This is a genomic window from Nonomuraea sp. JJY05 (assembly GCF_043496855.1).
Classification (GTDB): Bacteria; Actinomycetota; Actinomycetes; order Streptosporangiales; family Streptosporangiaceae; genus Nonomuraea.
In genome coordinates this window covers 1-57,671 of record NZ_JBIEIS010000064.1, presented here as the reverse complement: position 1 = coordinate 57,671, position 57,671 = coordinate 1, and the positions used below count along the sequence as shown (strand labels likewise).

At 70.2% G+C, this 57,671-nt stretch carries 44 protein-coding genes and 2 pseudogenes (1 of these 46 running past the window's edge); 22 read left to right on the top strand and 24 right to left on the bottom strand.

The window, feature by feature from the left end; all coding sequences use genetic code 11:
• Positions 1 to 184 carry the 3' portion of a glycoside hydrolase family 30 beta sandwich domain-containing protein gene (locus ACFKCF_RS55835; RefSeq protein ID WP_394504884.1) on the top strand. It extends 1,124 nt beyond the left edge of the window, so 184 of the gene's 1,308 nt are visible here — the last part of the coding sequence; its start codon lies beyond the left edge, outside the window; the stop codon is at positions 182 to 184.
• On the opposite strand, the gene ACFKCF_RS55830 is transcribed toward ACFKCF_RS55835, so the two are convergent.
• From ACFKCF_RS55830 to ACFKCF_RS55815, 4 genes are all read right to left on the bottom strand, one after another.
• A complete protein-coding gene (locus ACFKCF_RS55830; RefSeq protein ID WP_394504883.1) occupies positions 141 to 854 on the bottom strand; it encodes a hypothetical protein in 714 nt (237 codons plus the stop codon). The two genes, ACFKCF_RS55835 and ACFKCF_RS55830, sit on opposite strands and share 44 nt — an antisense overlap.
• A gap of 12 nt (positions 855 to 866) precedes the next feature.
• Positions 867 to 1,820: a sugar ABC transporter substrate-binding protein gene (locus ACFKCF_RS55825; protein ID WP_394504881.1), complete on the bottom strand. Its 954-nt coding sequence runs from the start codon at positions 1,818 to 1,820 to the stop codon at positions 867 to 869.
• Between the two features lie 74 nt (positions 1,821 to 1,894).
• Positions 1,895 to 2,647 (bottom strand): ATP-binding cassette domain-containing protein, encoded by a 753-nt coding sequence (locus ACFKCF_RS55820; protein WP_394504879.1) that lies wholly within the window; start codon positions 2,645 to 2,647, stop codon positions 1,895 to 1,897.
• Between the two features lie 23 nt (positions 2,648 to 2,670).
• Positions 2,671 to 3,768 carry an ABC transporter permease gene (locus ACFKCF_RS55815; RefSeq protein ID WP_394504877.1) on the bottom strand — a complete coding sequence of 366 codons (1,098 nt, stop codon included), beginning with the start codon at positions 3,766 to 3,768 and terminating at the stop codon, positions 2,671 to 2,673.
• Positions 3,769 to 3,905: 137 nt separating this feature from the next.
• On the opposite strand from ACFKCF_RS55815, the gene ACFKCF_RS55810 reads away from it, so the two are divergent.
• Both ACFKCF_RS55810 and ACFKCF_RS55805 read left to right on the top strand, forming a co-directional pair.
• Positions 3,906 to 4,631 carry a GntR family transcriptional regulator gene (locus ACFKCF_RS55810; protein WP_394504876.1) on the top strand — a complete coding sequence of 242 codons (726 nt, stop codon included), beginning with the start codon at positions 3,906 to 3,908 and terminating at the stop codon, positions 4,629 to 4,631.
• A 453-nt stretch (positions 4,632 to 5,084) separates the two neighbouring features.
• The gene (locus tag ACFKCF_RS55805; RefSeq protein ID WP_394504897.1) at positions 5,085 to 5,348 is read left to right on the top strand and encodes a cellulose binding domain-containing protein; all 264 of its coding nucleotides are present in this window, start codon (positions 5,085 to 5,087) and stop codon (positions 5,346 to 5,348) included.
• Positions 5,349 to 5,401: 53 nt separating this feature from the next.
• On the opposite strand, the gene ACFKCF_RS55800 is transcribed toward ACFKCF_RS55805, so the two are convergent.
• Positions 5,402 to 7,381 (bottom strand): alpha-L-fucosidase, encoded by a 1,980-nt coding sequence (locus ACFKCF_RS55800; protein ID WP_394504875.1) that lies wholly within the window; start codon positions 7,379 to 7,381, stop codon positions 5,402 to 5,404.
• A 509-nt stretch (positions 7,382 to 7,890) separates the two neighbouring features.
• Here ACFKCF_RS55800 and ACFKCF_RS55795 point away from each other — a divergent pair.
• The 3 genes from ACFKCF_RS55795 to ACFKCF_RS55785 all read left to right on the top strand — a co-directional run bounded on the left by ACFKCF_RS55795 (position 7,891) and on the right by ACFKCF_RS55785 (position 11,507).
• Positions 7,891 to 9,312, top strand: a complete 1,422-nt coding sequence (locus ACFKCF_RS55795) for an endo-1,4-beta-xylanase (protein ID WP_394504873.1) — start codon at positions 7,891 to 7,893, stop codon at positions 9,310 to 9,312.
• Between the two features lie 383 nt (positions 9,313 to 9,695).
• Positions 9,696 to 11,024, top strand: coding sequence for a PHB depolymerase family esterase (locus ACFKCF_RS55790; RefSeq protein WP_394504871.1), 1,329 nt, complete (start codon positions 9,696 to 9,698; stop codon positions 11,022 to 11,024).
• Positions 11,025 to 11,174: 150 nt separating this feature from the next.
• Positions 11,175 to 11,507, top strand: a complete 333-nt coding sequence (locus ACFKCF_RS55785; RefSeq protein WP_394504895.1) for an acyl-CoA dehydrogenase family protein — start codon at positions 11,175 to 11,177, stop codon at positions 11,505 to 11,507.
• A gap of 264 nt (positions 11,508 to 11,771) precedes the next feature.
• On the opposite strand, the gene ACFKCF_RS55780 is transcribed toward ACFKCF_RS55785, so the two are convergent.
• On the bottom strand, positions 11,772 to 12,719 hold the full coding sequence (locus ACFKCF_RS55780) for a ricin-type beta-trefoil lectin domain protein (protein WP_394504869.1): 948 nt from the start codon (positions 12,717 to 12,719) through the stop codon (positions 11,772 to 11,774).
• A 300-nt stretch (positions 12,720 to 13,019) separates the two neighbouring features.
• The gene (locus ACFKCF_RS55775; RefSeq protein WP_394504867.1) at positions 13,020 to 13,541 is read right to left on the bottom strand and encodes a hypothetical protein; all 522 of its coding nucleotides are present in this window, start codon (positions 13,539 to 13,541) and stop codon (positions 13,020 to 13,022) included.
• A gap of 83 nt (positions 13,542 to 13,624) precedes the next feature.
• Between ACFKCF_RS55775 and ACFKCF_RS55770 the strand changes: the two genes are divergently transcribed.
• On the top strand, positions 13,625 to 16,630 hold the full coding sequence (locus ACFKCF_RS55770; RefSeq protein ID WP_394504865.1) for a tetratricopeptide repeat protein: 3,006 nt from the start codon (positions 13,625 to 13,627) through the stop codon (positions 16,628 to 16,630).
• Positions 16,631 to 17,047: 417 nt separating this feature from the next.
• On the opposite strand, the gene ACFKCF_RS55765 is transcribed toward ACFKCF_RS55770, so the two are convergent.
• Both ACFKCF_RS55765 and ACFKCF_RS55760 read right to left on the bottom strand, forming a co-directional pair.
• On the bottom strand, positions 17,048 to 19,303 hold the full coding sequence (locus ACFKCF_RS55765; RefSeq protein WP_394504863.1) for a rhamnogalacturonan lyase: 2,256 nt from the start codon (positions 19,301 to 19,303) through the stop codon (positions 17,048 to 17,050).
• A 123-nt stretch (positions 19,304 to 19,426) separates the two neighbouring features.
• Positions 19,427 to 20,893 carry a discoidin domain-containing protein gene (locus ACFKCF_RS55760; RefSeq protein ID WP_394504862.1) on the bottom strand — a complete coding sequence of 489 codons (1,467 nt, stop codon included), beginning with the start codon at positions 20,891 to 20,893 and terminating at the stop codon, positions 19,427 to 19,429.
• A 630-nt stretch (positions 20,894 to 21,523) separates the two neighbouring features.
• Here ACFKCF_RS55760 and ACFKCF_RS55755 point away from each other — a divergent pair.
• From ACFKCF_RS55755 to ACFKCF_RS55735, 5 genes are all read left to right on the top strand, one after another.
• Complete coding sequence (locus ACFKCF_RS55755) at positions 21,524 to 23,764, top strand: CBM35 domain-containing protein (protein WP_394504859.1); 2,241 nt, start codon at positions 21,524 to 21,526, stop codon at positions 23,762 to 23,764.
• A 74-nt stretch (positions 23,765 to 23,838) separates the two neighbouring features.
• Positions 23,839 to 25,257, top strand: a complete 1,419-nt coding sequence (locus ACFKCF_RS55750; protein WP_394504857.1) for a GDSL-type esterase/lipase family protein — start codon at positions 23,839 to 23,841, stop codon at positions 25,255 to 25,257.
• Between the two features lie 79 nt (positions 25,258 to 25,336).
• The gene (locus tag ACFKCF_RS55745) at positions 25,337 to 26,557 is read left to right on the top strand and encodes a carbohydrate-binding protein (RefSeq protein ID WP_394504855.1); all 1,221 of its coding nucleotides are present in this window, start codon (positions 25,337 to 25,339) and stop codon (positions 26,555 to 26,557) included.
• A 211-nt stretch (positions 26,558 to 26,768) separates the two neighbouring features.
• Entirely contained in the window at positions 26,769 to 27,077 is a 309-nt protein-coding gene (locus ACFKCF_RS55740; protein WP_394504854.1) for a hypothetical protein, read from the top strand.
• Positions 27,078 to 27,192: 115 nt separating this feature from the next.
• A complete protein-coding gene (locus ACFKCF_RS55735) occupies positions 27,193 to 28,359 on the top strand; it encodes an alpha/beta fold hydrolase (RefSeq protein WP_394504852.1) in 1,167 nt (388 codons plus the stop codon).
• A 14-nt stretch (positions 28,360 to 28,373) separates the two neighbouring features.
• Here ACFKCF_RS55735 and ACFKCF_RS55730 read toward each other — a convergent pair whose 3' ends face one another.
• Positions 28,374 to 29,156 carry an MBL fold metallo-hydrolase gene (locus tag ACFKCF_RS55730; protein WP_394504850.1) on the bottom strand — a complete coding sequence of 261 codons (783 nt, stop codon included), beginning with the start codon at positions 29,154 to 29,156 and terminating at the stop codon, positions 28,374 to 28,376.
• The gene (locus ACFKCF_RS55725) at positions 29,153 to 30,157 is read right to left on the bottom strand and encodes a cyclic nucleotide-binding domain-containing protein (protein WP_394504848.1); all 1,005 of its coding nucleotides are present in this window, start codon (positions 30,155 to 30,157) and stop codon (positions 29,153 to 29,155) included. The genes ACFKCF_RS55730 and ACFKCF_RS55725 overlap by 4 nt, the downstream gene beginning before the upstream one ends.
• 132 nt (positions 30,158 to 30,289) lie before the next feature.
• Here ACFKCF_RS55725 and ACFKCF_RS55720 point away from each other — a divergent pair, with 132 nt between their 5' ends.
• The 6 genes from ACFKCF_RS55720 to ACFKCF_RS55695 are packed head-to-tail and all read left to right on the top strand — an operon-like array spanning position 30,290 to position 40,632.
• Positions 30,290 to 31,591, top strand: coding sequence for an adenylate/guanylate cyclase domain-containing protein (locus tag ACFKCF_RS55720; RefSeq protein WP_394504847.1), 1,302 nt, complete (start codon positions 30,290 to 30,292; stop codon positions 31,589 to 31,591).
• Position 31,592: 1 nt separating this feature from the next.
• The gene (locus ACFKCF_RS55715) at positions 31,593 to 32,303 is read left to right on the top strand and encodes an ABC transporter ATP-binding protein (protein ID WP_394504845.1); all 711 of its coding nucleotides are present in this window, start codon (positions 31,593 to 31,595) and stop codon (positions 32,301 to 32,303) included.
• On the top strand, positions 32,300 to 34,660 hold the full coding sequence (locus tag ACFKCF_RS55710; protein ID WP_394504843.1) for an ABC transporter permease: 2,361 nt from the start codon (positions 32,300 to 32,302) through the stop codon (positions 34,658 to 34,660). Before ACFKCF_RS55715 ends, ACFKCF_RS55710 begins: the two co-directional genes overlap by 4 nt.
• Before the next feature lie 4 nt (positions 34,661 to 34,664).
• Positions 34,665 to 37,091 carry an ABC transporter permease gene (locus tag ACFKCF_RS55705; protein ID WP_394504841.1) on the top strand — a complete coding sequence of 809 codons (2,427 nt, stop codon included), beginning with the start codon at positions 34,665 to 34,667 and terminating at the stop codon, positions 37,089 to 37,091.
• Between the two features lie 3 nt (positions 37,092 to 37,094).
• A complete protein-coding gene (locus ACFKCF_RS55700) occupies positions 37,095 to 39,188 on the top strand; it encodes a histidine kinase (RefSeq protein ID WP_394504839.1) in 2,094 nt (697 codons plus the stop codon).
• Positions 39,181 to 40,632 (top strand): phytoene desaturase family protein, encoded by a 1,452-nt coding sequence (locus ACFKCF_RS55695; RefSeq protein WP_394504837.1) that lies wholly within the window; start codon positions 39,181 to 39,183, stop codon positions 40,630 to 40,632. The genes ACFKCF_RS55700 and ACFKCF_RS55695 overlap by 8 nt, the downstream gene beginning before the upstream one ends.
• Positions 40,633 to 40,649: 17 nt before the next feature.
• Here ACFKCF_RS55695 and ACFKCF_RS55690 read toward each other — a convergent pair whose 3' ends face one another.
• From ACFKCF_RS55690 to ACFKCF_RS55670, 5 genes are all read right to left on the bottom strand, one after another.
• Positions 40,650 to 41,006, bottom strand: a complete 357-nt coding sequence (locus tag ACFKCF_RS55690) for a response regulator transcription factor (RefSeq protein WP_364856166.1) — start codon at positions 41,004 to 41,006, stop codon at positions 40,650 to 40,652.
• Positions 41,007 to 41,058: 52 nt separating this feature from the next.
• Positions 41,059 to 41,736 carry a response regulator gene (locus tag ACFKCF_RS55685; RefSeq protein ID WP_394504893.1) on the bottom strand — a complete coding sequence of 226 codons (678 nt, stop codon included), beginning with the start codon at positions 41,734 to 41,736 and terminating at the stop codon, positions 41,059 to 41,061.
• The gene (locus ACFKCF_RS55680) at positions 41,717 to 42,394 is read right to left on the bottom strand and encodes a LuxR C-terminal-related transcriptional regulator (protein WP_394504836.1); all 678 of its coding nucleotides are present in this window, start codon (positions 42,392 to 42,394) and stop codon (positions 41,717 to 41,719) included. Before ACFKCF_RS55680 ends, ACFKCF_RS55685 begins: the two co-directional genes overlap by 20 nt.
• A 63-nt stretch (positions 42,395 to 42,457) precedes the next feature.
• Entirely contained in the window at positions 42,458 to 43,042 is a 585-nt protein-coding gene (locus ACFKCF_RS55675; protein WP_394504834.1) for an LGFP repeat-containing protein, read from the bottom strand.
• A 259-nt stretch (positions 43,043 to 43,301) separates the two neighbouring features.
• Positions 43,302 to 44,180, bottom strand: coding sequence for a hypothetical protein (locus ACFKCF_RS55670; RefSeq protein WP_394504831.1), 879 nt, complete (start codon positions 44,178 to 44,180; stop codon positions 43,302 to 43,304).
• Positions 44,181 to 44,611: 431 nt separating this feature from the next.
• On the opposite strand from ACFKCF_RS55670, the gene ACFKCF_RS55665 reads away from it, so the two are divergent.
• Complete coding sequence (locus ACFKCF_RS55665) at positions 44,612 to 45,568, top strand: cyclase family protein (RefSeq protein WP_394504830.1); 957 nt, start codon at positions 44,612 to 44,614, stop codon at positions 45,566 to 45,568.
• A 416-nt stretch (positions 45,569 to 45,984) separates the two neighbouring features.
• Here ACFKCF_RS55665 and ACFKCF_RS55660 read toward each other — a convergent pair.
• Both ACFKCF_RS55660 and ACFKCF_RS55655 read right to left on the bottom strand, forming a co-directional pair.
• Positions 45,985 to 46,890: pseudogene (locus tag ACFKCF_RS55660) on the bottom strand (transposase).
• A gap of 212 nt (positions 46,891 to 47,102) precedes the next feature.
• Positions 47,103 to 48,221, bottom strand: coding sequence for a hypothetical protein (locus ACFKCF_RS55655; RefSeq protein WP_394504828.1), 1,119 nt, complete (start codon positions 48,219 to 48,221; stop codon positions 47,103 to 47,105).
• Between the two features lie 151 nt (positions 48,222 to 48,372).
• Here ACFKCF_RS55655 and ACFKCF_RS55650 point away from each other — a divergent pair.
• The 3 genes and pseudogenes from ACFKCF_RS55650 to ACFKCF_RS55640 form a co-directional block, all read left to right on the top strand.
• Positions 48,373 to 48,858: pseudogene (locus tag ACFKCF_RS55650) on the top strand (family 43 glycosylhydrolase); the annotation flags it as partial.
• A 19-nt stretch (positions 48,859 to 48,877) separates the two neighbouring features.
• The gene (locus tag ACFKCF_RS55645) at positions 48,878 to 49,606 is read left to right on the top strand and encodes a substrate-binding domain-containing protein (RefSeq protein ID WP_394504891.1); all 729 of its coding nucleotides are present in this window, start codon (positions 48,878 to 48,880) and stop codon (positions 49,604 to 49,606) included.
• 49 nt (positions 49,607 to 49,655) lie between these two features.
• Positions 49,656 to 50,756, top strand: coding sequence for a LacI family DNA-binding transcriptional regulator (locus ACFKCF_RS55640; RefSeq protein ID WP_394504826.1), 1,101 nt, complete (start codon positions 49,656 to 49,658; stop codon positions 50,754 to 50,756).
• 10 nt (positions 50,757 to 50,766) lie between these two features.
• On the opposite strand, the gene ACFKCF_RS55635 is transcribed toward ACFKCF_RS55640, so the two are convergent.
• The 6 genes from ACFKCF_RS55635 to ACFKCF_RS55610 all read right to left on the bottom strand — a co-directional run.
• On the bottom strand, positions 50,767 to 51,591 hold the full coding sequence (locus tag ACFKCF_RS55635) for a carbohydrate ABC transporter permease (RefSeq protein ID WP_394504824.1): 825 nt from the start codon (positions 51,589 to 51,591) through the stop codon (positions 50,767 to 50,769).
• A gap of 1 nt (position 51,592) precedes the next feature.
• The gene (locus tag ACFKCF_RS55630) at positions 51,593 to 52,549 is read right to left on the bottom strand and encodes a carbohydrate ABC transporter permease (RefSeq protein WP_394504822.1); all 957 of its coding nucleotides are present in this window, start codon (positions 52,547 to 52,549) and stop codon (positions 51,593 to 51,595) included.
• A gap of 73 nt (positions 52,550 to 52,622) precedes the next feature.
• The gene (locus ACFKCF_RS55625; RefSeq protein ID WP_394504820.1) at positions 52,623 to 53,927 is read right to left on the bottom strand and encodes an extracellular solute-binding protein; all 1,305 of its coding nucleotides are present in this window, start codon (positions 53,925 to 53,927) and stop codon (positions 52,623 to 52,625) included.
• 124 nt (positions 53,928 to 54,051) lie between these two features.
• The gene (locus ACFKCF_RS55620; protein WP_394504818.1) at positions 54,052 to 55,746 is read right to left on the bottom strand and encodes a hypothetical protein; all 1,695 of its coding nucleotides are present in this window, start codon (positions 55,744 to 55,746) and stop codon (positions 54,052 to 54,054) included.
• Between the two features lie 11 nt (positions 55,747 to 55,757).
• The gene (locus ACFKCF_RS55615) at positions 55,758 to 56,522 is read right to left on the bottom strand and encodes a GntR family transcriptional regulator (RefSeq protein WP_394504816.1); all 765 of its coding nucleotides are present in this window, start codon (positions 56,520 to 56,522) and stop codon (positions 55,758 to 55,760) included.
• A gap of 177 nt (positions 56,523 to 56,699) precedes the next feature.
• A partial coding sequence (locus tag ACFKCF_RS55610) for an NEW3 domain-containing protein (protein WP_394504814.1) occupies positions 56,700 to 57,671 on the bottom strand: 972 nt, incomplete at its 5' end.

Below are 57,671 nucleotides of genomic sequence, written 5' to 3'. Positions count from 1 at the left end.
CAACAAGGGGACCTCTGCGGTGGGCCAGCAGTTCACCCTGAGGAACGGCGCCGCGTCCAGCGTCTCGTCCTGGCTGACCGACGCGAGCAGGAACGTCGCGTCGCAGGGCACGACCGGCGTGTCGAACGGTTCCTTCACCGTCACGCTTCCCGCTCGAAGTGTGATGACCTTCGTGACCGGCTGACCCAGGCTCCCGGCGGGGGCCGACACCGGTGCGTGGTACGTCCTGGTTCACCGCGACAGCGGCAAGGTCCTTCAACGACATCGTCCGATCCGACGACCAGGGCGGCAACCACCGGCAATGGCAACTGCTGCTGGGGCGAGTCGGGGAAGTGCTGTGGCTCCAGGGCGAAGCCGGACCGCTTGGCATACAGCCGGCCGCTGGTGCCGCGCAGCGTGCCGTCCAGGAAGTTGCCCGAGTAGAACTGCAGGCCCGGCTGGTCGGTGATGACCTCGAGCATGCGCCCGCCGTCCGGCTCGACCACCGTGGCCGCCACCTTGAGGCCCCGCCCGTCGAGCACGTAGTTGTGGTCGTAGCCGCCGCCGCGCGTGATCTGCTGGTTCTCGCTGTTGATGCGCTCGCCGACGGCTGTGGGCTCGCGGAAGTACCCCACGCCGGCCCCCCGCCTGAACGGCCGGGCCTTCCAGACCCGCTTGTCGAAGCCCTTGTCGCCGCCGTGCAGGTGGTTGGGGCCGTCGTTGGTGGCCAGCTGGTACGTCCTGCGCTCGAACCCGAGCGCCACGTTGGCGAACCTGCCCCCGCTGTCGGGGACCTCGATGGACCGGCCGACGCACCCGGGTCCCGGGAGCGCCAGCTGAGAAGATGGTCCGAACGGCAGGGCTGTCGAGAGCACACGTCTGTCGCCTCACTGGAATGTGAGGAACTTTGCGGCATTGTCCTTGGTGACCAGCTCCGTGCCGGTGTCGATGAACGGCTCAACGGACTTGCCCTGGACCGCACTCACGGCTGCTTCCACCCCGAGGGCGGCCATCTTGCCGGGAAACTGGGCAATGGTGGCCAACATGTCGCCCGCCTGGATGGCCTTGGCGGCCTCCGGGAGCCCGTCGTACCCCATCACGAGGATCTTCTTGCCCCTCTGCTTGGCGACCTTTGCCGCAGCGATCGCCGGGTCGTCGCAGGCGGAGTAGATCGCGGTGAGGTTGGGTGCACGGGTGAGCAGGTCTTCGGCGACGGTGGCTCCTTTGGCGGAGTCACACTTCGTCTCCGCTCCTCCAATGATGACCTTGACGCCGGTCCCCTCAAGCGCGTCTTTGACGCCCTTGATCCGAGCCTCCAGCGCGGGAACACCGCGAACCCCCTCCATCAGCCCGATCGTGTCGCCCGGCTTGAGCAAGGATTTCAGGTACGCTCCTGCCGCCTGGCCTCCCTTGACGTTGTCGGTCGCGGCGACCGCTGTCTTCTTCGTGAAGGCATCGAGGTTGTTGTCGGCAAGAATGACCTTGAGGCCCTTGTCGGCGGCGGCGTTCATCGCCGGGATCACCTCGGGTCCCATGGGCGTGATGACGATCGCCTGGAAGCCCTTGGCGACGGCGTCCTCGATCTGCGCGGTCTGGCACGCCACGTCGGACGGAGACTTGCAGGTGAAGTAGGTGATGTCGACTCCGCCGTTCTTCTTCGCGTACGCCTTCGCCGAGTCCTCCATGGCGGTGAAGAAGGCCACCGAGAACTTCGTGATGAAGGCGACCTTCACCGCCCCACCGGCCGAGACCGGAGAGAAGGCGGTGGAAGTCGCCGAGGGCGAGGTGCTGTCGGTGCTGCCGCAGCCGGCGGAGGCAAGGGCAAGCGCACCGGTGCACATCAAGAGGATGTGTCGTGCTCTCATTGCGAACTCCTGTTGGGTTCGTCGAGTCTGCGTGTTGCGTGAGTGCGGCGTCAGATGGCCCGACTGCCATCGGCGCCGACGATCCAGGCCACGAGCTGTTCATGGTTGTCCGGGGTGGGCACGGTTGCCCCCACGGCCCGGCCCCGGCGCAGCACCAGAGCCCGGTCTGCCACGGCCATGACGTGGTCCATGCTGTGAGAGATGAGGATCACGGCCACACCGTCATCCTTGAGCCGGCGCACAAGGTCCAGCACCCGTGCCGATTCGCGCAGTCCGAGCGCCGCGGTGGGCTCGTCCAGGATCACGAGCCGGGAAGAGAACGCGACGGCTCGTGCTACCGCCACTGCTTGCCTCTGACCCCCGGACATCAGGGCAACCATCGCCTCCAGGTCGGGCAGCGTGACCTCCAGCCGGTCCAGTAGCTCCCGTGTCCGAACGGCCATCTTCCGGCGCCGCATCACGCGTAGACCGCGCGGCAGCCAGCTCGGCCCCGCGAGCTCACGGCCGGCGAAGAAGTTCGCCGCGGGGTCGAGGTTGTCGAACAATGCGAGGTCCTGGTAAACGGTCTCGACTCCATAGGCCCGCACCGCCATGGCGTTGGCGGCCGAGATGTCGATCCCGTCCAGAGTGATGGACCCCGAATCCAGTCGATGCACCCCGCTGATCGCCTTGATCAGCGTGGACTTCCCGGCGCCGTTGTCGCCGAGGAGCGCGAGCACCTCACCCGGCGCGACGTCGAACGTCACGCCGTCCAGCGCGATGACCGCGCCGAACCGCTTGCACGCCGCGCGCACCCGCAGCACCGGTTCTGTGGCAAGAACGTCGTTCATGGGGCACTCACCGCCTGCAGGCTGCGGAAACGACGCTCGAGGTAACCACGCATGACGTCCAACTCGACGGCGACCACGATCACCACGCCGGTGGCCATGTACTGCCAGTTCGGGTCGATGCCGAGCAGGTTCAGGCCGTTGCGCAGCACCGCGATGATGAAAGCTCCGGTTAGGGCGTTGAGTACCGTACCTCGCCCTCCGAGGAAGCTTGCACCGCCGATGATGACGGCCGCGATCGCGTCGAGTTCGGCCAGGGCGCCGGAGGTCGGCGACCCGGCATCACCTTTACCCATCGTGAGCAGCGCCGCCACGCCCGCAAGGAGGCCGCACACGACGTAGACCGAGATCAGCACCGAAGGCACCGGGATTCCGTTTCGGACGGCCGCCTCCGGATTGCCGCCGACGGCATATATCCAGCGGCCCCAGATCAGGCCGCGGGTGGCGAGAGTCAGCAGAAGGGCGACCACGATCACCACGACGGCCGCGGTCGGAAACCAGCCGACATCGCCGCCCCCCGGAATGGATGCGATCCGGCCTGCACCGATCTCGTTCACAATCGGTGGAGCGCCCTGGATGGTCTCGCTGTGGGACAAGTAGAGGGCGAGCCCACTCGCTGCCGCCAGCATTGCGAGCGTTGGGATGAACGGGTGCGGCAGCCGCCCCTTGACGTACAGCAGCCCGTTCATGAGCCCGATGGATGTTCCGGTGATCAGGGTTGCCACCACTGCGAGCGTGGCCGAGCCGTGGTCGCGCCAGACCAGGGCGCCGACGACGGCACTGAGGGAGAGGTTGGAGCCTACGGACAGGTCGATCCCCCGCGTCAGCACAACAAGGAGTTGACCCAGGGCCAGGACGCAGATGACGGCCGACTGCTTCAGCACATTCCCGATGTTCTCCAGGGACAGGAAGACATCGGACAGAACGCTGAGCACGGCCACCAGAAGGGCGAGGATCGCCACTGGCCCGATCCCCAGGACAGCCAGTGCCAGAGTGAGGCTGCGGTACCTCGAATGGGACGTTCGAACGGATGTGCCCGGCGCGGGAGAGTGCACCTCGTTGGCGGGGGCGAGCGCCTCGTGGCCGTGTTCAGTCACCTGAACTCTCCTTCTATGGCCCCGATGGGCACACCATAAGCACAGTGGTTCCTATAGTCAATTTTTGATTTCCTATAGGATCGACACGTAATGTATTCGTGACTATGCTTCGCTCAGCGATGACAGCCTGGAGATCCGTGGACCAAACCGACCTGGCGGACGCACTGAACGCCACGCAAGCTGCGCAGCGCGTGGGCACGCGGCAGCCACTCGCGGACGACGTTCACGAGGTGCTCGTCGACATGCTCATGAATCACGCCCTTGAGCCCGGATCCCGGCTCAGCATCGACAGCATGGCGCGCGCCTTGAAGGTGTCCCCGACGCCAGTCCGCGAGGCGCTGGCTCGCTTGGAGGCCCAGGGCCTGGTCGTCAAGGAACCCCGGCGCGGTTATCGGGTGGCGCCGCTGATCGGCCTGGACGACCTCCGGGCCCTGATCGACTTTCGGTTGCTGGTCGAGCCCGCCGCCGCTGCCGCCGCTGCCCGCAACGCCTCGACCGACGAGGCCGCGGCGCTCAAGGCGTTCGCGCGCAGTGGCGGCTCGGGTGGCCAGGACAGCACCACCAACCGGCTCGACATGATTTACGACGCGACCTTTCACGACACCATCGCCAAGCTGAGCGGCAATCCGTGGCTGCGTGACTCGCTGGTCCATCTGCGCAGCCACCTGCACATGTACCGGCTCTACCACCATGCCCAGCAGGCCGCGGCGACGAAGCCTGAGCACGTAGCCATCGCCAGGGCCATCGCGCTCAGGGATCCGGATGCCGCCGCGGAGGCGATGCGAGCGCACTTGACCACTGCGATGAAACGGATCGACGACGTCTTCGCCTCCGGCAAGCTGAAGCTTCCCCGTCAGGGGTAGTCGTGAGCGGCCTTACGCCTGCGTTCCCTGGAGGCGAGCGCCCGGGTCGTCGTGACCGGCCGCCGCAAGGACGCCCTGGAACGCGTCGCCGCTCGTCCACGCGGCCGACCTCACTGGGCAAAGAGCGGCCGAGCAACTGGTGGTCGCCACGATCGAAGCTTTCGGCAGGCTGGACGGCGTGATCGCCAACGCCGGGGTGATGCGGCCCCGGCGGCATCCTCGACTATGACCGGACGGGATGCGGCCAGAGAGTGCCGGGTCGCGAGCGTGGGCCGGCTGCGGATGTGCTGGGGCTGGTCATCGCGGTGGTGGTCGCGGCCGCCTCGATGCACGACAACGCTATCCGGAACGCGTTGCTGGACCGGATCGACGCCCGCGAGAAGGCGCTGACCAGTCAGGTCGAACAGCTCCGAACCCAGATCGAGGAGTTGACCGGCCGCCTACCGGAGCTCGATCAGGACTCCGATCACCTCCGGATCACTCGCAAGATCTGCGCCTCCTGGCCGCCGCGCCCTGCCCGGCGGCCAGGCCATCACCTCCGGCTGGAACGCCACCTACTCGCCCACCTCCGGTCAGGTGACGGCCAGGAACGTCTCCTACAACGCAGGCATCGCCCCAGGCGCATCGATCGGCATCGGCTTCCAAGCCACCCATACGGGAAACACCACCAAGCCGGCCTCATTCACCCTCAACGGCGCAGCGTGCACCATCGCCTGATCGGCAGCGCCCGTCGGCGCCGGCCCCGAGCAGGTCGAAGTGCGTCGGGCCGATCAGACGGCGGTGATGGTCCATTGGAGGTTGGTGCTGGAGCCGGGGCTCCACAGCTTCACGTTGGAGCCGACGGTGGTGCTGCCGCCGCTGTCCAGTGCGGTGCCGGTGCCTCGGTTGATGATCTGGTAGCGGCCGTTGCCGAGGTTGTTGAGTCGCCATTGCTGGTTGTTGCTGCCGTTCCAGGCGGCTTGCATGCAGTAGGCGCCGTTGGCGGTGTTGCCCCAGCTGTCGGCGACCATGCCGTTGGTGCGGTTGACGAGCCGGTGGTACCCGCTGCCCAGGTCCACCAGCTGCCACTGCAGGTTGGTGCTGCCGTCGTAGTTCCACTGCTTGAGCGCCGAGCCGGAGGCGACGTTGCCGCCGCTGTCCAGCGCGAGGTTGGTGGCGACGTTGGTGATCCGCACCCAGGTGGTCGGGAGGGGGCCCGAGCCCAGGGCGGGGATCTGGCCGTTGAAGGTCAGCTTGACCACGTACGCCGGGGCGCTGAACGGGGCGGTGGACGAGGGCATGGAGATGTGCAGGGCGGAGCCGTCCTGGGTGCGGTTGGGCAGGTTGATGTACGAGCCGGCCGTGGAGCCCAGGAGCTGCGCCGAGGCCAGGTTGCCGAGGTTGATCCGGTTCGAGTTCAGCGTCGTGATGTCCAGGGTGCCGCCCGGCCAGCCCAGCACGGTGGCGTACAGCACGGTGCCGTCCTTGCTGCGGGTGAAGCGGATGTCCCGGTTGGTTCCGGGGCGTGGCTCGACGAAGGAACCGCCGCCCATCTTGGTCGGGCCCTCGCCGTAGCTCGCCCAGGCCCGGGTGGCGTAGATGGATTCGCCGAAACGCCGCAGATAGTCCCCGATGCCCAGCAGGATCGACCGCTGCCCGGACGGGATGGTGCCGTCGGCCATGGGGGCGATGTTCAGCAGCATGTTGCCGTTCTTGCTGACCCGGTCGATCAGCGCGTGCAGCATGGCGTTGAGCGAGTAGTAGCCGATGCCCACGGTGTAGCACCAGCTGGAGCTGGAGATGCTGTCATCGGTCAGCCAGTAGGGATTCTGGATGTCCGCCGGCCCGCCGCGCTCGTAGTCGAAGACCTCGCCCCTGGTGTTGAACCCGTCCTTGTAGGTGGCGACCACATCCTTGTTCCAGGCGATGGCCTGGTTGTAGTAGTAGGCGAGGAAGTTCAGGCGCTGGGACTCGGGGATCTGGCTCAGGTTGAAGTCCTGCCAGATGATGTCGGGCTGGTAGCCGTCGATGACCTCCTTGAGCTTGTCGTACCAGAGCTGGTTCTCCATGGCTCTGTCGAGCTGGCCGTACAGCTTCCTGAGGCTGGTGGTGGACTGCGACGGCACCCACTGGTAGAAGCCGGTGAAGTTGAAGGCGTGGTGCAGGGACACCAGCAACTTCAGGCCCTTGGCCCGGACGGCGTCGGCGTGTAACCGCAGGAGGTCGAGCCTGGGGCCGGTGGCGACCGAGTTCCACTCGTTCACCCTGCTGTTCCACATCGAGTAGCCGTCGTGGTGCTCGGCCACTGGTCCCGCGAACTTGGCGCCGGCGTCGGCGAACAGCTGGGCCCACTCGTTGGGGTCGAAGTTGCCACCGGCGGACTTCAGCTTCGGTGCGAACTGCACCCAGTTGCCTGCCTTGTCCCGGGCGCCGTTGATGAAGTTGTGGTACGGCCACGCCGAGGGATCACCGTAGACGCTCTTGTGGTGATTGTTCTCGTTTGAGCCGTTGTTGTACATGTTGCGCGGGTACCACTCGTTGGCGAAGGCCGGGACGCTGAAGACGCCCCAGTGGAAGTAGATGCCGAACTTGGCGTCCTGGAACCACTCCGGAGCCGGCGGGTGCTGGTCCACCGATGACCAGCTCGGGGTGTAGCTGCTCGGAGCGCTGGCCGCTCGCGCGGGCCCCGCGCCCAGCAGGCCGCCGGCGGTGGCGAACGCGGCCGTGCTGAGCAGCCTGCGGCGGCTGAACGGATAGGACGACGAGGACATGGGCGGGAGCCTCTCGGGACGAGAAGGACGGCACGCGGTGGACCATGGGTGCGGCGAATGCTGCGTTATCGATAACACAAGCGTCTAAATGCTTCCCTGGAGCATGTCAAGGCTGGCTGCGGATGGAGCCGCGCGAAGGACGGCGGCCACCAAGGCTCTAATGGTGCGGAGTGCTGGGACATGACTCCCTTGGCCGGCCGTCGTACACGCGGAGGGCGTTGATGAAAGGTTCATCGGTGCTGTCGGCGGCGGGTCGCCGCGAACGCGCAGTGTCGAGGCGTGCTGCCCGCGCGGCGAGAGGGCGGCGGGTTCCGGGGGATCGGCGAAACTTTCGGGTGGAGCCTTGACATGTTTCGTGCCGATTTCCACACTGAGTCCCCGAGCGGGCTGCCGTCTGCCGAGGGTCGGTGGTGGACGGCAGGAACGCAGCCCGTGGCGCGGTCCAGGCGGCAGGCCGCGCGCAGATTTTCCGAATTCCCTTCTTCGCATCCCGTAGTGGAGGCTCAGACATGGGCGAACAACCCAGACTCGCGTCGGGCGTCCGGGCGTTGCTCGGCGCCGGCGCGCTCGGCGTACTCACCGCACTGGCGGTGACCACACCCGCAGCCGCCGCCGCGAGCACATTGGGCGCGGCGGCGGCGCAGAGCGGGCGCTATTTCGGCGCCGCGGTGGCGGCCGGTCATCTCGGCGAGTCGGCGTATGTGACGACCTGGGACCGGGAGTTCAACGGGGTCACCGCCGAGAACGAGATGAAGTGGGGCCCCATCGAACCCTCCCGTGGCTCGTTCAACTGGGGTCCGGCCGACCAGATCGTCAACCACGCCGTCAGCAAGGGCATGAAGATCCGCGGTCACACCCTGGTCTGGCACTCCCAACTGCCCGGATGGGTGAACGGCAACATGTCGGCCGCCGACCTGCGCTCGGCGATGACCAACCACATCAACCAGGTGATGGGCCACTACAAGGGCAAGATCTACGCCTGGGACGTGGTCAACGAGGCCTTCGCCGACGGCGGCGCGGTCGGGACGCTGCGCAGTTCGGTGTTCACCCAGAAGCTCGGCAACGGCTTCATCGAGGAGGCCTTCCGCGCCGCACGCGCCGCCGACCCCAACGTCAAGCTCTGTTACAACGACTACAACATCGACGACGCCAACGCCGGCAAGACCCGCGGCGTCTACAACATGGTCCGCGACTTCAAAGCCCGTGGCGTCCCCATCGACTGCGTGGGCCTGCAATCGCACTTCGGGAACCCGCCGTCCAACTACCAGCAGAACATCGCCCAGTTCGCCGCGCTCGGCGTGGACGTGCAGATCACCGAGCTGGACATCGGCGGCTCCGGCTCGGGCCAGGCCGACGCCTACCGCCGCGTCACCCAGGCCTGCATGGCCGTTTCCCGCTGCACCGGCATCACCGTCTGGGGCGTCACCGACAAATACTCGTGGCGCAGCGGCGACACACCCCTGCTCTTCGACGGCAACTACAACAAGAAACCCGCCTACGACGCCGTGCTGAACGCCCTCAACGGCGGCTCCACCCCGCCTCCCACGGGCGGCACGATCAGGAGCACGTCTTCCGGCAGGTGCCTGGACGTCGCCAACGTCTCCCAGGCCAACGGCGCCCAGGCCCAGATCTGGGACTGCAACGGCCAGAGCAACCAGCAGTGGACCTCCACCAGCTCGGGTGAGCTGCGGGTCTACGGCAACAAGTGCCTGGACGTCAACGGCGGAGGCACGGCGGACGGCACCAGCGTGGTCATCTGGGACTGCAACGGCCGGACGAACCAGCAATGGCGCTTCAACTCCGACGGCACCGTCACCGCGGTCGGAGCGAACAAGTGCCTGGATGTCGCCGGCGCGGCCACGGCCAACGGGACCAAGGTGCAGATCTACTCCTGCTGGGGAGGATCCAACCAGAAGTGGACCCGTAGCTGACCTTGACGGCGGGCATGTTGTCGATAACCCCCAAGGCCCGGCCGTCGTTGCCCGGGGGACCGGCCTCTTCGGCGGTGAGGCCCGAACGGCGGACCGCGAGATGAAAGTTGCATCGAGGTCGTACCCGCCGAACGGTAGGAGTATCCGCTGATGGGCGCCGATGGAAGCGGCCGTTGCCCGGAGGGTGCGTCATCCGGCTGAGACGCCGGGGGCTTGACGGAACATCGCCCGCCGTATTTGCTCCGCTGAACCACCACCGCCAATCCGAGAAGATCACGCCGAATCGGTTCGGCCGAGGATGTTATCGCTAACAATTGATGCCCGCTCCCCGACCGTGGCGGTTCGTCCCGCGCCATGGCCTCCGCACGAGGAAAGGACACAGCGTGACGCGAAGGCTCAGAGCCATGCTGGTGGCGGCCGTCCTGGCGCTGGTCGCCGCGAGCGCCCTCCTGGTGACCCGGCCCGTGCAGGCCGCGTCACTGACCCGGGTGACGAACTTCGGCACCAACCCGACCAACCTCAACATGTTCATCTATGTGCCCGACAACGTCGCCCCGCAGCCGGCGCTGCTGGTCATGGTCCACTACTGCACCGGATCGGCCAGCGGCGTGTTCAACAGCGTCGGACGCGACTTCGTCACCGCGGCCGACCGCTACGGGTACGTCATCGTGCTCCCCGAGGCCACCCGCGACGGACGCTGCTTCGACGTTTCCACCCCGGCGGCACTCAAGCGCAACGGCGGCGGCGACTCCACCGGCATCATGTCGATGGTCGCCTACGCGCGCCAGCGCTACAACGTCGACCCCGCTCGCATCATGGTCAGCGGCTTCTCCTCCGGCGCGATGATGACCAACGTCCTGGCCGCCCAATACCCCGACGTGTTCGCTGCTGCCGCGGCCTTCTCCGGCGTACCGGCCGGATGCTTCGCCACCACCAACGGATCGTTGTGGAACAGCCAGTGCTCCGGCGGAAACCTGATCAAGACCGCCCAGCAATGGGGCGACCAGGCCCGGGCGATGTATCCGGGATACACGGGCCGTTACCCGCGCATGCAGCTGTGGCACGGCACCACTGACACCACGCTGGCCTACGCCAACTTCGGCGAAGAGATCAAACAGTGGACCAACCTGCACGGGCTGACCCAGACGCCTTCGTCCACCGACACCCCGCGATCGGGTGTGACCCGGACCCGGTACGGCGGCACTGGAGCCCAGCCCGCCGTCGAGGCGTACAGCTTCGCCGGCTACGGTCACTCGCTGCCGCTGGACGGCATGTTCCCCTTCGCCATCTCCTTCCTCGGTCTCGACGGGGGCACCACGACGCCACCTTCAGGTGCGATCAAGAGCGCGTCGTCCGGCAGGTGCCTGGACGTGACCGGTGTGTCGCAAGCCAACGGGGCACAGGCGCAGATCTGGGACTGCAACGGTCAGGCCAACCAGAAGTGGACCGTGACCAGCTCAGGTGAGGTGCGGGTGTACGGATCCAAGTGCCTGGACGTCAACGGCCGGGGCACGGCGGATGGCACAGCTGTGATCATCTGGGACTGCAACGGGCAGAGCAACCAGCAATGGCGGTTCAACACCGACGGCAGCGTCACCGCCGTCGGCGCGGGCAAGTGCCTCGACGTGCCCGCCAGTTCCACCGCCAACGGCACCAAAGCCCGGATCTGGTCCTGTAGCGGCGCCACCGGCCAGCGCTGGACCCGCACCTGACCCCCTATGTCCGTCGCCGTCCCGCTGTCGCGCCAACCGAGGTGCGCGCGGCGGGGCGGGATCCGCGAAGCTGACGATGCATGAGCGAACCGGTGCGTAGCGGATGAGCGGCGGGGGCAGTGCCCGCGGCTAGGTCTCGGAGCGAAGGGGCTGTCCGCCTCCGACCCGGCCTCCGTACGTACTCGCGCACGGAGGGTGGATGAGGGCTGGGAGACCACCGGGACGAAGATGTGGACGACCGGGGCGCGCTACGCCCATGCGATCGTCGTCCTGGCCCGCACGGACGGCTCACCGGCCGACCGGCACGCGGGACTGTCGCAGTTCATCGTGGACCTGCCGGCACCGGGCGTGGAGATCCGCCCGATCCACACCATCGACGGTGAGTACCACTTCACCGAGGCGGGATGCTGGTGCGCCGCCACTTCGAGGCGATGGTCTCCTGCTACTTGGCCGAGGAACTGCGCACCGGGGATGTGGTGGTGATCGGGGTCGAAGGCGGACGCCGACTGGAGCCGGCGACTGCTGAGCTGGGAGACAGCGGAGGCCGATCTGCCGCAGTACCTGGTCGACGTGGGCTGCGCGAGCCGGCGATGCGCGGTCGTTCGACGCCCCCGCCTTTCACCGCCGAGCTGCCGAGCTGCCGAGCTGCCGAGCAACGAGGTGCCGTCAAGAATGCGCACGTCAGCGCCATGGACCTGGTTTTGACACCCTTCAGGGTCCTGGACTTCGTTCTGGAAGGCGACGACGTCAACACCGCTCTGGGTCGCGCGGCCACGCCTGTCGCCGTTCGCGCACGACGGAGCGCGCCCTCGCCGGGACGATGCGAGCCGCGTGAGTGGCTTCGTCGGTGAGGGCGCGCTGCGGTCGAGTGCTGGTGATATGCGGAGGAGGAGGTCGGCCGGCTACCAGTTGATGCGCTGGCTTGGCCCCCCCGGTGCAGGGGACTGATATGACGGGTGTTCCGTTGGCGTAGCTGCTCACGTCCACACACGCTCCGCTTGAGCTGACAGTTTCGCGGCTGAACCAGCGAAATTCGGACGCGAAGTTGCACGAGATGAGGAAAAGGTGGCCGTCGTCTCCGAGACACTTTCCACTGGCGACATTGCGGATGGAGCCGTCGAGGTTCCACCGGAACCGCTGACTCGGCTGGCCGGCGCAATCCCACAGGATGACCGGTGTGTAGTCCGCATAGGAGGATACGTCCCAGCACTTGTCTCCGGCGACATGGCGGAAGTTCCAACTGAACTGCTGGCTGGGCTGCCCCAGGCAGTCCGCGAGAATCAGTTGCGTTCCTGCGGCGTAGCTGCGCACATCCAGACAGCGGGCACCGGTGATGCTGCGGAGCACGCCGTCCCACCACTCCCAGCGTTGGCTGGCCCGGCCGTGGCAATCCCACAGGACGGCTGGCGTGCCTGCGGCGTAGCTAGTGACGTCGAGGCACCGGTTGCCGGCGATCGACCTGATCGTGCCGTCGGTCGCGCGACGGAATTGCTGGCTGTCGCGGCCGTGACAGTCCCACAGGATGACGGGCGTCCCGTTGGCGTAGGAGCTCACATCCAGGCATCGACCGCCGTACACGCTGTAGATCGCTTTGGGCGAGATCACCGCCGCCTGAGCAGGAGAGATGGGCCCGGTCACCGAGAGAAGAGCAGCAACAGCCACGACAACTCGCAGAAGAATGCTTTTCCACCTCATCGGCTCCCCCTTTCGTGGTAGACGTAAGTGTTGTCGGAATACAGGTGGTAGACCCATTTGCAGGCCCTCGGCCTTCCGAGTGGCTCGCCGATGGGGATCAGATCGCCGGCTTTCTGTTTCACGACCTGGCGAAGGCGATTCAGCCCGAGCCCAAGCCGGTGCACGTGTGGTCGCTGCTCAGGAACGGCGGCTGACCACCGACCTGCCGGCCGAAGGGGGGCCGATCAGCGGCCCCACGACGACGCGGGCAGTCCCGAGACAGCCGGACCTGTGCCATGCGAGCCTCCGTCGCCGCATGGGTCAGGGCCGGCGGAAGACGAGGACGGTGATGGTCTCCTGGCCGCCGTTGTCGTCCCGCTTGGGGTCGTTGACCTGGAACCGGAGGCGACCGCTCGCCGAGCCCCGTAGATGTAGCAGGGACTGCAGAAGGCGGCCACGAGCGCGCTCAGGATGAGCAGCCGCATCATGCCTCACCCGCCGACACATCAGGTTGGTCTGCGGCGCCATGCGCTGACCGCCGCCTTCCAGCTTGAAGTCGAGCCGGTGCCACCGGTAGCCGCGGTTGGGCGCGTAGAGCCGCCGGCGCAGCGAGACCGGCGCCCGCCCCGCCTCGACCGAGAGCGTGAACCGGAACGGCACGCGCCGCCCGGTGCTGTCCATCGGGTAGCCGTTGACCCAGCGGCCGGTGAAAGAGGTGCGGCCGGTGCTGGGCCAGAGCGGGCTGATCGGGCTCGGGCCGGCCGTCGCCTCCGCCCGAGCCGGTACGGCAGGCGGCAGCACATCCGCTGCGACGGCCGCCGCCACCGTCTTCGTCGTTTTCATGCTCCCCCTTACGAAGTGAGGTGATACGACGATGAGTGAGAGGCGGGCGAAAAACCTTGAAGAATCCTTGAATGGGAGAACGCGTGGAATTCAGGCTGCTCGGCTGGATCGGGCTGGAGGACGGTGGCCGCGAGGTCGACACCGGGCACAGCCGGCAGCGCTGCGTTCTTGCCGCGCTGCTGGTCGACGCCCGTGAGCCGGTGATGACCGCCGAACTGGTCTCCCGCGTGTGGGGCAGCGACCCGCCCGACTCGGCGCTCAACGTGCTCTACGGCTACGTCACCCGGCTGCGCAAGGTCCTCGCCCCCTCCGGGATCCGGCTCCTGCGCCGCGGCGGCGGCTACCTCATCGACGTCGAACCCGACCTCGTCGACGCGCTGCGCTTCAAGCGCCTGCAGGCCACGGACCCCGCCGCGGCGCTGGAGGCCTGGCGGGGCAAACCGCTACCCGGCATCGAGGGCGAGTGGGCGCGACAGGTCCGTGCCGGCCTGATCGCGCTCCACCTGTCGGCGCAGCTCCGGCTCGCCGAGGAGGAGACCGCGCAGGGCCGTCACACCGCCGCCGTGGACAGGCTGAGCGGTGTGCTCACCGAGCATCCGCTGGAGGAGCGAGTCGTGGCGGTGCTGATGACCGCGCTGTTCCGGGCCGGGAACACGCCGCAGGCCCTGGACTGCTACCTGGCCTTCCGCCGGCGCCTGTCCGACGAGCTCGGCATCGGGCCGGGACCGCGGTTGCGCCTGCTCCACCAGCGCATACTCGAAGGTGACAGCGCGCTGGACCGGCAGCAGGCCGCGCCCGTTCCGGCCGGCCTGCCGTACGACGTGCCGGGATTCGTCGGGCGCGCCACGGAGCTGGCGGCGATGAACCGGGTGCTGGGCAGCCGGACGCCGCTGGTGATCTCCGCGATCGAGGGCATGGCGGGCGTCGGCAAGTCGGCGCTCGCCGTGCGTTGGGCGCACCGGGTGCGCGAGCGCTTTCCCGACGGCAGCCTCTACGCCGATCTCGGCGGCCACGCACCGACCGGTCCTGCGGACCCGGCCCGCGTGCTCGGCGACTTCCTCGCCGCACTCGGCACCGCGCCGGCCCGCATTCCCGGCGGGCTCGACGCCCGCTCGGCGCTCTTCCGCGCCCTGCTCGACCAGCGCAGGATGCTCATCATCCTCGACAACGCCCGCTCCGAGCAGCAGGTCAGGCCGCTGCTCCCGACGGTGGACAGCTGCGCCACGGTGATCACCAGCCGCGTGCCGCTCCATGGCCTGGTCGTCCGCGAGCGTGCACAACGCATCGTCATCGGCACGCTCACCCCGGCCGAAGCCGAGTCACTGCTGCGAACCTTCGTCCCGTACGGCGACGCGGCATCGTTACGAGAGCTGGCGCGGCTGTGCGCCCACCTGCCGGTGGCGCTGTGCGTCGCGGGTGAGAGGGCAGCGCGTGGCGACCGCCCGCTGCCTGACCTGGTGGCCGAGCTCCGATCGGCGAGCAACAGGCTGGACCTGCTCGAGGTGGCGGGCGATCCGCTCAGCAGCGTGCGGGCCGTTTTCTCCTGGTCCTACCGCACGCTGCCGGAGCCGGTGGCCTCGATGTTCCGCCGGCTGGGCGCGCACCCGGGTCCCGACATCGAGCCGGGCGCCGCGGCGGTGCTGGCAGGCTGCTCGACCGGCGAGGCCGCCGACCTGCTCGGAGCGCTCGCCGAGGCGCGGCTGATCGAGCCATACCAGCCCGGCCGCTGGCGCATGCACGATCTGCTGCGCGCCTACTCCGTCGAGTGCGGCGGCGAGCAGGACGAGGCCGTGGCGCGGCTGCTCGACCATTACCTCGGCCGCCTGTCCTCCGCCATCAGTCTCGCCCTGCCGGGAGAGGTCGTCATCCGGCCCGACGCCGAACCGTTCCCCGACCCGGCGCAGGCGCAGGCATGGATGGAGGCCGAGCGCTCCAACTTGGTGGCAGCCGCCGACATGGCGCTGACCTGGTCACCCGCGCTCGGCAGGGATCTCGGCCGGATGCTGGTGCGGCACCTCGACATGGCCGGGCAGCACGAGGAGGCCAGGCGTCTCTACCGCAGTGCGGCACGTGCCGCGCACGCCACGGGCGACCTGATGGGAGAGGCGTCGGCGCTCACCGCGCTCGGCGTGGCGCTGATCCGCAACGGCGAACTGGACGAGGCGCACGAGAGCTTCCGCCATGCCGTGGAGCTCTGGGAGACCCTGGACGATCCGCGCAGCCAAGGCCGCGCGCTGGGCAACATCGCGATGGTCCAGGTGTTGCGGGGGCAGTACGCCGCCGCGCTGGCGGATCTGGAGCGCGTGGCCGTCCTGTTCGAGCGCAGCGGCCACCTGTCCGGGCAGGCCAACGTGCTCAACCACATCGGCGAGATCTACTGGCGTACCGGCGCCTACCGACTCGCCGTCCCCATGCACGAGAGGGCGATGGAGATCGCCGCCGAGATCGGAGACCGGGCGGGCGTGGCCGTCTCGCACGGCGACATCGGCAACGCCCTGTTCAGGCTCGGCGAGTACGGTGAGGCCCTGGAGCACCTGGAAGCCTCCCGGGACATGGCCAGGTCGATGTCCTACGTCTACTCCGAGCTGAACTCCATGGTCAACATCGGCCGGGTACATGCCGCGACCGACGACCTCCAGGCGGCCCACGACCTCTACCAGGAGGTGCTCGCCGCGCTACGCGAGACGGTGGACCGTGACATGGAGGCGGAGACGCTCGACTGCCTCGGCGAGATCTACCTGGCCTGGGGGGAACACGAGCGGGCACTCGACCACCATCGACGCGCCCTGGAGCTGTTCCGCGCCTCCGGCAGCCGCACGTTCGAGGCCAGCGCGCTCAACGGGCTCGGCGAGGTGGAGCGCGCGCTCGGGCATCCGAAGGAGGCAGGTGCCCGGCATCAGGAGGCGCTGGAGCTCACACAGGTCATGGGCGACCGGTTCCAGCAGGCCCGGGCGCTGGTCGGCCTGGCCAGGCTCCGCGCCGATCAGGGGCTGCCGGCGGAGGAGTGGGGGGAGGCCCTGCGGCTCATGGACGACATGGAGGTCCCCGAGGCGGCCCGGCTACGAGGGGAGCTGAACGCCCCGCTCTGAGGGACGGCAGCCCGGGTGAGCCGATGGGACAGAACGTCGAAGAGCTCGATCGCGCAACCCGCGCGCCCCGGGTGCGGCTCAGCTCTCTCGCGCCGCCGGTACACACTTCTACCCGTACTCAACCAAAAGCGGATCCTCACCCACGGCGATGGCATCTCCGGGGCGCACGCGCCGTGACGTCCCGTCGAGTCGGTCTGCCTCTCCCTCCTCGGGAGACGTGATCCGCGCCGTACCCGTGCTCGTCCAGATGATGGCGGCCGGATGCGAAGAACGGACCCCGTCGAATCGCAGGTCAGGCAATTGTGGCTGTTCGAGCCGCCGGCGGGAAACCCGAGCTCGGTAGATCCGAGCTCGGGTTTCCCGTTCGACGCCGATGCCCGCTCCGGGGCCGGTGGCAAGGGCGGAGAACCGTCCAGGTCAGCGGATCTTGGGGATCGGGACGTCGGACCAGTCGAGGTCGGAGGCGAGGTAGAAGCTGGGGTAGGCGGGCTGGTTGTAGCCCGTCTGCTGCCTGGCCACCTCGACGCGGTACTGCGGATCGTGCATCAGGGTGTAGAGCTTGCGGTCGGTCACCTCGGTGCTGAGGTAGATGCGGGCCGCGCCGCTGTCGGCCGTGCGGACGACCAGCTCCTCGCGCCAGTCGCCGAAGATGTCGGCGACCAGGCCGGGGTTGCCCTTGGTCCAGTTGTTGGTGAGTGTGCCGGTGGCGGTCAGGAGCCTGCCGCGCTTCCAGTCGTCGATCGTGGGGGTCTGGAGCTCGGTGGTGGCCGTGCCGTTGATGAGCTGGGTGGTCATGTCGGCCGCCCAGCGGATGCTCTGGTTCGTGCCGGGTGTGACGCGGCCCAGATGGTCGCCGCGGACCGACCAGAGGCCCGAGACGATCTCCTGGTTGGGAGGCATCGAGGACCATGCCTCCAGACCGCGGATCGCGGGGTCGATGTCGCCGACCATCCCGCGCCCGGTGTCCCGGCCGCTGTAGCCGCCGAAGAGCACCTTGCCGGTGGCGGCGTCCCGCATGGCCCAGCCGTACGGCGCCCAGGCCCCGCCCTCGTGCACGGTCCAGATCTCCAGGCCGGGCCGGTCGGGGTCGAGGTCGCCGACGTGCATGGCGTCGCCGTGGCCGAGCCGGACGTTCTGTCCCGGGACGCTGCTCTCCGGCGGGGCCACGTCGAAGGAGGAGTACAGCAGGCTGCCGTCGTCGTCGATGGTGGCCCCGCCGTACACGATCTCCTGCTTGCCGTCGCCGTCCACGTCGGCGACGCTCATCGAGTGGAAGCCCTGGGTGGTGAGGGTGGCGTAGGCGGGGTTGCCGCCGTCGAGGCCGTGCGGGCCGGCGTTGAAGGGGTTGGCCATCGGGGCGTGGCCGCTGTCGACGAACCAGACCTGCTTCAGCTTGTGGCCGTTCCAGGTGTAGGCGGCCAGGGTGGTGCGGGTGTAGTAGCCGCGGGCGAAGACCGCCGACGGGTGTTTGCCGTCCAGGTAGGCCACCGAGGACAGGAACCGGTCGACCCGGTTGCCCGGCTCGATGCGGGCCATCGCGTAGTCGCCCCACAGGAGCCCGTCGTCGCCGCGTCCCGGCTTGTAGGGGATCGTCTGGAGCTCCCTGCCGGTGGCGCCGTCGAACACCGACAGGTACTCGGGGCCGGTGAGGACGAACCCGGCGAACTCCCGGAGGCGGTTGTTGCCGCTGCGGGCGGGCGCGTAGACGTCGATGAAGTGGGTGGCGAGCTCGACCGCGGACTCGCGGGAGAGCGGATAGCTGTGCGTGGGCGCGATGCCGAAGGCCTGCTCCAGCGTGGCGGGCCAGCGCCCGGCGACCACCTCAGGGTGCTCGTGCCACTTCATGAACATCCCGACGACGTGCTCGAAGTAGCCGGCGGCGCTCAGCCGGTAGTCGTCGGTGTGCGAGTAGCCCGCCTTGACGTCCCGCTCCGGCATGGTGATGTAGCGCTCGCTGATCACGTTCCCGGCGGGGTCGTAGCGGATCTGCCTGGTGCCCGGCGCCGTCTTGAGCATCAGTTCCGAGCGGCCGTCGCCGTCGAAGTCGTAGACGAGGAACTGCGTGTAGTGGGCGCCCGACCTGATGTTGACGCCCAGGTCAAGCCGCCACAGCAGCCTGCCGTCGAGCGTGTAGGTGTCCAGGTAGGTCGGACCGGTGTAGCCGCGCTGGGAGACGTCCTTGGCGTTGGAGGGCTCCCACTTGACGACGAGCTCGTACCGGCCGTCGCCGTCCACGTCGCCGACGCTCATGTCGTTGGCGGCGTAGGTGTAGGCCTCGCCGACCGGTGTGACGCCGTCGGCGGGTTTGCGGAGCGGTACGTCATAAAACGTTTCACCCCAGGGCCGGACCGCAGCGCTCGGACGGCCTTCCCTGCCGCGTGCTATCGGCGCCACGCTGTAGCGGGAAGTGGCGGTTCCTGTGGAATCCAGGTAGTTCGTGCTGTCGGTGACCGTGGCGATCGGGCGGCCGTCGCGATAGACGCGGAAGTCCGGGCCGGCCATGCCGCGGCTGCCGTTTCCGGTCACCTCGGTGCCGAGAAGACGCCAGCTCAGGAAGACACCGTTGGGGGCGCCGGCGGCGACCAGGCCGCGGTCGAGACGCTCCATCCTGATGCGGACGTCAGCGACGGCGGGAGTGGCCGGGAGGGCGCACGCGAGGGTGGCCAGGATCATGAGGGCTAACCGTATGTGGCGAATGGCGATGCTCCTCGGGGGGCGCCGTTGGGGTTGAAACGATCTAATCGATCGAAGGTTATGAACGTTGACATTTCCCCGTCAAGCCTTGTGAGGGCGTACTTATCTCAGATAGGACACTGGCGAGAGGTTCAGGTCACGCATGCTCTGCAGGACGAGCTTGGCCATCTCGTTCGCCCCATAAGCGGAGAAGTGCGTGTTGTCGGTCACGCCGTCCGTTGCCGCCGTCAGGTAGATCCTGGCTGAGGCGCTCGGGCCGAGGCCCTCCACCAGCGCCTTGCTCCTGGCGGTCAGATCGATCAGCGGCGCGTTCTGCGCCGTCGCCACCTGCCTCATCGTCGCCGGCAGGTCCACGCCCACGCCGTTGACGTGCAACGCCGTCGAGGTCAGCTTGCCGTTGGAGTCGAACAGCCGTCGCACCGGCGGCGTCACGAGCACCGGCACGCCGCCTCGCGACCGGACCTGGGTCACCAGACTCGTCAGGTTCGAGCTGAACGCCGATGCCGTCGTCGACTTGTCGTTGTGCCCGAACTGGATCAGGACCGTGTCGCCGCTCTTGATCAGCGGCTTCATCGTCGGGAACAGCGCCGAGTTGGACAGGAAGCTGCCCGAGCTCTCACCGGAGTCGCCGTAGTCGGCCACCGACAGGCCCAGCTTGAAGTACTGCGGGAGCTGCTGTCCCCATCCGGTGTACGGCGCGGCCGGCTGGTCGCAGACGGTCGAGTCGCCCGCCAGGTACAGCACCGGCCCGCTCGCCGGAGCCAGCCCGATCCCGTCCAGCTTCGGTGCCGTCCCGGAGAGCACCAGGTCAAGCCCAGGCGTTCCGGTGCCGCCCTGCCCGGTCGGCTGTCCCTCCGGCTGGCGCACGTTCAACGTGAACGAATACCTCGCAAACGACCCCGCCGCCGTGGACACGGCCGGCAGCACCGTACGGCGGGCCTCCGCCTGCACCCCGGTCACCCCCGCGGCGCTCGCGTCACCCAGGACCACCGTCACGTCGTAGTTGCCCGGCGGGACGTCGAAGTGGCAGGTGATCGGTGAGGTGCCGGTGCACTTGGAACGCAGCGCCGGGTCGGGAGCCGGCCCCGGCGGGGTGCCGGTGCCGGTGCCGAAGACCTTGACGTCGGCGATGCTCGCCCACGTGGAGGCCGCGAGCCCGGTCACCGTGATCCGCACGTAGCGCGCGGTCGCGGCGAACGTGTCGCTCCGCACCTGCGCGGTGGCCGTGCTCGCCGTCCGGTCGGCCACGCGCGTCCAGGTGGAGCCGTCGCCGGACACCGACACGTGGTACTGGTAGCTGCGGGCGAACTCCCAGCGCACCTCGGTGCCGCTCAGTGCCGCCGCGCTTCCGAGGTCGACCTGCCACCAGTGGCCGGTGCCGCCGTCGGCGGCGCACCAGCGGGTGGCGGTGTCGCCGTCGTTGGCCAGGGGCGCAGGACGTCCCGACTGGCTGGAGTCCGCGCTCGCCGCCTTGCCCAGCGCCAGATCCGTCGCCGCCCCTGCCGGTGCCGCGAGCGGCATCGCCAGCAGGCCCGTCAGGAGGGCGACGAGCGCGAGGAGGGCGAGCATCGCGCGGCCTGGCGCCGAGCATTCCGGAGACCTGGTCGTACGGGGACCTGAATGACGTGAACCCATGGTGGTCCTGCACTTTCTCGCGATGGTGAGGGGGTGGTCCACCGCCCGCTGCGGGCGAGGCAGCGGCCAGGCGGGGATCTCCGGCCACTTCTACGCCGTACGAGCCTCTGTGAACGTGCACAGTAACGCGTCCTCGCCATTCCAGACAGACTCCAACATGAATCCCACAAAAGAGCGCAGACAACAACCAAGTAACGACCATTGACGCCACAAACGCCATCTCGCACACTCTGTGAACGCTCCCAGAGCCAGCCGTGCCTGATCCTCTCGCGCCGATCCATCCAGAAGGAAAAACATGGCTAGACCAGGGCATTACCGGCCGTTGACGACGCGGACTGAGACCCTGCGTGCCATCCGGATCGGGGGTCGGACCGGCCGGCCGCGCACCGTCCACGAGGTGAAAGTTTCACGCGCCAAGTCCCCGCGGATTCGCGAGAGCCCGGTGACCCACCGCGGCGTCGATCACGCCAGATCGCGTTCAGCCCATCGGCGCAGCACTTCGCCGACCTCGCCAGACATCCGCAAATCTCCGGAGTCAACCGACCTACCCGTTGGAGTTGAATCATGCTCTTACGCAGACAGCGCGCCGCGCTGCTGTCCGCTGCCGTCGCGGTGACGGTGGCCGCCACCGGTGTCGTCACGGCCCCCTGGGCTTCCGCGGCGACCCGCTATGAGGCGGAAAGCGCACCGGCCACCTGTGACGGTGCCATCGAGTCCAACCATGCCGGCTACTCCGGCAGCGGATTCTGCAACGCCAACAACGCGGTCGGCGCGGCGGCGCAGTTCACCGTGACCGCGCCCCAGGCCGGCACTGCGACCATCGCCATCCGGTACGCCAACGGCGCGACCACCAACCGTCCAGCGGACGTGCTGGTCAACGGTGCCGTCGCCCAATCGGGCAGTGCGTTCGATCCCACCGGGGCCTGGACGACGTGGGCCACGAAGACGCTGACCGTGTCGGTGAACGCCGGCGACAACACCATCCGGTTGAATCCGGCCACCGCCGACGGGCTGGCCAACATCGACTACCTGGAGACCGACCAGGGCGGCCCGGACCCGGACCCGACCGGCCGGCAGATGGAGGACCTCAACCGCGGCCTGGTCAGCGTGCGCTCGGGCAGCGGCAACCTCGTGTCCTGGCGGCTGCTGGGCACCGAGAGCGCGAGCACCGGGTTCAACCTCTATCGGGGCGCCACCAAGGTGAACGCTTCGCCGATCACCACCTCCACCAACTACCTCGACGCCGGAGCGGCGGCAGACGCCTCCTACACCGTCCGCGCGATCGTGAACGCGGTGGAGCAGGGCGCGTCCGAGCCATCGCTGCGCTTCGCCGGCGGCAACTACCTGGACGTGCCGATCTCCCGCCCGGGAAGCACCTACACCGCCGGGGACGCGAGCGTCGGCGACGCCGACGGCGACGGCCAGTACGAGATCTTCCTCAAATGGGACCCCAGTGACCAGAAGGACAACTCCCAGTCCGGGGTCACCAGCAACGTCTACATCGACGCCTACCGGCTCAACGGCCAGCGGCTGTGGCGCGTCGACCTGGGCCGCAACATCCGGGCCGGCGCGCACTACACGCAGTTCCAGGTCTACGACTACGACGGCGACGGCCGGGCCGAGCTGGCGGTCAAGACCGGCGACGGCACCGTGTCCGGCACCGGCCAGGTGATCGGCAACGCGAGCGCCAACCACCGCAACTCCGACGGCTACATCATCACCGGGCCCGAGTACCTGACCATGTTCAACGGGCTCACCGGCGCCGCCATGTCCACGGTGAACTTCGAGCCGGCCCGCGGCAACATCGGCGACTGGGGCGACAACTACGGCAACCGCGGCGACCGCTTCCTGGCCGGCACGGCCTACCTGGACGGCCGGCGACCCAGCCTCGTCATGGGCCGCGGCTACTACGCCAAGAGCACGATCGCCGCCTGGGACTTCCGCAACGGCCAGCTGACCCTGCGCTGGAAGTTCGACTCCGGCAGCGCGGGCAGCCAGTGGACCGGCCGCGGCACGCACTCGCTGTCCATCGCCGACGTCGACGGCAACGGCACCGACGAGATCGTCTACGGCGGCATGACCATCAACGCCAACGGCACCGGCCGCTACACCACCACCTTCTACGCCCACGGCGACGCCCTGCACGTGAGCGACTTCGTGCCCAGCCGCCCCGGCAAGGAGATCTGGCAGATCCACGAGCAGAGCTCCGGCGCCGCCGCCACGCTGCGCGACGCGGGCAACGGATCGATCATCATGCAGAAGAACAACACCTGCGGCTGCGAAGGCCCGGCCCGCGGTGTGGCCGGGGACGTCTACGCCGGCAACCCCGGCGCCGAGTTCTGGGGCACCGGCACCGGCCTGACCAACCTGTTCAACGCCTCCGGCGGCAGCGTCGGGCGCACTCCCAGCAGCTACAACTTCCTCGCCTGGTGGGACGCCGACCCCGTCCGCGAACTGCTGGACGGCAACCACGTCGACAAGTACGGCACCGGCGGCGACACCCGCCTGCTCACCGCCTCCGGCGCGCACTCCGTCAACGGCACCAAGTCCACACCATCCTTGTCCGGCGACCTGTTCGGCGACTGGCGCGAGGAGATCATCCTGCCCCGCGACGACAATGCCGCGCTGCGCATCTACGCCACCCCGACCCCGACCGACCGGCGGATCTACACACTGCTGCACGACGCCCAGTACCGGGTCGCCCTCGCCTGGCAGAACACCGCCTACAACCAGCCGCCCCACCCCAGCTTCTTCCTCGGCGACGGCATGAGCACCCCGCCGCAGCCCGACATCTACGTCCGCTGACCGCCCAGCGCTCTGGCGGACCGGTACGAGTCGTGCCGGTCCGCCAGGCCGGTTGTCCTCACACTGGAGCCTCGATGAAATGGTTGCCGAAGATCTCCTTACTCGCGGCGATGACGACGGTACTGGCCGGCGCTCCCATCGCGTTCGCGACAGGCGCGCACGCCGCCACCACCCGGTACGAGGTGGAGTCCGCTCCTGCCGTGTGCAGCGGCGCCATAGCCGCCAACCACTCCGGCTACTCCGGTAGCGGTTTCTGCGACACGCCCAACGCCGTCGGCAGCGCCGTCCAGTTCACCATCGACTCACCCGCCGCCGCCACCTTGAGCATCCGCTACGCCAACGGCACCACCGCCGACCGGCCCGCGGACATCAGCGTCAACGGCGCGGTGGTGCAGCCCGGAGCCGGCTTCGAGAGCACCGGCACGTGGGACGCCTGGACGACCAGGAGCCTGCCCGTCCAGCTCAACGTGGGGACCAACACCGTACGGCTCGCCGCGACCACCGCCGGCGGGCTGGCGAACATCGACTACCTCGACGTCACGACCGGCGGCGGGGACGGCTCGCCCACCGATCCGAACATCCGTTTCGTCGGCCGCTGGGACACCCGCGACAGCACCGCCTACGTCCCGGGCTGGGCCGGCGCCCACCTCAAGACCGCCTTCACCGGCACCACCGTCAAGCTGAAGCAGCGCAACACCATCGACCTCTACTACAGCATCGACGGCGGCCCCGACGTCTACCTGCAGAACGTGTCGGGCACGGTGAACCTGACCCCGACACCGCTGGCGGCGGGCAACCACACCCTGCGCGTGTCCTACCGCGTGGTGGCCGGCTCCTACCACGGCGACGCGGTGTTCCGGGGGCTGGTGCTCGACCCGGGCGCGCGCACGCTGCCCGCCGCGCCGGCGCGCGGCACGGTGGAGTTCGTCGGCGACTCCATCACCGTCGGCACCACCACCTCCAAGAACGCTCTCACCGCGTACGGCTGGCTGGTGGGGGAACAGCTGGGGCTGGACCACATGCAGGTCGCCCAGGGCGGCGCCTGCCTGGTGAGCACCGCCGACGGCTGCGTCGGCCTGGACCGCCGGTTCGTGAAGGTCAGCGCCGTGGACGGGGCGGTCGACCATGACTTCAGCCGCTACCAGGCGGGCGTGGTCGTGATCAATCTGGGCACCAACGACGTCGGGCACGGCGTGTCCACGACTCAGTTCCAGAGCTCCTACGTCGGGCTACTGCGGACGATCCGCGGCAAGTATCCGCAGGCCGCGATCCTGGCCCTGCAGACCTTCCGCGGGCGGTACGTCCCCCAGACCCAGGCGGCGGTGCAGGCCGTCAACAACGCCGGTGACCGCAACGTCTTCTTCGTCAACACCGACGGCTGGGTGCCCCCGGACGGCCTGTCCGACAGCGTCCACCCCAACGACATCGGTCACCGCGCGATCGCGGCCAAGCTGGCGCCGATCGTGGCCGCCCACCTCGCATCGATCTCCTGAAAGGGCCCCTCACCTGACGTTTCGTGCGGCCTGCCACGCCAGGTCCGCACGATCGGAAACTACCTGTTGGAGTTCTCTGATGCTCTTACGAAGGAAGCGCGCCGCGCTGCTGTCCGCCGGTATCGCCTTCATGCTGGCCGCCGCCGGTGTCGTCATGGCCGCGGGACCGTCCGTGGCGGCGACCCGCTACGAGGCGGAAACCGCACCTGCCGCCACGTGTGACGGTGCCATCGAGTCCAACCACGCCGGCTACTCCGGCAGCGGATTCTGCAACGGCGACAACGCGGTCGGCGCGGCGGCGCAGTTCACCGTGAACGCATCCGCGGCCGGCACCGTCACCATCGCCATCCGGTACGCCAACGGCGCCACCGCCAACCGCCCCGCCGACGTGCTGGTCAACGGCACGGCCGCCCAGGCGGGCATGCCGTTCGAACCCACCGGCGCCTGGACGACGTGGGTCACGAAGACGCTGACGGTCACGGTCAACGCCGGCGACAACACGATCCGGCTGAGCCCGACCACCGCCGACGGCCTGCCCAACATCGACTATCTCGACCTCGGCACAGACGGCACTCCGGACCCAGGCAAGATCACGGTCTGGCTGGCCGGCGACTCCACCGTCGCCAACAGTTCCGGGAGCAACATCGTCGGCTGGGGCCGGGAGCTCGGCCAATACCTCACCACCAACGCCACCGTGGTCAACAACGCCGTAGGCGGCCGCAGCGTCCAGACCTGGCTGTACGAGTCGGCCGTCACCAGCACCAAGAACTCCGCCGGGGAATGCGTGCTCAGCTCCACCGCCTACGCCGCCCGCTGGCAGTCCATGCTCAACGCCGCCACCGGGATGAAGGCAGGCAACTGGCTGCTCATCCAGTTCGGCATCAACGACGGCTCGACCACCTGCCCCCGCCACGTCGGCTCAGCCCGGTACCGCGAACTCCTCACCGCCATGGTCCGCGCCACCCAGCAGCGCGGCGCGCATCCCGTGCTGGTGACCCCGGTGGCCGCGCTGACCTGCAGCGGGAGTACGGCCACGCCCAACCGCGGATTCGTGACCGAGACCTTCGACGTCGGCGCGGCCACCGCGACCCCCGTCATCGACCTCCACAAGCTGAGCTACACGCTCTACAACAGCCTCCACTTCTGCCCGTTCAACGGCGACTACGGCTCCGGCCCCGTCGGCGCGTTCTTCGCCGACGACCACACCCACTTCGAGGCGGCCGGCGCCCGCCAGATCGCCGGCCTGGTCACCAAGGCGGTACGGGACCAGCACCTCGGCCTGGCCGCCTATCTGCGCTGACAATCGGCTGGACCGCCGCGCCCCGGACGCCACCCTCGCACCGGGCACTGACGCGAGGGCTTGGCGTCCCGCAGCTGGGGAGGGTAGCCGCGCTGCCCTCAGCCTCGGGTGCAGCCTGACGTTTCCACGTTTCCACGTTTGCCGATGTGTCGGTGGCAGGGCGGCGACGCACGTACGCTCGTCTGAAACGAAAGGCCGGACACCTGGAGAGATGTTGCAAGCCTGGCATGGCGCGCTCGCCGTGGCCTTCGGAGCCGTCATCACCTTGACCGGCACACCGGCGCCGCAGGCCATTCCGGCGAAAGCCGCTGCGGCCGGGTGCGCCGCGTTCGTCGTCGGCCAGGCGGAGGAGGTCGTCTCCGACGCCACCCGCGACCGGCTCGGCCTCGACGGCCGGTCGGCCCGCTTCCCCGTCGCCCGCGAGGTGCGCCAGCCCTTCACCCGGTACGTCAAGGCCGGCCACCACCTCGTCATCACCGGCAGGCCGCCCTCCGGCTACGCCCCGCCGAAGGCCGCATGAGCAGGCCCCGTCTGCTCTCCCGGCCCGCCGGTCAGTGTGCGGTGCCCGGCTCCCGAGCTCGTCCGGCGACCGCCGTTTCCCCGTGTCACCACCGGTGAGGAAAGGAACAGACGACATGAACCGCATGCGACGAGGCCGCCGCGAGTACGCGGAGATGATGGGATCGCCCCCCGAGGTCGCGCTGGCCGGTGTACGAGCACAGTCGCCCGAGCTGTACGACGCCATCGTCGAAGGCTTCGGCGGGCCGATGGCCCGCACCGAGCTGAGCCGTACCGCGAGAGAGCTGGCGACCGTCACGATCCTCGCGGCGCTCGGGGGCGCCGAGCCGCAGCTCGCGATACACACCGCCGCCGCGCTGCGCAACGACGTGACGCCCGCCGAGCTGCGGGCCCTGGCCGAGCACGTGTCCCTCTACGCCGGCATGCCGCGGGCGCTCAACGCGCTGCGGGTGATCGACGAGGTGCTGACGGCGGCCGGGGCACCCGCTCCCGCCGCCCTCCAGCGGGTAGTGCTCGCCGATCACGAGACGGTCGTCGCCCGGCGTGGCGAGTCGGGACCGCCCGTCGTGCTGCTGCACGCTCTCGGGCTCGGCTGGCGGATGTGGGAGCCGGTCATGGAACGGCTCGCCGAGACCAGACGGGTGTTCGCCTACGACATTCGGGGGCACGGCTCGGCCGCCGGGTCGCCGGCCCCGTTCACCATGGACGATGCCGCCACGGACCTGTTCGGGGTGCTCGACGCCCTCGGCCTGGAGCAGGCCCACGTGGTCGGCCTGTCCTACGGAGGCGGCATCGCGCAGACCGCCGCCGTCGCCAGACCTGGGCGGTTCGCCTCTTTGTCCCTGCTGGGTACCACCGACCACGCCTTCGAGGCGTTCGAGGACCGGGCCAGGGCCAGTGAGCAGGACGGCATGGCGGCCCAGATCGTGCCGTCGCTCACCCGGTGGTTCACCCCGGCCGCGCTCGCCGTCAACGGCCCCGCCGTACGGTACGCAAGGGAGCACGTGCTGCGCGCCGATCCCGCCGACTGGGCGGCCGCTTGGCGGGCCTTCAAGGGTCTCGACGTGCAGGGGCGGCTGGCCGGGTTCGAGCCGCCCGTGCTGGTGCTGGCCGGCGAGCTCGACGCCTCCTGCACACCGCAGGTCATGAAGGACCTGGCCGGACGCATCCCCGGCGCCACCTACCGGGAACTGCCCGGCACCCCGCACATGATGTCGCTGGAAAGGCCCGACCTGGTGGCCGCCACCCTCGACGCCTTCCTGCCGCCCGGTGGGCCCTCCTGAGGGCCCGGGCCGTGTCAGATCGTGAGAATGTCGCCCTCGCGGGCGAACTCCGCCTCGCGGTACTCCTTGGCCAGGATGTCCAGTTCGTCGTCCGTACGGCTAGGGGCATGATGGGTGAGCACCAGGCGGCGGGCGCCGCAGCGGGCCGCGAACGCCAGCGCGTCGGGGACCGTGGCATGGCCGTAGGCGTCGGCGAGCGCCTGTTCGGCGGGGCGGAACTGGCCGTCGTGCAGGAGCACGTCCACCCCGGCGGCCAGGTCTTCGGCCGCCGGGCTGCCGAGCTGGGGACTGTGGTCGGGCAGGTACGCCAGCGACCTACCGCCGCCCTCGACGCGGATCCCATGGGCCGTGCCGCCCTTGTGCACGATCTCGGCCACCCGCACCTCGTACCCCTCCGTCGGGCCGCCGGCCGAGCACAGGAACCGCCAGCGGCCGTGCAGCCCGGCAGGGGTGATGGGGAAGTAGGGGGGTGACATGAGCTGGGTCAGCGCGGCCAGCGGATCGGGGGCGGGCAGGTACAGGTCCACCCGCGAGTCCGGGTGGTCGAGCGGAGGGCAGAAGGGCAGCCCCTGCACGTGGTCCCAGTGCAGGTGGGACAGGATGATCGAGCCTTCGTAGGCCCGCCCGGCCAGCAGCGCGGCCAGCCCGCGCAGGCCGGTGCCCGCGTCGAGGACCAGGCGGGGCACGTCGGAGTCGTCGGGCAGTACGGCGACACAGCTCGTGTGACCGCCGTATCTGACGAAGCCCGCGCCGGGAGCCGGCGTCGAGCCTCGCACGCCGAGGAGAGCGACCCTCACCGAACCTCCGAGAGATCTTCACGATGGTGGCCTTCGGCCAGGCGGAACAGGGCCTCGATGGCGATGAGGTCGGCCGGGGCCTCGGCCACCCGGATCGGGGTGAGCGCGGTGAGCGTGGCCGTGCGCCGACCCGCCTCCAGGACCGCGCGCTCGCCGAGGATCGCGCCGGGGCCCAGCTCGGGCAGCGGCCGGCCGTCCACGTCGATGCCGACGACGCCGTCGAGCAGCAGGAACAGCGACGAGCCAGGGTCGCCCTGGCGCATCAGCACCTCACCTTCCTTCAGCGAGCGGATCCGCGGCCGGACGCCGCCGCGCATGATCATGGAGGACATCTCCCGCTCCAGCGCGGTCTCGGCCGCCGTGACCAGGACAAGCGAGTCCTCCGTCCCCCACGGCGTGTGCTCGGGGCCCTGCTGGGCGGCCCACCTGGCGAAGTCGGTCACGCCCGCCTTGAGCGTGAGCCTCTCGTCCGCGCCGTACACCCAGTGTCGGGGAAAGGGGCTCGCGCCGTCGAGCGACAGTTCGGCCCGGCCGTCGGCGTGCAGCGTCAGCGACAGCGTCGTCCACACCAGCGGCGACTGCAGCCGCAGGTAGGGAGGGCGGGAGACGCGGCGCGGGAACGGCAGCGCGGTCCTGCCGCCCGCGCTCTGCGTGAAGCGCACCCAGCCGTCGCCCGTCTCGGGCTCCGGCCGCAGGTCGGGCAGGCTGAAGGCGGCGAACGTCACCCCGAGCGGACCCAGCCGCACCGTGGTGGAGCCCATGATCAGGCCACCGCCGCTGCCGCAGCGGACGAGCCGGTCGCCGTCGAACTCGGCCCACGCCGTCAGCCGGTTGGCGAACCTGAAGCCACCCGCCGCGCGCAGCGCCTCGATGTCGCCGACGACGTCGGGCGGCGGGTCGTCGTAGTGCGCGATGCCCATCGTGAACGCGGGCTTGGTATACCCCTTGACCGCCTCCGACGGGATCCACGAGAGCGAGGTCACCTGCGATTCGATTCTCATGACCACACCCTGCGCGCGCGACGCCCGGCGGGCGAGGGCGGCACCCTGCGGAATCGAGGGGGTGCCAGCACCCCCGACTCGTCGTCCTGACACCCTGGCCGCAAGGGAACGCGCCATTGTCTAATCCACCTTGTGGATCGCATCACGGTGGTGCTCGCGGACGACAATCTGATCGTCCGCGAAGGCGTGCGCGCCCTTCTCCTGCGTGACGCCGCTCTCGACGTGGCCGGCCTCGCCGCCGACTACGACGAGCTCGTCGAGCGCGCCGTACGGCTGCGCCCCCAGGTGATCGTCACCGACATCAGGATGCCTCCCACCTTCCAGGACGAGGGCATCGAGGCGGCCCGCGAGGTACGCAAGCGGCTGCCGGGCACCGGGGTCGTGGTGCTCAGCCAGTACGACGATCCCGAATACGCCATCAAACTGCTCGAAGGGGGCGCCGCCGGATACGCGTACCTGCTGAAGGACCGGGTCGGCGACGCGGGACTGCTCGGCCGGGCCATCAAGGAGGTGGCCGCCGGCGGGTCACTGATCGACCCCTCGCTCGTACGGGAGCTGATCGAGCCCGCCCGCGACGAGGGCGAGCTGTCGCCGCCGGAGGAGGAGCTGCTGCGGCAGGTGGCCGAGGGCCGCCCGGTCAAGGCCATCGCGGTGTCGCTCGGCCGCCCGCCCGAGTCCGTCAACGCCGCCGTCGAGCAGCTCTTCCTCGACCTGGCCAAGGGCGCCTCCGCCGGCCGGCAGGGCGCGCTGCGGCGGCTGCGGATGCTGCACACCGCGATCCTGCGCCGCGAGGAGCAGGGCGAGACGCTGTCCAGGCTGCTGCCGAACGGCCTGGCCGACAAACTGCGCCGCGACCGCGGCGCGTTCGGCAGGACGGAGCGGCTGGACGTCACCGTCTTGATGTCGGACGTCCGCGGCTACTCCGGCATCGCCGAGGCCACCGACCCGGCCGTGCTGGCCGCCCAGCTCAACGCCCACCGGCGGGCCATGAACGCGGCCGTCGTCGGCGCCGGGGGCACCGTCATGCAGTACGTCGGGGACGCCGTCATGGCGGTCTTCGGCGCCCCCGACCCGTCGGACGGTCACGCCGGGCAGGCGGTGCGCGCCGCCTGCGACATGCACGCCCGCCAGCGCGAGCTGGACGCCGAATGGTCCCCGCGCGGTCTGGCTCCGTTCGATCTCGGGATCGGCCTGTCGACGGGCGACGTAGCGGCGGCCCTGCTCGGAAGCGATGAACGGGTGGAGTACACCCTCGTCGGAGACACCGTGAACCTCGCGCAGCGCATGCAGGACCTCGCCCGGCCGGCCGGCACCGTGGCCGCGGAGTCGACCGTGCGCGCCGGGGGCGACGGCTGGTCCTGGCGCCCGCTCGGCCCGCGGACCGTCAAGGGCCGCGCCAATCCCGTGAACGCTTACCACTTAGAGGGGAACTGACATGTCCTCCCTGGAGACCGACGTCCCGGACGGCGACCTCGCCACCGCGCCCGCCGTACGCATCCGCGGGGCCCGCAGGACCTTCGCCGCCGAGCTCGCGCCCGTCCGCGCGCTGCGCGGCGTCGACCTCGACATCCAGCAGGGTGAGTTCGTGGCGGTGATGGGCCCGTCGGGATGCGGCAAGTCGACCCTGCTGAACGTGATCGCCGGCCTCGACACCGTGGACGAGGGCGGCATCGAGGTCGCGGGGGAGCGGATCGACGACCGCGACGAGGACTGGCTGGCCCGTTTCCGCCGCCACCACATCGGCTTCGTGTTCCAGTTCTTCAACCTGCTCGACGGCGTCTCGTCGCTGGACAACCTGGTCATGCCGGGCGTGCTGGCCGGCCGGAAGCGGCGGGCCGCGGAGAGCCGCGCCCGTGACCTGCTCGACCTGCTGGGTCTCGGTGACCGCGCCCAGCAGGTGCCCGCGGTGCTCTCCGGCGGCCAGCGCCAGCGCCTGGCCATCGCCAGGGCCCTGGTCAACGAGCCGACGCTGCTGCTGGCCGACGAGCCGACCGGCGCGCTGGACAGCGAGGGCGGCCTGGAGGTGCTGGAGCTGTTCCGCCGCCTGCACGAGGACGGGCAGACCATCGTCATGGTCACGCACTCCGCCGACGTCGCGGCCGGCGCCGGCCGGACGGTGCTGATGCGCTACGGCAGGGTCTCGTGACGCGGCTCTGGCTGGAGCTGGAGTTACGCCGCCGGTGGAGGTCGCTGGCGGTGCTCGGCCTGCTGGTGGCACTGGCCGCCGGCATGGTGCTCGCCTCGGTGGCGGGCGCCCGCCGCGGCGCCACCACGGTGGACCGCCTGCTGGCACGTACGCTGCCCGCCACGGTCGCCGCCCTCCCGAACGACCCGAAGTTCGACTGGGACCTGGTGCGCGCGCTGCCCGAGGTCGCCGCGGTCGGCGAGTTCGCCGTCGCCCCCTTCTTCGTCGAGGAGTTGCCGCAATACCACGGCTACCTGCCGCCACGCGGCCCCGAGACCTACCGGACCGTCGAGAAACCCGTCGTGCTGAAGGGCCGCCTGCCCGACCCGGCCAGGGCCGACGAGGTGGCCGTCACCGCCCTGTCCCCCCTGAACATCGGCGACCGGATCACCCTGCGCCTGATGACCCCCGCCGAGGCCGAGGCCCCCGGCTTCGACGGCGACCCGCACGGGCCGGCCGTCCCCGCCCGCGTCGTCGGCGTCGCCCGCGGCCCCTGGTACGGCGACAAGCTCAGCGAGCAGGGCCAGATCCTGGTGTCGCCCGCCCTGTTCGGCGACCATCCGGCGAACTTCATCGGCACCCACAAGACGTACGGCATCGTGAACGCCCTGGTCCGGCTCAAGCGCGGCGCCGCGGACCTGGCGAGCTTCCAGGCCGGGCTGGCGAGGGTCACCGGCAGGAGCGACATCGAGCTGATGAACCTGGAGGACGATGCCGCGCACGCCAGGAAGGTCGTGCGTTTCGAGAGCGGGGCGCTGTTGGCCTTCGCCCTGGCCGTGCTGGTGGCGGCGCTCGTGCTCGTCGGCCAGTCCGTCTCCAGATACGTCGCGGCCGGGCTCGGCGACCTGCAGGCCCTGCGGGCCTGCGGCCTCACCCCGCGGCAGGCGCTCGCCCTGGCCGTGGCCGCGCCCACGCTCGTCTCCGTGGCCGGCGCGCTCCTCGGGGCCGCCGGAGCGGTGACGGCCTCGCCCTGGATGCCGGTCGGCATGGCCGCCCTGTACGAGCCGACGCCGGGATTCGACCTCGACTGGCCGGTCCTGCTGGCCGGTTGCGCCGCCGTGCCGCTGCTGGTGCTCGCGGGAGCCCTCGCGAGCGGCTGGCTCGCGCGCGGCGCAGGACGGGACGGGGCACCCGTCAGGCGCTCGGCCGTGGCGCTCGCCGCCGCGCGGGCCGGTCTGCCGCTGCCCCTGCTCGTCGGGGCGCGCTTCGCCCTGGAGCCCGGCCACGGCAACGGCCGCGTCCCCGTACGGCCGGCGCTGCTCGGCTCGGTCGTCGGCGTGCTCGGCGTGCTGGCCGCCTTCACCTTCTCCGCCGGGGTCTCCGACGCGGCCGGCCACCCCGAGCGGTTCGGCATGACGCACCGGATCATGGCCTACCTGGGCGAGGGCGGCGCCGAGTTCGGCCAGGCCGGACCCGTCCTGGCCGCCCTCGCGAAGGACCCGGACGTCACCAGCGTGATGGAGACGTACGTGGGCGTGCTGAACTCCCCGCGGACGTCGGTGACCGTGTACTCCCGCCCCGAAGGCACGGACTTCCCGGTCGTCCTGGACAGGGGGCGGCTGCCCGGACGCCCCGACGAGGTGGCGCTCGCGGTGACCTCGGCGAAAGAGCTGGGCGCGGACGTCGGCGGCACGGTCACGCTGTCGGGTGTCACGCTCAAGGTCACCGGCGTGGGATTCGTCATCGCCGGCTCGCACAACAACTACGACGACGGCGGCTGGCTCACCCGCGAGGGCTTCCGAAGAGCCTTCGGCGACACGTCCAAATACCATCTCGCCGTCGTCTCGGTGCGCCCCGGCACGGACCCGCAGCAGGTCATCGGCCGCTTCAGGGAGTCGATCGGCGCGCTTCCCGGCACCGGCAAGATCGTCATCGAGCCGGGTCAGCCGCCCGAGGAGTCCGTCGAGGTGCGGAACCTGCGGGTGCTGCCCGCCCTGCTCGGCACGTTCCTCATCGCGCTCGCCGCCGGCGCCGTCGGGCACGCGCTGGCCACCGCCGTACGGCGCAGGCGGCACGAACTGGCGGTGCTGCGGGCCCTCGGCATGACCAGGGCCCAGACCAGGGTCGTGGTCGTCACCCAGGCCACGCTGCTCGCGATGATCGGGCTGGCCTTCGGGGTGCCCCTGGGACTGGCGCTCGGCCGTACGCTCTGGCGGATCGTGGCAGACCAGACGCCGCTGTTCTACCAGCCCCCCGATGTGCTGGCCGCGTTGCTGCTCATCGGCCCCGCCGCTCTCCTCGGCGTCAACCTGCTGGCCGTCCGGCCGGGACGGCAGGCCGCCCGGGTGAACGTCGGCCACGTCCTGCGTACGGAGTGATCGCGTGATATCGACCTGGCTCCGCCTGGAACTGCGCCGCCGCTGGCGCTCGCTGCTCGTCCTGGCCCTGCTGGTGGCGTTCGCCGGGGGCACCGTGCTGGCCTCGCTGGCCGGGGCGCGGCGCGGCGACACCGCGATCGACCGGCTGGCCGCGCGCACCCTGCCGCTCACCATCGTCGTGCTGCCCAACCAGCCCGGCTTCGACTGGGCGGCCGTGGCGGCGCTGCCCGAGGTGGAGACGCTGACGCGGTTCCCGGTGTCCGGGTTCGGCGTCGCGGGCATCCCCAACTCCGCCGAGATCTCCGTCTTCCCGCCCGCCGACGGCAACGTCCTGAACACCATCGAGCGGCCCGTGGTCATCGAAGGACGCATGGCCGACCCCGCCAGGGCGGACGAGGTGATGGTCACCTCCCAGTTCCTGACGGCCTATCACAAGAAGGTCGGCGACAGGCTCACGCTGGAGCTGATGTCCAAGGAGCAGGCCTCCAGCGACGACTACGACCCCGCGGCCGAGCCCATGAAGGGCCCCCGCGTCCCGGCGACGATCGTCGGCGTCATCCGGTCACCCTGGTTCTCCGACAAGTTCGTCGGCGACTGGGGAGTCGTCGTGCCCACGCCGGGCCTGTACGCCACGTACAAGGAGAACATCCTCGGCCCCCACGGCTACGTCAACGCGATGGTACGGCTGAAGGACGGACGGGCGGGCCTGGAGGCGTTCCGCCGTGACCTGGCCGTGGTCAGCAAGCGCAGCGACATCGACATCTGGGACTGGGAGCTGAAGTGGGTGACACCGGCCCGCAACCTGAACCACTTCGAGGCCGCCTCGCTGCTGGCCTTCGGCCTGGCCGCGCTGGCCGCCGCCATCGTGCTCGTCGGCCAGTCGATCGCCCGCTACACGGCGGCGACCATGGTGGACCTGCGGCTGCTGCGGGCGGTCGGAATGACGCCACGGCAGGCCGTCGGCGCCGCGTCCGCCGGCCCGTTCCTCGCCGCGCTCGCCGGGAGCACGCTCGCGGTCGTGGCCGCCGCCGTCGCCTCGATCTGGCTGCCCATCGGCGCCGCCGCCCTGTACGAGCCCGAGCCCGGGTTCCACATCGACTGGCTGGTCCTCGGCGGCGGCTGGCTGCTCATCCCGCTGCTGGTCCTCGCGGGCACCGCCGCCGCCGCGGCGCTGCTCCGGCGCACCGGCGAGCACAGCGGCCGGCGCTCGGCCGTGGCGCTGGCCGCGAGCCGGGCGGGCCTGTCGGTGCCGTTCGTCGTCGGGGCGCGGTTCGCGCTGGAGCCCGGCCGGGGCCGCAGCGCCGTCCCGGTACGGCCCGCGCTGTTCGGCGCGGTCGCCGGGGTGTTCGGCGTGCTGGCCGCGTTCACCTTCTCCGCCGGGGTCAACGACGCCGCCGAACATCCGATCAGGTTCGGCCAGGCCTACCAGCTCGAAACGTACCTCGGGTTCAACGGCCAGGACTTCGTCCTGGTCGACAAGGTGCTGGCGGAGGTGGCCAAGGACCCCGACGTCATCGGCGTGAACGACGGCAGGATCGCGGTCGCCGAGTCACCGCCGGCCGGCGCCGCGGGCGAGCCCGGGGTGTCCGTCACCGCGTACACGTACCGTCCGGTCGGCCGCCCCATCGACGTGCTCATGCTCGACGGGCGCCTGCCGTCGTCGGCGGAGGAGATCGCGCTCGCGCCGGTCAGCGCCTCGCAGCTCGGCGTCAAGGTCGGCGACCGGGTGACGCTCGGCGGCGGGCGGAAGACGACCCGGCTCACCGTCACCGGCATCTCGTTCCTGCCGATGGGCCCGCACAACGACTACAGCGACGGCGCCTGGGTCACCCCGGCCGGCTACGACGCGCTGTTCGGCGGCGCCCACTATCCGTTCAAGTTCCACGTCGCCGAGGTCGCCGTGCGACCGGGGGCCGAGCTGGAGAAGGTCAGGGCCAGGCTGGCGGCCGTGGCCGCCAAGGCCACGGGACGGCCCGGCGTGGCGTTCACCGACCCGCTGGAGATCCAGCAGGTACGGCAGATCCGCGACGTGCAGGCACTGCCCCTGCTGCTGGCGGGCTTCCTCGCCCTGCTGGCCCTCGGCGCGGTCGGCCACGCACTGGCCACCGCGGTGCGGCGCAGGCGTCACGAGGTCGCCGTGCTCCGGGCGCTGGGCATGACCCGCCGGCAGGCCAGGTGGGCCGTCGTCACCCAGGCCACGCTGCTCGCGTCGGCCGGGCTGGCCTTCGGCGTCCCGCTCGGGCTCGCGGTCGGGCGCACGCTGTGGCGCGTGGTCGCCGACATCATGCCGCTGGCGTACGTGCCGCCGGTCGCCGTCTGGGCGCTGCTCCTGGTCGGCCCGCTGACACTGCTGCTGGCCAACCTCCTCGCGGCCTGGCCGGGCAGGATGGCAGGCCAGCTGCGCATCGGTGACGTCCTGCGGGCGGAGTGAGCCATGACCCACACCTTCGTCCCGCCGATCGGCGCGCTGGCGCTCGGGACCGTCGCGGCGGCCGTCGCCGCGGGCACCGGACTCGACGCGTACGCGGTCGCCTCCGTCGTGCTCTGCGTGGCCTGGGCGGGGGCCGCCACCGCGGCGCTCCTGGCCGACCGGCCGCTGCTCGCGCGGACGGCCGGGCTGGTCCTGGCCGCGCAGATCGCCGCCACCGTGTGGCCCCGGGCCACGCCGGTGGCGGTGGTGGCCTGGCTGGTGTGCGCCCTCAGCCTGCCCGAGGGCCTGATCGGGTCGTGGCCGCGCCGCATCACCGCCGCCGCCGGCCTGGCCGTCGCCGCCGCGTGGGCGATCTGGCTGCCGGTCACGACGGGCGGGGCCATCGCGTGGATCGCCGCGGCGGGGACGGCGGCGCTGGTCGGCGTGCTGGTCCGCTGCCCGCGCGCCCCCGCCACCCACCGCCGCGTGCTGCAGTGGGTGGGGGCCGCGGCCGTGGTGACCGCGGCCGCGGACGCCGTCCTGATCGCGCTGAACCTGCTGCTCGGCATGCCCGGCGACGGCACGCTGCTGCCGTGGCTGCTGGCCGCCATGGTGGTGCTGCCCGCCGGCCTGATGCTGGCCCAGATCCCGGCCGTGGCCAGGCTCGCCGAGCGGGCCCTGGTCGAGGCGGTGGTCGTCGCCGGACTGGGCCTGCTCGTGGTCGCCGTCTATCTGGTCGTCGTGATCGGCCTCGGCCACGAGCCGGTGGGCGCCGAGCACGACGTGCTGCTCGCGAGCGTGATGGCCGCGCTGATCGCCGTCGTGCTCGCGCTGCCGCTGCGTTTCCGGCTCGTCTCGATCGGCCAGTCCATGCTGGGCCGGCGCGGCCGTACCCCCGAGGAGGCCCTGGCCTCGTTCGGCGCGCGGATGAGCCGCGCGGTGCCCTTCGACGAGCTGCTGCTGCAGCTCGTCGAGTCGCTGCGCGCCACTCTCGGCCCCCAGGGCGCGGAGGTGTGGGTGGGGACGGCGGGGCTGCTGCACCTCACCTCCAGCGTGCCCGAGCGCCCCGAGGCGCAGATCACGCTCGACGACAGGGAACGCCTTGTCGTGGGCCGCACCAGGATCGGCGGCAACGCCTGGCTGACGGTATGGCTGCCCGCCCTGCTCGACGGGTATCCCGCCGGCTCCCTCATCCGGGTCGCGCCCGCCGCCCACCTCGGTGAGCTGCTCGGCCTGCTCGTCGTACGGCGGCCGCCCGAGGGCGTCGAGTTCACCGACGAGGACGACCGGGTGCTGATCGAGCTGGCCCGCCAGGTCGGCCTCGCCCTGCACAACATGCGGCTGGACAACGCCCTGCAGGCGTCCCTGGAGGAGTTGCGCCAGCGCAACGAGGAGCTCCAGGCCTCCCGCCTGCGCATCGTCACCGCCGCCGACGCCTCGCGCCGGGCCATCGAGCGTGACCTGCACGACGGCGCCCAGCAGCACCTGGTCGCGCTGTCGGTGAAGCTCGGCCTGGTCAGGGAGATCATCAAGGACGACCCGGGGATGGCCGCCGAACTGCTCGAAGAGCTGCGTACCGACCTGCAGAACGCCAACGCCGCCTTCCGCGAGCTCGCGCACGGCATCTACCCGCCGCTGCTGCGCAACCACGGCCTCGGCGAGGCGCTGCGCTCGGTCACCCGGCGGGTCGCGCTGCCGTACCAGATCAACGTGGAGCTGCCGCGGCGTTACCCGGAGCAGGTCGAGGCCGCCGTGTACTTCTGCTGCCTGGAGGCCGTCCAGAACGCGGGCAAGTACGCGGGAGCGGGCGCCACCATCGAGGTGAGCATCCAGGCGGAGAAGGGAAGGCTCAGCTTCGCGGTGATCGACGACGGCGTCGGCTTCGACGCCCACGGGAACGAAGGCCACGGATTCGTGAACATGGCAGACCGGCTGGGAGCGATCGGCGGCGTGTTGCGCGTGGAGTCCGCGCCGGGCGCGGGCACGGTCGTGCGCGGCGACATCCCCATCCCCGACCCGCCCGTTTCCGGACCTTCCTCTGGGCCCTCTTCTGTGCCCTCTTCTGGGCCCTCTTCTGGGCCCGCCGTCTCGCGGGCGGTGGGAGACGGCGGTGAGTAGGGCTGATGGGTTCGACGCGGTGGTGGTCGGCTCGGGGCCGAACGGCCTGGTCGCGGCCGTGACACTGGCGGAGGCCGGGCGTCGCGTGCTCCTGGTGGAGGCGGCGGGCCGCTTCGGCGGCGGCCTGCGTACCGAGGAGCTCACCCTGCCCGGCTTCCGCCACGACGTGTGCGCCACCGTCCTCGCCCTGGCCGTCGCCAGCCCGGCCTTTCGCGGCCTGCGCCTCGACCGGCCTACGGCCGGCCCGGGCGCCGGGCGGGCGGGTGTCGAGTGGGCGCACGCGCCCGTCGTGGCGGCCCATCCGCTGGACGGGCAGCCCGCCGTGCTCGTCCACCGCGACCTGGAGCGGACGGCCGGGGGACTGGGCAAGGACGCGGCGGCCTGGCGGGCCACCGTCGGCGCCGCCGTCCGCGCCGGCGACCCGCTCGTGGACACGTTCCTCGCGCCGCTGTCACCGCCGCGCGCGCCGCTGGCCGCGGCCAGGTTCGGCGCCGCGGCCGCCCTGCCCGCGGCCGTGCTCGGCCGTACGCTCTTCCGCACCGAACGCGGACGGGCCGTGCTCGCGGGCATGGCCGCGCACTCCATGCTCGACCTGCGCTCCCCGATCACCGCCGGGTACGGGCTGCTGCTGGCCGTCCTGGCCCACCACGTCGGCTGGCCGATGGCCGCAGGCGGCTCCCAGACGGTGGCCGACGCCCTGGTCGCCAGGCTCGTGGCGAACGGCGGCGAGGTCGTCAGCGGGCACCCCGTACAGGACCTGAAGGAGCTGCCACCAGCCAGGTCGGTGCTGCTCGACCTCACGCCGCGCCAGGTCCTGGACGTCGCGGGCGACCGGCTGCCGCCCGGCTACCGGCGCCGTCTGTCCCGTTTCCGCTACGGCCCCGGCGTCTTCAAGCTCGACTGGGCGCTGTCGGGCCCGGTGCCGTGGCGTGACCCGTCCGTCGGCCTGGCAGGGACCGTCCACCTGGGCGGAACGCTTGAGGAGATCATGCTGAGCGAGGCCGAGGTGGCCGCCGGGCGGCACCCGGCCCGGCCGTACGTGCTGCTCACGCAGCCGACCGTGGCCGACCCTACGCGCGCGCCCGAGGGGCGGCACGTGCTGTGGGCCTACTGCCACGTGCCCAACGGCTCCGCCCGGGACATGACGGACGCCATCGAGGCGCAGATCGAACGTTTCGCGCCCGGCTTCCGCGACCTCGTGCTCGCCCGCCACGCCCTCGGCCCCGCCGCGCTCCAGGCCCGCAACGCCAACCTGGTCGGCGGGGACATCGGCGGCGGCGAGGCGTCGCTCGCGCAGTTCGCCCGCCGTCCCCGCTACTCACCGCACCCGTGGGCCACGCCGGTTCCCGGACTGTACATCTGCTCGTCGAGCACGCCACCCGGCGGGGGCGTCCACGGCATGGGCGGCCTGCAGGCGGCCCGGCTGGCCCTGCGCCGCGACTGACCGCTCAGCGGGGCAGGTCAGGAGAGGGCGCGCAGGGCCGCGGGGGTGAGGTCGTCCTTGCGGATGTAGGTGAGCGCGCCGCACGTGCGCGCGTCGGGAGGCAGGTCGTCGGCCGCGTACGTCGACAGCAGAACGATCTTCGTCTCCGGCGCCCGCGCCAGGATCCTGCGGGTCGCCTCGATCCCGCTGATGCCCGGCAGGTTGATGTCCATCAGGATCATCGTGGGCCGCTCGAGCGCCGCCTGGTCGTAGGCCTCCTCGCCGGTCGTGGCCTCGCCGACCACGCGCCAGCCGGGCAGCAGCCGGACGAGCGTCCTGGCCACCGAGCGGAAGGTCGCCTGGTCGTCAACGATGAGGACGTCGACCCCTGTCATGTCTCCAGCGTCCTCCTTTTCCGCCTGCCTCCCAAGGGAGGGACCACGAGAGTCAGCGGGTGCTAGCATCCCCCGACCGCGCGGACAGGTAGAGGAGCACCGCCATCACCCGCCGGTTCGTGTCCGGCTCGGGGCCCAGCCCCAGCTTGGCGAAGAGCGCGTTGATGTGCTTCTCCACGGCCCGCTCCGTGAGGAACAGCGCGGCCCCGACCGCGGCGTTGCTCTTGCCCTGCGCGATGTGGGCCAGCACGTCGCGCTCGCGACCGGTCAGCGTCGCCAGCGGTGAGGAGCGCGCGTGGATCGAGTCGGCCACCAGGGCCTCCACCACGGCCGGGTCGATGACCGAGCCGCCCGCCGCCACCGCCCGCACCGCCTCGACCAGCGACCGGGGGTCGCTGACCCGCTCCTTCAGCAGGTACGCCCGTCCGGCACTGCCGCCCGCCAGCAGCGGCGTGGCGTAGGCGGGCTCGGCATACTGCGACAGCACCACCACGCCCACCCCCGGGTGACTGCTCCGCAGCCGGATCGCGGCGGCGATCCCTTCGTCGGCGAAGCCGGGCGGCATCCTGATGTCGGTCACCACGACGTCCGGGTCGTGCTCGTCCACGGCGGCCAGCAGCTCGGGCAGGTCCGCGCAGGCGGCCACGACCCGGAAGTCCTCCTGCAGGTCGAGCAGCCGGCGGACGCCCTCTCTGACCAGCAGGGAGTCCTCAGCGATCACGATTCGCACGGACATCGGCGCCCTCCATGCGCAGCCAGGTGAGCACCGCGAGCACCCGCCGGTTGTCCTCGGCCGCCGGACTCAGGCCGAGCTTGGTCAGCACCGCGGCGATGTGCGCCTCGACCGTCTTGGTGCCCAGGAACAGCGTACGGGCGATGGCCGCGTTGGACCTGCCCTCCGCCATGAGCCGGAGCACGTCGCGCTCGCGGTCGGTGAGCCTGCTCAGCGTCGTCTCCTCGTGACGCTGCCGCAGCAGAATGCCCACGATCTCCGGGTCGACCACCGCGCCGCCGGAGGCCACCCGCTCCAGCGCGGAACGCAGCGCCGCGGCGTCGTCCACCCGGTCCTTGAGCAGATAGCCGACCCCGCGCGGGCTCGCGTCGAGCAGGCGGGCGGCGTAGGCGCCCTCCGCGTACGTCGACAGCACGAGCACGCCCAGCTCCGGGTAGCGCTCCCGCACCTCGATCGCCGCGGCCAGGCCCTCGTCGGTGAACGTCGGCGGCATCCGCACGTCGAGGATCGCCGCGTCCACCTGATGCGCGCCCAACTCCGCCCACAGCTCCGTGACGTCACGTGCCTGGGCCGCCACCTCGACTCCCACCGCGCCGAGCAGCAGCGCCAACCCTCTTCGGAAGAGGGCCGAATCATCACAGATCACTACCCGCATGCGATCGAGTCTGACAGCACGAAGGCCCGGCCGCCCAGGGCTGCCGGACCTCGTGAGCGAACCTCACGCGTTGACGGACACGGGGATGGTGTACCCCTGACGGCAGGTGTCGCCGGTGAGCTTGTCGTCGCAGCCCTGGATCCAGAAGGTGTACGTCGCGTGATAGCCCGCGCTGTTGATCACCCCGGCCGGAGGGGTGCCGGTGATCTTGCCCGCGGTGCGGGAGGAGGTGTGCACGGTGACGTCGTGGCTGGGGAAGCCGACCAGGCCGATGTTGGGGCTGGCCGTCCAGTGGATGCGCCAGTAGTCGTAGTTGAACGGGGTCGTCGGTCCCCAGCGGAACACCGCCCTGCCGTTCGACTCGTACGCCGCGACGATCATGTTCGTGCCCTGGTCCGGGGAGAAGGCCACCTGGCCGCCTTCGAAGCGCTGCTTGCGCCCGTTCCGGTTGGGCAGGCTGTACTCCTTGCCGGTGGGGCAGCCGAGAGGGCCGTTCCCGGCGCCCAGCGAGCGCCAGTAGTCGCCGATCAGCCCGTACGGCTGGATCGCGCACGTGCCGGCCTGCGCGGGAGCGGCGGCGGCGAGCCCGGAGGCCACGGTGGCGGCGAAGGTGACGGCGGCGGCCAGGGTGCGGGTCGAGCGGTTCATGGTGAGCTCCTGGAGAGGTGGTGATCTCGTTTCCGATGGCTCAACCATGCGCTCCGCACCGGGTCCGCCACATCGTGGCAAACCCGGCGACGGTCTAAGGGTTATCCCTGTTGCGATTGCTCCAGACTTCGAGCACGCCGGGCCGCCCACCACGTTCGAGCCGGACACCGTGCGGAAACGTCGTCCCAGAAGGACCACACGGGTCAGGTGCGTGGCGACGCGGGTCCGGCCCGCCCGTACGGCTCACGGTTCAGGCGACTTACCCGGTGAGGTCGCTCTTGTAGAAGACGGTCGCCTGGAACTGGTCAGGGTTGCCACTGATCTTGCTGGAGAAGCCGAACGCGAGGCGCGGACCGTCCGACGATCGCCAGATCGCCATTCCCTGAGGTTCGCGACCGGGCAGCGACTCGCCCGCTCTCGTCCGGTACACCTCCTCGACCTCACCCCCGGCCTTGTTCATGTCGAGACGGACCAGATAGGACGGCTTGGCCGGGTCCGAGGGCCGCGCGGGCGGGCCGCCGTAGGAGAGGTAGGCGTACTGGCCGTACGAGGTCACGCCCTGGAAGTGGTCGGAGTCGGAGAGACCGAGTTGGGCGTTGGTCGGGAGGGCGCGTTTGGCCAGGATGGGTGTGGTGTCGCTGATGCCCTTGTCCATGAGGGCGGGGAGGTCGAACAGCGCGAGGCGCCACGGGCTCGTCGTCCCCATGTACCGGACGAGCAGCCGGTCGGTGTAGGGATCGATCGACGGTCTCGGGCAGTCCCGGAAATCGGAGAGGCCGATCGGGAATTTCCGGATCCCCGCGTCCGTGCCGTAGTCGAGCAGGCCCCCGTCGCTGTACTTGATGCGGCAGATCGTGTGGCTGTTGGGGGCCGTATCGGGGGACAGGCTCCTCCAATCGCCCGCGAGCCACACATACGGAGATCCGGACGTGTCCGGCTGGATCGCCATCGACGAACCGTGGTCGAACCCGTGGAGCGCCATGGCGCCCAGCACCTTGCCGCTCAGGTCGGTCCTGGTCATCCAGAGGTCGCCGTTCGTGCTCCCGACCTTGCTCTGCGCGAAGTAGATGTGCCCGTGGACGTGGTCGAAGGCGAAGGACTGCATCGCCCAGTAGGGCTGGTGAAGTGTGGCCCGCACAACGGGATCGCCGCCGGCCCCCTCGAATACGAAACGCTGCGATGTCGGGACGGTCGCGGACGCCGATGCAGCCGCGAACAAGGAAAGGCCGCCGCTGACGGCGGCGGCCGCTATCCCTGTACCGGTTCGGAGGAGCGTGCGACGACTTACGGCAGATGCTCCGTCGATGGGGGTAGTTTCGCGCAAGTGCATCACCCTGCCAGTCGTTCGGCTGATTTGGTGGATCTTGATCAATCTAGCAATCGGACCGATGGGTGTCCCGCTCGCCGGTTCCTGCGCGGCCGACCCTGTGGCGGCGCCGGTCTCCCGGCGGCTTGGATCGAGGTTGCTCACACCGTCTCTCCGGCCCCGGCGAGGTCATGTCAAAGGAGAGGGCGGGATACGCTGCCTGCGGTGCCTCGAATCACGTGACCGGAGGAGTCGATGCTGGGATGACGGCAGAGCGATCGATGCCCACACAGGACGACGTGCTCGGGTACTTCGACACGCTGTCGAACTGGGGACGGTGGGGCGACGACGACGAGCTCGGCACTCTCAACCACATCACCGACGACGTCCGGCTGGCGGCGGCGCGGGCCGTGCGCCACGGCAGGAGCGTGTCGTGCGCGTGGGAGGTCGCCGTGCCGGAGGAGATGGAGCGGTCGACGACGACGTGCCCGTGCGCCGCCGACATGCCGGGTGCCGAGAACATGCCGCTGCCCGGATTCCGCAACGACCGGCACTGGGGCTATTCGAACGAGCGGCTCGGCATCACGTTCCACGGCAACACCGTCACCCACGTCGACTCGCCGTGCCACATCTTCTGGGACGGCACGATGTACAACGGGCGATCGCACTCGCTGGTCGACACCGCAACCGGATCGGCGTGGGCGTCCGTCACGGCGGCGGCGAACGGGATCATCACGCGCGGTGTCCTGCTGGACATCGCGAGCGCGCGGGATGTGCCGTGGTTGGAACCGGGGCAGGGGGTGTATCCCGACGATCTCGAGGAGGCCGAGCGTCGCCAGGGCGTGCGGGTGCGACCCGGCGATGCGGTACTCCTGCGGACCGGCTATGGCCGCGTCCGGCACGAGACCGGTGCGTCCAGCGGTTTCACGCAGGCTGGCTGGCACGCGTCCTGCCTGCCGTGGCTGCATGAACGGGAGGTCGCGCTGATCGGCGCTGACACCCCCCAGGACGTTCAACCATCGGGGTACGAAGACGTGTTGATGCCCGTTCACGCCGTGAGCCTCGTCGCCATGGGTCTGTGGATGCTCGACAACTGCGACCTGGAGGCGTGCGCGACGACGGCTGCCGAGCTCGGCCAGTGGGACTTCCACCTCGCAGTCGCGCCGGTCCGCTTCGCCGGCACGTCCGGCAGCCCGGTCAACCCGATCGCCACATTCTGACCGCGGTTCACCAGGAGGTGCGACGCCATGAAGGACCCGGTGACCGCGTGTTGGAATCTTCGGTCTCCGCCTGGGCCCAGCGGATCGGGCAGGACCCGGCACAGCGCGGCGTGGTCGTGGGCGTCGAAGTAGTAGCCTTCGGCCGAGTACTGGCCACGTCGGTAGCGCTGGGCACGGGGGAAGAGAAAGTCGTCGATGGTCGCGCGGATGACGTCGCGGTCCTGCGCGCGCAGGACGACGGCAAGCTCGTCGGCCAGCGTGGTCTTGCCGGCGGCGGGCGGCCCGTCGATGGCGACCCGCAGCGGGTGCGCGGCCGTGACGGACCTGATCGCCTCGACCAGCCGACTGATGAGCTCGCCGCGGGTGCCTTGGTTCATTGCTGCCCCTCTCACGGTGTCTCTGTTCAGCACCACACGTCAGGCTGCGGTCGCCGGCTCGCGTTCGACGAGGACGCCTTGTTCGAAGCGGGCTCCGGCGCGGACGAGAGTGACGAGGTGGGGTGCGTTGAGCGCGCGCCCGCGGGCCTGGGCGGACTCGATGAGTTTGAAGGCCATGGCCAGGCCGACGGCTCGGGATCCGGGCCCCTTCGACGCCGGGGCGCATGTCACGCCGGGCGCAGGCGTGCGGCAGGTCGGCCCGCGACTCGGTCGACTCGCGGTAGCCGTCGGCGAGCGCGATCAGTTCCCTTGCGGCCGTCGGCGCGGAATCCGATCATCACCAGCAGGCACAGCTCGTGCTCCTCCAGTCGGATGTTGACATGGATCCCGTCGGCCCACAGGTAGACATAGTCCACCGCCGGCAGATCTCTGGTCGCGAAGGCGCGCTGTTCGGCCTTCCACTGCTCGGTCAGCTTGGTGATGAGCGAGCTCGGCAGGCCGGCCGAGTTGCCGAGGAACTGGCCGAGAGCAGGCACGAAGTCGCCGGACGACAGGCCGTGCAGGTACAGCAGTGGCAGCACCTCGGTCACCTTGGGGTCTTACTCGCCCATGGTGGCAGGATCGCTGAGGAGAACCGGCGGCGCTCGCCCGTCTCCGGGGCGGTGCGCCGGTCGTTGACCCGTGGCGCCTTCACCTCGATAGCACCCGACGAGGTCAGCACCTCGCGAGGCTGGTGCGAGTCGTTGCGCATCACCAGACGACGACCGCGCTCGTCACGCTGGTCGGCGAACTGAGCGATGTAGGCATCGACCTCGGCCCGCAATGCCTCGCCAACATCCGGCTGGCGCCCTCCCGGACGGTCTCGTCGATCGACGACGCCGCCACAGGCGGCCCGGCCGACGCGACAACCTCGCGATCGGACGGGTCGGCGACTACGGCGAGCATGGATGCACCCTCCCGACCAACGTTGGCGCGCCGGCCATGCGTGAGACCTACAGACGATCATCGGGAAGGTGGAACCCCTCCCGGCCGATCCACAGGTCTCAAGCATTGCTCTCCAGGTCGCCGCGTATCCGGAGAGCCATGCCATGGGGGCATCCTCTGAGGAGCCCAGCATTGCCAGGCTGCTCTACTGTCGCGGCCTGCTCTTTGGGGTGTTACAGCAGCCGTTCGCTTCGGATGGCTGCTTCTTCTCGGGTCGCGGTGAGGAACGCCTGGCGGAGCTGGTCTTGCCGTGCAGCTCCGACGGTTCCGGGGTGGGGGTTGCTGTGGTGCTGGTAGAGGTGCCAGCAGGTGCGGATGCCGTGAAGAAGGTTCTCGAGCAGATCCGGGGCGGGCCGGGCGGGGTCGAGCGAGGTGAGTGGTAGATGGATGGTGTCAGGGCTGAGGTTGAGTTCGGAGTGGTCGGCGCGGGCCGCGTGAATGAGTTCTTGGGCGACGGTGATGCGGTGTTGAACGTCAAGGATGCCGCGCAAGTGGCCGTCGGCGACATGCAGGGCGTTGCGGATCAGGGGCATGACGACGTGCCGGGCGCGGGCGCCGGCAGTGATGGCGGTGGTGATGTCGGTGAGGCTTTCGATGGCGAGGGGTTTGTCGGACTGCTCGGCGCTGGCGACGACTTGGATCGGGTGCATGCCGCTGTGTCGAGCGGTGATGGTTACGGCGGCGTAGAACCAGTGGGCGGCGGCGATGGCGGCTGCGGTGGGATCCACTTCGGTGAAGAGGGTCTGGTTGCCGAAGGGATTGTCGTGCAGCAGGCGGTCGGCTTGGGAGATCTGCAGGGGTGAGGCGTCTTCGCGGCTGAGGGCGGCGGCTTGCTGGGCTCGTTCGGACAGGTCGCCGCGTTCGGCTCGTTCGATGGCGGCAAGTTCGGCGGCGACGTCGGTGGTGACGTGCGTGGTGAGCTGAGAAGTGTTGAGCATGTGCAGGATTCGGGCAACAGCGTGGGCGGCTTGCTCGATCTTGGTATTGCGCGGCTGGTTGGTGAGTCCCTGGGTGGCGATCAGGGTGGGGAGGACAGCGGCGAACGCGTCGCGTTCTTGTTGCCGGTGCCAACCGAGGCTGTGGGGACCGTGCCGGTCGGCAGCGGTGGCGGGGTGGGTGTACGAGCGCCAGCAGATGTGCGACAGGTGGGTCAGCTCCGCGGCGAGTTGGCGGGTGTTCTGATGGAGTTGATCGTGGGTAAAGCGGGCCACGACGCTGGCGCTGTCGCCGATGCCGGTACTCCACTGCGCGACAAGCGTGTTGTGGGCACGGTCGATGGCATACCGAGTCACGAAGACCTCTTCGGGAAAGGGGGATCAGAGAGTGAGGGCCATGCTCGGGCCAGTTGCTGGCCATGCCTAGGATGCTGGATCCGCCGCTCACGGGAAGCCCTTTTGCCATTGTCGCGAGTCCCTGATCGGCGCTTTTGCTGAGTGATGCGGCATAATTCCTTCTCCCGCCGCCGGTTGCGGCGCGGCGTTCTACTACACCGCCGAGCAGAACATCGGGGTCGCCCGCGCGGACACCCCGGCCGGGCCGTTCGAGGATCTGGGCCGCCCGCTGGTCGCGGCCGGCGACCACCCGGGCGTCGCCATCGACCCGTCGGTGTTCACCGACGACGACGGCGTGACTTATCTGTACTGGGGCAACGGCGTCGCCCACGCCGTCCCCCTGAACGACGACCTCATGTCCTTCAACCCGGCCCAGGTCGTCTCCTGGGTGCCGACCGCCTTCCGCGAGGCGGCCACCATGCACCGCCGCCACGACCGCTACTATCTGTCCTGGTCCGAGAACGACACCCGCGAGCCCGACTACCGCGTCCGCTACGCCGTCGGCCCAGGCCCGCTCGGCCCCTGGGAGGACCGCGGCGTCCTGCTGGAGAAGGACACCGAGCGCGGCATCCTCGGCACCGGCCACCACGCGGTCCTGCGCGTCTCCGGCACCGACGCTGGATCGTCGCCTACCACCGCTTCGCGATCCCGGATGGGGACGGCACCCATCGGGAGATCATGTTCGACCGGCTCGTCCACCGCCCGGACGGCGATCTCGAACGGGTCGCCTTCGCGCGGACACCGATCCGCGTGCCCCTCCCCGCACGGCACCGCTCGGCGGATCGGCCGCCGTCCTCGCGCCGGCCGGATGCCGATCCGGCGCGCGGGCCGCCACAGCGCACCTCATCGAGCGGGGCTGCCGCCGCATCGCGGTCATCGACGGGCCGCAGCGGGGCGAAATCGACGTCTCCAGCCTGCGCCACGACGGCTACCGCGAGGCGTTGGAGGAGGCGGGTCTGCCCTTCGATCCCGCGCTGGTGATCCCCATCGACGCGCTGACGATGGAGACGGGAGCGGCCGCTGCGCGCCGGCTGGCCGGCTCCGGGGTCGCGTTCGACGGCGTGTTCTGCGTAACCGACACGGTCGCGATGGGGACGCTGCGTGGCCTGGCCGACTGCGGGATCCGCGTCCCGCAGGACGTCAAGGTGATCGGCTTCGACAACATCGCCGAGGGCGCCTACCTTGTGCCGTCTCTGTCGTCCATCGACCCCGACCATGCGCTCATGGCCAGTACGGCCGTCGGGTTCCTGGCCAAGCGGATCGCGGAGAAGGGGAAGGACAAGCAGGTCGCCCGCGAGTTCATCAGCCGCTTCTTCGTCGTCGCCCGCGAGTCGACCGGCGGGTAGACAGGAAGCGGCGTGACCGGGGACGGACAACGTTCTCTACACTGGTGAGGTGGCCAGACGAAGGAGCGACGCGCCCGACGATCCCGACCGCCGGCAGAGCACGATCAAGGATGTGGCCGAGCTCGCCGGCGTCTCGCTGTCCACGGTCTCGCGCGTCGTGGCCGGCAACTACCCGGTGGCCCGGGCCACCCGGTCGCGGGTGCAACGGGCGATCGAGGAGCTCAACTACGTCACCAACACCCACGCCCGCGTGCTGGGCGGCGGATCTGCCCGCACGGTCGGCTTCATCGTCAACGACGTGCGCGGTGCGGCCTTCGCCGAGGCCGTGCACGGTGTCGAGCAGGAGGCCGCGCGCCGCGGGCACATCTGCCTGGTGGCCACCACCGACGGAGATCCCGCCCGCGAGCTGGCCGCGATCCAGCTCATGCGCGAGCAGCGGGCCGCCGCGGTGTTCCTGATCGGCGGCGCCACTGACAACGCCGCCTACCGGGCGCGGGTGGCCGACATCGCCCGCTCGCTCGACGCGTCCGGATCGCGGCTGGTCCTGTGCGGCCGCCCGCCCCTGGGGGACGGGATCCCGGTAACCGTCGTCGAGTACGACAACGAGGGCGGTGCCTACGCGCTGACCAGCTTCCTCGTCGGCCGTGGCCACCGCAGGATCCTTTATGTGGGCGGGGACCCCGAGTTCACCACCACCGCGGGCCGGCTCTCCGGTTTCCGCCGGGCGATGGGCGACCTCGGCTGCTCCGTGGACGAGAGCCTGCTGGAGCTCGGCACGGGATTCACCCGCGAGTCGGGCTACGCGCGGGTCAGCGCCCGGTTGCGGGGAGAACGCGACTTCACCGCGGTCTTCGCCGAGACCGACGTGATCGCCGGCGGTGCGATGGCCGCAGTCTTCGACGCGGGTCTCAGCGTCCCCGAGGACGTCTCCATCGTCGGCTACGACGACATCCCCCTGGCCGCCGATCTGCGTCCCGGCCTGACCACCGTCCGTGTGCCCTACGAGGAGCTGGGCCGCGCGGCCGTGCGCGCCGCCCTGGACCCGCCCGCGGGCAGGGCGGATCAGCGTCAGGTGCTGGGCGCCCACGTCGTCGTCCGCCGGTCCGCCGACCGTCCCGGCGCGAGCTTGGGCGTACCCGCCGGCACGTAGCTCAGCGCGGCTAATCCTTCAGGCCCGCACTGAGGTCGGCGTTCATCACGTACTTCTGGAAGATCAGGTAGATCACGATCAGCGGGATCATGGACAGGACGGACGCCCCGAGCAGGACCGACCAGTTGACGTTCTCCGCGCCCACGATGCTCGCGACGCCGATCTGCAGGGTGAACTCCTTCGGGTCGTTGAGGATCACGAGGGGCCAGATGTAGTCGTTCCACCGCCACTGGAACGACATGATGGCGAGGGTCATGATGATCGGCCGGGAGAGCGGCAGCATGATCCGGATGAAGGTCGACAGTTCCCCGCTGCCGTCGATGCGGGCCGCGTCCAGCAGGTCGTGCGGCACGCTGAGGAAGAACTGACGGAACATGAAGGTGCCCGTCGCCGTGATCACCGAGGGGGCCACGACTCCGGCGAGACTGTTGTACAGGCCCAGGTCGCGGACGATGAGGAACAAGGGGGAGAGGATGACCTCGCCCGGCAGCATCGTGGTGGCCAGGATGCAGATGGTGAACGCCCGCAGCCACCAGTTGGTGTACTTCGCCAGGGCGTACCCGCAGGTCGCGCTGGTCAGGATGGTGATGAGGGTCGCGGACACGGCCACGATGAGGGTGTTGCCGAAGTAGCGGCTGAAGTCGAAGCTCGTCCAGGCCTCCGTGTAGCCGGAGATGGTCGGCTGCCTCGGGAAGACGGTCAGCGGATAGGAGAACAGCTCTCCCGCCGGTTTGAAGGAGCTGAGCAGGAACCACAGGACGGGAATGCCGTACAGGGCGACCATGAACCACAGGGCCGCCGTCGCCCAGACCTTCTTCGGCAGCAGGTTGTCCATCTCAGGACTCCTTCCGGCGGTTGATGACCAACTGCACGACGGCGATGACCATCAGGAGCAGCATGAGCACGAAGGACGCCGCGCTCGCGTAGCCGATCTGGGCGCGGCGGAAGCCCGTAGTGAAGATGTACTGGATGAGCAGGTTGTTCTCGGTGCCCGGGCCTCCGGCGTTGACCGCTTGGACGAGCGCGTACTCCTTCATCGTGCCCAGGGTGGTGAGCAGGATCACGATGAAGGACGTGGGCGCGATCGAGGGCAGCGTGATGTTGCGGAACTTGGCCCACGAGCCCGCGCCGTCCAGGGACGCGGCCTCGTAGTACGCGGCCGGCACGTTCTTGATGGCCGCGACGAACATCAGCATGTTGACCGCGGTGTTACCCCAGGCCGCGGCGATGATCACGATGATCAGGGACAGGTCCGCGTTGGACTGCCACGGTACCGCCTCGCCACCGAGCGCGATGATGACGTAGTTGACGAGCCCGAAGTTCTCGCCGAAGATCCACCGCCAGATGACACCGGCGATGATCGGGGAGATGAGCCAGGGCACGAAGAAGATCACCCGTGCGACCGGCTTGCCACGGCTGTACGGGCTGACGATCAGCACGGCCGCGCTCAGCGAGGCGACGTACGTCAGCGGAACGACGGCCGCCGTGAAGATCACGGTACGGATCAGCGCCGCGTAGAACGCGTCGTCGTTCAGCAGCCGCTGGTAGTTGTCCAGGCCCACGAACGGCGCCGAGCCGACGCCCGTGTAGCTGGTGAAGGAGTAACCCAGGCCGATGACGGCCGGCCAGAGGAAGAAGAGCAGGAACAGGGCGAGGTTGGACGAGATGAGCAGCAGGGGCGCCAGGGTGTAGCGGTCATGCCGCCCGGTCCGTCGCCGGGGCCACCGCCGCGACGCGATCAAGGCCGGTTTCTCGTCGGCGAGCCCCGTCGATCGGGGGAGACTCTCCGCCATTGCGATCTCCTCTTTTCCGCGTTCGTCAACGCTCGGCCCGCCGGCGCGGGGAAAGCGCCGGCGGGCCGTACGGTCAGCCGATCTGCTGGTTGAGTCCCGACACGATGTTGTCGACGGTCTTCTTGACGTCCTGCTGACCGTTGATCAGCTTGGCCATCTCGACCTTGGTCGGGTCTTCCTGGATCGACTTGCCGGCGAGCAGGAGCTTCGTCCCGCTCTGGAATCCGTAGGAGGAGATCGGGTCCGCCAGCTCGATCTCCTTGATGTAGAGCTGGAACGCGTCCAGGGCCGCCTTGTTCTTGAACGGGTAGTTCAGCGTGAGACCGGACTCCACCGGCAGGTAGCCATTGACCTGCGCGAGCTTCGTGTAGTTCGCGGGCTGGAAGATGTAGTCCACCCACTTCTTGGCGGGGTCGGCCTTGTCACCGTTGTTGAAGGCGACCACCTTGCCACCCAGGTTGATGTCGGTGACGTGGCCGGGGCCCGGCGTCGGCGCACTGGCCCAGTCGAAGCTCGTGATGCTCTCCGAGAAGTCGGCCACCTGCCAGACGCCGGAGAAGTAGGCGACGACCTGGCCGCTCTTGAACAGGGCGTTCGGGTCGGCGCCCGCGCCCCACACCGACTTCGGCATGACCTTGTCGTCGTTCAGCGAGGCGAACTTCGACAGCGCCTGCACGGTGGCGGCGTCGGGGGTGACGTACTTGTTGTCCGCGCCGAGCTGGAAGCCCTTGCCGCCGTGGCCGTAGATGAAGGCCCTGATACGCGCGGGGGACTGGTCGTAGACCAGGTCGTACTTGGCGCCCGTGGCGGTGCGGACCTTCGTGGCGGCGGCCAGGAATTCGTCCCAGGTCCAGGCCGTGTTCGGGTCGGCGGGAACCTTGACCTTGGCCTTGTCGAAGAGGCTCTTGTTGACGAACAGCCCGGCCGCCGTCAGGTCGGAGGGGATGCAGAGGACCTTGCCGTCCTGGACGGTGAGCAGGTCTTTGTTGATCTTGTTGGCCGGGGCGTTCGCCGTCGCGCCGAGGTCCTGGAGCTGGTTGATCCAGATGGTGTCGAGCGAGGGCACGCTGGCCGCGTCGGGCAGGGAGTTGGCCTGCGCGGCCTGGCGGAGCTTGTCCTGGTAGCCGTCGTAGGGGACGTTGACGATCTCGACCTTGACCCCCTCTTTGGCTTCGAACTCCTTGGCCAGGTCGAGGTAGCCCTGCGCCTGGGCCGCGCTCGCCGAGAGCCAGAAGGTGATGCTCTTGGCGCCGGAGCCCCCGCCCGAGTCGCCGCCGGAACTCGAACCGCATGCGGTGAGGGCGAGCGCCACGGCGACGGCCACCGGCAGCCGGCGCCAGCGCGTGAGTCGGTTCCTGGTTGTCACGGAAGTCGTCATGGCGTCTCCTCAGGGGGTCATCTGCCTGTGGCGTCGGACGCTAACGGGAAAGCGCTTACTAGGTCAATAGTCAGGACATATGTACGTCAAGATGAAATACTTGCTTAGCCAGTGAACTGCGGTTTCATCCGACATGACGGGTGGCCGTGAGGCGCAAACGCAACCTTCCCGGCACCCGTCCGGCGACGTACAGGCGCTCTCCCGACACGGCGTCGGTGCCTCCGAGGAACCGGTACTCCTCGCCGGGCTCGTAGGCGGGGACCGCATGGGAAGCGGCCGTCGACATGGCGGGCGCCGTGACCGTGATCGAGTCGTCGCCGACGCGGTAGACCGCGGGCTCGCCCGGGTCGAGCTGCCAGGCGTGCTCGTCCACGGCCATGGCGCCCGTCATCCGGCCGCCGGGCCGGAAGGCCAGCTCCAGCGCCCAGTCCACGGCCGGGCCCGCCAGGTCGACCGTCAGCTCGGCCCCGGCGTCCGTGATGGCCACGTGGACGGCGGTGGTCAGCGTGACCTCGTCCCGCGCGCGCCGGCCGAAGTCCATCGCCGCGCTGAACCGGCCGTCGTCCACCAGCTCGTAGTGGCCGCGCGCGTCGCGGTTCTGATCCGTCATCGGCTGGTAGTAGGAGGCCGACACGGATTCCGTGAGTGTCGCGGTCGGGTCTCCGTGATCGCGCTCGACCAGCAATCGGGCGGCGCGGAACGGCCCCAGGCCGAAGAAGACCCGCGAGAGACGCACGTCCCCCAGGACGGCCGCCCCGGCGAACAGGCGTAGGAACGTCGGGGAGTTCGCCAGCCCGGAACGGATGCGTCTGTGGCGCGGATAGTCGGAACCGCCGAAGACCACGGTCGTCGTCGCGGGCCGATGGTCGACGAGCAGCCCCGCGGCGCCGAAGACGCGGTGCCGCGGTCTTCGGGGCGGCGCGGGTTGCGGCAGCTCCCGCGCGATGCCGGGGTCGAGGAGCAGCTCCGTGGCCGCGCGCGCCGGTGAGACGACCCCCTGGGACAGCGCCAGCCCGGCCGCCCAGGCGAGGTCGCCGCGGCCGCGCAGCAGCGCGATCCGGCGCAGCGGGAGCAGGTAGGGCGCCAGGGGCAGCGGCCGGCGTTGGTCCTGGCGGCGCGACAGCACCGTCTCGACCGACCCGTCCGGCAGCAGCAGATCGAGCGTGGCGTCCAGGTTCCGTTCGACGGCGTCGACCAGGTCGGGACGGTCGAACACCTCGGCGATGGTGAGCAGCGACGGGTTCGACACGTACGCGGCGTAGTTGGCGCTGCGTTCGGAGTAGAGCCCGTCGTCGTCGATGTCGACTCCCTCGGCCAGCCACTGGCCGACCCGTTCCGCCAGCGCCCGGTCGGGCGCGAGCCGGTGCAGCTTGGCCAGGGCGGCCGAGATCTCCCAGCGGTGGTTGGGGGTGTGCACTCCGCCCCGCGCCAGGGCCGGGGTGGCCGCCGTCAGCAGGTCCTCGAGCAGGTCCGCCAGCTCGCGCTCGGCGGCGCCGGGAGGGTCGCGCCGCAGCAGCCACAGGGCGTCGGCGAGATCGTTGACGCTGAACGCGGAGTCCGGCGGGGAGTCGACGTTGTCGCCGCCGGTGAACAACCCGCCGGGGCCCTGTAGCTCGCGCAGCCGGGCGGCGAGCCGGGCCGCGTGATCGAGCAGCGGGCTGTCCCGCCCGTACGCGACGAGGGCCAGGATCCGCTCGGCCAGTTGGCGGTGCTGCAGGTCACCCCCGCCGTCGCCCTCGTTGAGTATCGCCTTGACCTGCCCCGTCAGGGCAGCCTGGACCGCCGCGGTGAACGCGGTGTCAACGTTTTCGTCGTTCATCTCTTCATCGATCAGCCCATGAGCAGGTTCATCTGGAAGCTGTAGCGGGCGGCGGCGTAGATGTGCGTGCCGTACTCCACGGGGGCGCCGCTGTCGTCGTAGGCGACGCGCTCCATGGTCAGGACGGCGGCGCCCCGGCTCTCCCCGAGCAGCCGCGCCTCCGCCGCCGTGGCATTGCGGGCGCCGACCGTCTGGGTCGCCGCGTGCAGCCGGATGCCGGCCGCCCGGATCAGCTCGTACAGCCCTTGCCTCTCCAGCGCTTCGGTCCTGACCTCGAGCAGTAAGGCGGGCAGGTAGTTGCGCATCTTGGCGAGCGGCTGGTCGCGGGCCTTGCGGAGCCGCGTTATCGCGATCACCGGCGTCCCCTCGGCCAGCCGGAGGGCCTCCGCGACGGCCGCGGAGGCCGGCTCGACGGTGTTGGACAGCACCGTCGTGGCCGGCTCCTGGCCGGTGCTCTTGAGGTCGTCGTACAGGCTGCTCAGCTCCAGCGGTCGCCGGACCTGGGACTGGACGACCCGGGTGCCCACCCCCCGCCGCCGCACGATCAGGCCCTTGTCGACGAGGAACTCCATCGCCTTGCGCATCGTGGGGCGCGACACGGCGAGCTGGTCGGCCAGCTCGATCTCGCTGTCGAGCTGGGTGCCCGGCGGCAGCACGCCGCCCGCGATGGCCGCCTCTAACTGCTGCGCCACCTGGAAGTAGAGCGGAACGGCGCTGGCCTTGTCGAGGGTGACAAGGGCGGCGAGCGACTCGGGCCGGGGGATCTGAGTTGGCATGGCTGTCATTATGACAGGACTACCTGACAAATGAGCTTATTGTCATGCTTGTCTCCGTTGTATGTGGCGAGCCGGCCGCCTTGAGCGGGGCGTACGCGAAGGTCAGCCGTCGGATGGTCCCCCATCCAAACGTCTCGGAAAGAGCTGCGTCAATATGTTGTCCTGACTTTTTCGCGCCTATTGTCCTGACAAAGATCGAACCTCGACGGGGAGCGTCCGGGTGTAGTGGACCCGGCCGAAGGCGCCGACCTTCACCGCCGCCCACCAGTGCGCCCCCGGCCGGGCGTCGCCCGGCGCCCGTACGGTGAAGTGCAGCGGGACGCGGCCTCCGGCGGGGACGGCGAAGCCCTGCGTCCACGGGCCGGAGAGCACCTCCCCGGCCCCGGCGCCCCACGTGCCGAACGGGCTGAGCAGTTGCGCCTCTCCGCGTACCTCGGTGCGCGCGTCGTTGACGAGCTCGACCGTCAGAGTCGCCACCCCGCCCGGCACGACCTCCAGCCCGGCCGGGCCCGACGTCACGGTGAGCGGCTCGCGGGGCTCCGGGTCGCCGACGGTCACGGTGACCACGTCCTCCAGGGTCTGGCCCAGTTCGTCGCGGATGCGGGCGGCGACGAAGTAGGTCCCGGCCCCGGCGTCGGCGGGCGGCCGCAGGACCGTCTCGAACGCGGCGTGTTCCCCGGCCTCCAGGTCGTACTTCAGGGAACCGGGAGGAGCCGCCGCCCAGCCGTCCGGCACGTCCAGCTCCACCAGGCCGACGGCGGGCCGGGCCGAGCAGGCGACGGTGACCCGTACGCTCTCCTCGTCGCCCGGCCTCACCCGCAGCGCCGGCGGATGCGCGTGGACCGCGACCGGCAGGTACCCGGCGGGGGCCGGGCCCTTGTTGTGCAGCCAGTACCGGGTGAAGACCGGCTGGGCGGGCTCGACGTGGGCGGCCGCGTGACCCGGTCCCAGGGCGGCCCGCGCGCCCAGCGTGACGATCTCGGCGGGCCGCAGCGGGATCACCGCGTCGCCGAGCCGCTCACCCGTCCCTGCGAGCGTCGACCCTGCGAGCGTCGACCCTGCGAGCGTCGACCCTGCGAGCGTCGACCCTGCGAGCGTCGACCCTGCGAGCGTCGACCCTGCGAGCGTCGACCCTGCGAGCGTCGACCC

Excerpts from the sequence above, each read along its gene's own strand:
- ACFKCF_RS55825 (WP_394504881.1), bottom strand. The coding sequence starts at position 1,820 with ATGTGCACCGGTGCGCTTGCCCTTGCCTCCGCCGGCTGCGGCAGCACC.
- ACFKCF_RS55800 (WP_394504875.1), bottom strand. The coding sequence starts at position 7,381 with ATGTCCTCGTCGTCCTATCCGTTCAGCCGCCGCAGGCTGCTCAGCACG.
- ACFKCF_RS55795 (WP_394504873.1), top strand. The coding sequence starts at position 7,891 with ATGGGCGAACAACCCAGACTCGCGTCGGGCGTCCGGGCGTTGCTCGGC.
- ACFKCF_RS55780 (WP_394504869.1), bottom strand. The coding sequence starts at position 12,719 with ATGAGGTGGAAAAGCATTCTTCTGCGAGTTGTCGTGGCTGTTGCTGCT.
- ACFKCF_RS55775 (WP_394504867.1), bottom strand. The coding sequence starts at position 13,541 with ATGAAAACGACGAAGACGGTGGCGGCGGCCGTCGCAGCGGATGTGCTG.
- ACFKCF_RS55765 (WP_394504863.1), bottom strand. The coding sequence starts at position 19,303 with ATGATCCTGGCCACCCTCGCGTGCGCCCTCCCGGCCACTCCCGCCGTC.
- ACFKCF_RS55760 (WP_394504862.1), bottom strand. The coding sequence starts at position 20,893 with ATGCTCGCCCTCCTCGCGCTCGTCGCCCTCCTGACGGGCCTGCTGGCG.
- ACFKCF_RS55755 (WP_394504859.1), top strand. The coding sequence starts at position 21,524 with ATGCTCTTACGCAGACAGCGCGCCGCGCTGCTGTCCGCTGCCGTCGCG.
- ACFKCF_RS55750 (WP_394504857.1), top strand. The coding sequence starts at position 23,839 with ATGAAATGGTTGCCGAAGATCTCCTTACTCGCGGCGATGACGACGGTA.
- ACFKCF_RS55745 (WP_394504855.1), top strand. The coding sequence starts at position 25,337 with ATGCTCTTACGAAGGAAGCGCGCCGCGCTGCTGTCCGCCGGTATCGCC.
- ACFKCF_RS55740 (WP_394504854.1), top strand. The coding sequence starts at position 26,769 with ATGTTGCAAGCCTGGCATGGCGCGCTCGCCGTGGCCTTCGGAGCCGTC.
- ACFKCF_RS55735 (WP_394504852.1), top strand. The coding sequence starts at position 27,193 with ATGAACCGCATGCGACGAGGCCGCCGCGAGTACGCGGAGATGATGGGA.
- ACFKCF_RS55725 (WP_394504848.1), bottom strand. The coding sequence starts at position 30,157 with ATGAGAATCGAATCGCAGGTGACCTCGCTCTCGTGGATCCCGTCGGAG.
- ACFKCF_RS55715 (WP_394504845.1), top strand. The coding sequence starts at position 31,593 with ATGTCCTCCCTGGAGACCGACGTCCCGGACGGCGACCTCGCCACCGCG.
- ACFKCF_RS55700 (WP_394504839.1), top strand. The coding sequence starts at position 37,095 with ATGACCCACACCTTCGTCCCGCCGATCGGCGCGCTGGCGCTCGGGACC.
- ACFKCF_RS55690 (WP_364856166.1), bottom strand. The coding sequence starts at position 41,006 with ATGACAGGGGTCGACGTCCTCATCGTTGACGACCAGGCGACCTTCCGC.
- ACFKCF_RS55680 (WP_394504836.1), bottom strand. The coding sequence starts at position 42,394 with ATGCGGGTAGTGATCTGTGATGATTCGGCCCTCTTCCGAAGAGGGTTG.
- ACFKCF_RS55675 (WP_394504834.1), bottom strand. The coding sequence starts at position 43,042 with ATGAACCGCTCGACCCGCACCCTGGCCGCCGCCGTCACCTTCGCCGCC.
- ACFKCF_RS55665 (WP_394504830.1), top strand. The coding sequence starts at position 44,612 with ATGACGGCAGAGCGATCGATGCCCACACAGGACGACGTGCTCGGGTAC.
- ACFKCF_RS55635 (WP_394504824.1), bottom strand. The coding sequence starts at position 51,591 with ATGGACAACCTGCTGCCGAAGAAGGTCTGGGCGACGGCGGCCCTGTGG.
- ACFKCF_RS55630 (WP_394504822.1), bottom strand. The coding sequence starts at position 52,549 with ATGGCGGAGAGTCTCCCCCGATCGACGGGGCTCGCCGACGAGAAACCG.
- ACFKCF_RS55625 (WP_394504820.1), bottom strand. The coding sequence starts at position 53,927 with ATGACGACTTCCGTGACAACCAGGAACCGACTCACGCGCTGGCGCCGG.
- ACFKCF_RS55620 (WP_394504818.1), bottom strand. The coding sequence starts at position 55,746 with ATGAACGACGAAAACGTTGACACCGCGTTCACCGCGGCGGTCCAGGCT.
- ACFKCF_RS55615 (WP_394504816.1), bottom strand. The coding sequence starts at position 56,522 with ATGCCAACTCAGATCCCCCGGCCCGAGTCGCTCGCCGCCCTTGTCACC.